At 37.2% G+C, this 57671-nt stretch carries 61 protein-coding genes and 1 tRNA gene (1 of these 62 cut by a window edge); 48 read left to right on the forward strand and 14 right to left on the reverse strand.

Going from position 1 to position 57671, the window contains the following annotated elements; all coding sequences use genetic code 11:
- The first annotated feature begins 884 nt into the window (after window positions 1-884).
- On the forward strand, window positions 885-1010 hold the full coding sequence (locus F3H00_RS10700) for a hypothetical protein (protein WP_262367348.1): 126 nt from the start codon (window positions 885-887) through the stop codon (window positions 1008-1010).
- A 760-nt stretch (window positions 1011-1770) separates the two neighbouring features.
- On the forward strand, window positions 1771-3438 hold the full coding sequence (locus tag F3H00_RS06205) for an anaerobic C4-dicarboxylate transporter (protein ID WP_072593834.1): 1668 nt from the start codon (window positions 1771-1773) through the stop codon (window positions 3436-3438).
- Between the two features lie 51 nt (window positions 3439-3489).
- Here the strand turns inward: F3H00_RS06205 and flhB are convergent, their stop codons facing one another.
- The gene (gene flhB / locus F3H00_RS06210; RefSeq protein ID WP_035167257.1) at window positions 3490-4563 is read right to left on the reverse strand and encodes a flagellar biosynthesis protein FlhB; all 1074 of its coding nucleotides are present in this window, start codon (window positions 4561-4563) and stop codon (window positions 3490-3492) included.
- A 133-nt stretch (window positions 4564-4696) separates the two neighbouring features.
- On the opposite strand from flhB, the gene F3H00_RS06215 reads away from it, so the two are divergent.
- The 27 genes from F3H00_RS06215 to F3H00_RS06345 all read left to right on the forward strand — a co-directional run bounded on the left by F3H00_RS06215 (window position 4697) and on the right by F3H00_RS06345 (window position 25524).
- On the forward strand, window positions 4697-5659 hold the full coding sequence (locus F3H00_RS06215) for a hypothetical protein (RefSeq protein ID WP_148799199.1): 963 nt from the start codon (window positions 4697-4699) through the stop codon (window positions 5657-5659).
- Window positions 5660-5766: 107 nt separating this feature from the next.
- Entirely contained in the window at window positions 5767-6081 is a 315-nt protein-coding gene (rplU, locus tag F3H00_RS06220) for a 50S ribosomal protein L21 (RefSeq protein ID WP_021090648.1), read from the forward strand.
- 11 nt (window positions 6082-6092) lie between these two features.
- Window positions 6093-6350, forward strand: coding sequence for a 50S ribosomal protein L27 (gene rpmA / locus F3H00_RS06225; protein ID WP_002942569.1), 258 nt, complete (start codon window positions 6093-6095; stop codon window positions 6348-6350).
- A 224-nt stretch (window positions 6351-6574) separates the two neighbouring features.
- Window positions 6575-7633, forward strand: coding sequence for a GTPase ObgE (gene obgE / locus F3H00_RS06230; RefSeq protein ID WP_148799201.1), 1059 nt, complete (start codon window positions 6575-6577; stop codon window positions 7631-7633).
- A 46-nt stretch (window positions 7634-7679) separates the two neighbouring features.
- Window positions 7680-8015, forward strand: coding sequence for an EF-hand domain-containing protein (locus F3H00_RS06235; protein ID WP_148799203.1), 336 nt, complete (start codon window positions 7680-7682; stop codon window positions 8013-8015).
- A 16-nt stretch (window positions 8016-8031) separates the two neighbouring features.
- The gene (gene fmt, locus F3H00_RS06240; protein WP_148799205.1) at window positions 8032-8937 is read left to right on the forward strand and encodes a methionyl-tRNA formyltransferase; all 906 of its coding nucleotides are present in this window, start codon (window positions 8032-8034) and stop codon (window positions 8935-8937) included.
- A gap of 24 nt (window positions 8938-8961) precedes the next feature.
- On the forward strand, window positions 8962-9750 hold the full coding sequence (gene thiD / locus F3H00_RS06245; protein WP_148799207.1) for a bifunctional hydroxymethylpyrimidine kinase/phosphomethylpyrimidine kinase: 789 nt from the start codon (window positions 8962-8964) through the stop codon (window positions 9748-9750).
- Window position 9751: 1 nt separating this feature from the next.
- The gene (locus tag F3H00_RS06250) at window positions 9752-10387 is read left to right on the forward strand and encodes a biotin--[acetyl-CoA-carboxylase] ligase (RefSeq protein ID WP_107811723.1); all 636 of its coding nucleotides are present in this window, start codon (window positions 9752-9754) and stop codon (window positions 10385-10387) included.
- The gene (locus F3H00_RS06255; protein ID WP_021090449.1) at window positions 10384-11166 is read left to right on the forward strand and encodes a ParA family protein; all 783 of its coding nucleotides are present in this window, start codon (window positions 10384-10386) and stop codon (window positions 11164-11166) included. The genes F3H00_RS06250 and F3H00_RS06255 overlap by 4 nt, the downstream gene beginning before the upstream one ends.
- 15 nt (window positions 11167-11181) lie before the next feature.
- Entirely contained in the window at window positions 11182-12042 is an 861-nt protein-coding gene (locus F3H00_RS06260) for a ParB/RepB/Spo0J family partition protein (protein WP_148799209.1), read from the forward strand.
- 95 nt (window positions 12043-12137) lie between these two features.
- Window positions 12138-12560, forward strand: a complete 423-nt coding sequence (locus F3H00_RS06265; protein WP_148799211.1) for a FoF1 ATP synthase subunit B' — start codon at window positions 12138-12140, stop codon at window positions 12558-12560.
- A gap of 9 nt (window positions 12561-12569) precedes the next feature.
- Window positions 12570-13082 carry a F0F1 ATP synthase subunit B gene (locus tag F3H00_RS06270; RefSeq protein WP_103580397.1) on the forward strand — a complete coding sequence of 171 codons (513 nt, stop codon included), beginning with the start codon at window positions 12570-12572 and terminating at the stop codon, window positions 13080-13082.
- Entirely contained in the window at window positions 13082-13612 is a 531-nt protein-coding gene (locus F3H00_RS06275) for a F0F1 ATP synthase subunit delta (protein WP_148799213.1), read from the forward strand. Before F3H00_RS06270 ends, F3H00_RS06275 begins: the two co-directional genes overlap by 1 nt.
- A 14-nt stretch (window positions 13613-13626) precedes the next feature.
- Window positions 13627-15144, forward strand: a complete 1518-nt coding sequence (atpA, locus tag F3H00_RS06280) for a F0F1 ATP synthase subunit alpha (RefSeq protein WP_009294343.1) — start codon at window positions 13627-13629, stop codon at window positions 15142-15144.
- A gap of 9 nt (window positions 15145-15153) precedes the next feature.
- Window positions 15154-16041 (forward strand): ATP synthase F1 subunit gamma, encoded by an 888-nt coding sequence (gene atpG, locus F3H00_RS06285; protein ID WP_002939426.1) that lies wholly within the window; start codon window positions 15154-15156, stop codon window positions 16039-16041.
- Between the two features lie 11 nt (window positions 16042-16052).
- Entirely contained in the window at window positions 16053-17450 is a 1398-nt protein-coding gene (gene atpD, locus F3H00_RS06290) for a F0F1 ATP synthase subunit beta (protein WP_002939420.1), read from the forward strand.
- Window positions 17451-17468: 18 nt separating this feature from the next.
- Window positions 17469-17858, forward strand: coding sequence for an ATP synthase F1 subunit epsilon (gene atpC / locus F3H00_RS06295; protein ID WP_021090667.1), 390 nt, complete (start codon window positions 17469-17471; stop codon window positions 17856-17858).
- Window positions 17859-18443: a MotA/TolQ/ExbB proton channel family protein gene (locus F3H00_RS06300; protein ID WP_051288435.1), complete on the forward strand. Its 585-nt coding sequence runs from the start codon at window positions 17859-17861 to the stop codon at window positions 18441-18443.
- Entirely contained in the window at window positions 18444-18842 is a 399-nt protein-coding gene (locus F3H00_RS06305; protein WP_021090535.1) for a biopolymer transporter ExbD, read from the forward strand. It abuts the gene before it with no gap.
- Between the two features lies 1 nt (window position 18843).
- Window positions 18844-19791: a TonB C-terminal domain-containing protein gene (locus F3H00_RS06310; RefSeq protein WP_148799215.1), complete on the forward strand. Its 948-nt coding sequence runs from the start codon at window positions 18844-18846 to the stop codon at window positions 19789-19791.
- 24 nt (window positions 19792-19815) lie between these two features.
- Complete coding sequence (tolB, locus tag F3H00_RS06315) at window positions 19816-21072, forward strand: Tol-Pal system protein TolB (protein ID WP_103640530.1); 1257 nt, start codon at window positions 19816-19818, stop codon at window positions 21070-21072.
- 64 nt (window positions 21073-21136) lie between these two features.
- Window positions 21137-21643 (forward strand): OmpA family protein, encoded by a 507-nt coding sequence (locus tag F3H00_RS06320; protein WP_021090913.1) that lies wholly within the window; start codon window positions 21137-21139, stop codon window positions 21641-21643.
- Between the two features lie 17 nt (window positions 21644-21660).
- On the forward strand, window positions 21661-22503 hold the full coding sequence (locus F3H00_RS06325) for a tetratricopeptide repeat protein (RefSeq protein WP_148799217.1): 843 nt from the start codon (window positions 21661-21663) through the stop codon (window positions 22501-22503).
- Window positions 22504-22565: 62 nt separating this feature from the next.
- Entirely contained in the window at window positions 22566-23150 is a 585-nt protein-coding gene (locus tag F3H00_RS06330; RefSeq protein ID WP_148799219.1) for an FKBP-type peptidyl-prolyl cis-trans isomerase, read from the forward strand.
- 9 nt (window positions 23151-23159) lie between these two features.
- Window positions 23160-24089 carry an ACP S-malonyltransferase gene (fabD, locus tag F3H00_RS06335; protein WP_148799221.1) on the forward strand — a complete coding sequence of 310 codons (930 nt, stop codon included), beginning with the start codon at window positions 23160-23162 and terminating at the stop codon, window positions 24087-24089.
- A complete protein-coding gene (locus F3H00_RS06340) occupies window positions 24086-24769 on the forward strand; it encodes a 5'-methylthioadenosine/adenosylhomocysteine nucleosidase (protein ID WP_148799223.1) in 684 nt (227 codons plus the stop codon). Before fabD ends, F3H00_RS06340 begins: the two co-directional genes overlap by 4 nt.
- Window positions 24766-25524, forward strand: a complete 759-nt coding sequence (locus tag F3H00_RS06345; protein WP_148799225.1) for a tRNA 2-thiocytidine biosynthesis TtcA family protein — start codon at window positions 24766-24768, stop codon at window positions 25522-25524. The genes F3H00_RS06340 and F3H00_RS06345 overlap by 4 nt, the downstream gene beginning before the upstream one ends.
- Before the next feature lie 271 nt (window positions 25525-25795).
- Here F3H00_RS06345 and recO read toward each other — a convergent pair whose 3' ends face one another.
- The 7 genes from recO to bamA form a co-directional block, all read right to left on the reverse strand.
- Complete coding sequence (gene recO / locus F3H00_RS06350; RefSeq protein WP_148799227.1) at window positions 25796-26410, reverse strand: recombination protein RecO; 615 nt, start codon at window positions 26408-26410, stop codon at window positions 25796-25798.
- The gene (locus F3H00_RS06355) at window positions 26411-27334 is read right to left on the reverse strand and encodes a tRNA dihydrouridine synthase (RefSeq protein WP_149703772.1); all 924 of its coding nucleotides are present in this window, start codon (window positions 27332-27334) and stop codon (window positions 26411-26413) included.
- Entirely contained in the window at window positions 27331-28329 is a 999-nt protein-coding gene (locus tag F3H00_RS06360) for a uroporphyrinogen III synthase HEM4 (protein WP_107690817.1), read from the reverse strand. The genes F3H00_RS06355 and F3H00_RS06360 overlap by 4 nt, the downstream gene beginning before the upstream one ends.
- A 9-nt stretch (window positions 28330-28338) precedes the next feature.
- Complete coding sequence (gene dksA / locus F3H00_RS06365) at window positions 28339-28695, reverse strand: RNA polymerase-binding protein DksA (protein ID WP_035167251.1); 357 nt, start codon at window positions 28693-28695, stop codon at window positions 28339-28341.
- 10 nt (window positions 28696-28705) lie between these two features.
- Window positions 28706-29161, reverse strand: a complete 456-nt coding sequence (locus tag F3H00_RS06370; RefSeq protein ID WP_103649106.1) for a 23S rRNA (pseudouridine(1915)-N(3))-methyltransferase RlmH — start codon at window positions 29159-29161, stop codon at window positions 28706-28708.
- Between the two features lie 2 nt (window positions 29162-29163).
- Window positions 29164-30078, reverse strand: coding sequence for an acetyl-CoA carboxylase, carboxyltransferase subunit beta (gene accD / locus F3H00_RS06375; RefSeq protein WP_148799232.1), 915 nt, complete (start codon window positions 30076-30078; stop codon window positions 29164-29166).
- Between the two features lie 129 nt (window positions 30079-30207).
- On the reverse strand, window positions 30208-32463 hold the full coding sequence (gene bamA, locus F3H00_RS06380) for an outer membrane protein assembly factor BamA (RefSeq protein ID WP_148799234.1): 2256 nt from the start codon (window positions 32461-32463) through the stop codon (window positions 30208-30210).
- Window positions 32464-32552: 89 nt separating this feature from the next.
- Between bamA and F3H00_RS06385 the strand changes: the two genes are divergently transcribed.
- The 12 genes from F3H00_RS06385 (at window position 32553) to ribD (ending at window position 44073) form a co-directional block, all read left to right on the forward strand.
- Entirely contained in the window at window positions 32553-33383 is an 831-nt protein-coding gene (locus F3H00_RS06385) for a prephenate dehydrogenase (protein ID WP_148799236.1), read from the forward strand.
- Window positions 33384-33446: 63 nt separating this feature from the next.
- Entirely contained in the window at window positions 33447-34817 is a 1371-nt protein-coding gene (gene pgp6, locus F3H00_RS06390) for a peptidoglycan metallopeptidase Pgp6 (RefSeq protein WP_148799238.1), read from the forward strand.
- Window positions 34818-34879: 62 nt separating this feature from the next.
- Window positions 34880-35764: a UDP-3-O-acyl-N-acetylglucosamine deacetylase gene (gene lpxC / locus F3H00_RS06395; protein WP_148799240.1), complete on the forward strand. Its 885-nt coding sequence runs from the start codon at window positions 34880-34882 to the stop codon at window positions 35762-35764.
- Between the two features lie 41 nt (window positions 35765-35805).
- Window positions 35806-36207, forward strand: coding sequence for a glycoprotease (locus tag F3H00_RS06400; protein WP_148799242.1), 402 nt, complete (start codon window positions 35806-35808; stop codon window positions 36205-36207).
- An 8-nt stretch (window positions 36208-36215) separates the two neighbouring features.
- Window positions 36216-37100 (forward strand): homoserine kinase, encoded by an 885-nt coding sequence (gene thrB, locus F3H00_RS06405; protein WP_148799244.1) that lies wholly within the window; start codon window positions 36216-36218, stop codon window positions 37098-37100.
- A 21-nt stretch (window positions 37101-37121) separates the two neighbouring features.
- Window positions 37122-37376 (forward strand): YlxR family protein, encoded by a 255-nt coding sequence (locus F3H00_RS06410; protein ID WP_085657700.1) that lies wholly within the window; start codon window positions 37122-37124, stop codon window positions 37374-37376.
- Window positions 37363-40011 (forward strand): translation initiation factor IF-2, encoded by a 2649-nt coding sequence (gene infB, locus F3H00_RS06415; RefSeq protein WP_103604253.1) that lies wholly within the window; start codon window positions 37363-37365, stop codon window positions 40009-40011. Before F3H00_RS06410 ends, infB begins: the two co-directional genes overlap by 14 nt.
- Complete coding sequence (rbfA, locus tag F3H00_RS06420; protein ID WP_021090755.1) at window positions 40008-40373, forward strand: 30S ribosome-binding factor RbfA; 366 nt, start codon at window positions 40008-40010, stop codon at window positions 40371-40373. Before infB ends, rbfA begins: the two co-directional genes overlap by 4 nt.
- Window positions 40366-40782, forward strand: a complete 417-nt coding sequence (rimP, locus tag F3H00_RS06425) for a ribosome maturation factor RimP (protein WP_148799246.1) — start codon at window positions 40366-40368, stop codon at window positions 40780-40782. Before rbfA ends, rimP begins: the two co-directional genes overlap by 8 nt.
- Window positions 40783-42432 carry a formate--tetrahydrofolate ligase gene (locus F3H00_RS06430; protein ID WP_148799248.1) on the forward strand — a complete coding sequence of 550 codons (1650 nt, stop codon included), beginning with the start codon at window positions 40783-40785 and terminating at the stop codon, window positions 42430-42432.
- Window positions 42433-42444: 12 nt separating this feature from the next.
- The gene (locus F3H00_RS06435) at window positions 42445-42996 is read left to right on the forward strand and encodes a hypothetical protein (protein WP_148799250.1); all 552 of its coding nucleotides are present in this window, start codon (window positions 42445-42447) and stop codon (window positions 42994-42996) included.
- A 15-nt stretch (window positions 42997-43011) separates the two neighbouring features.
- On the forward strand, window positions 43012-44073 hold the full coding sequence (gene ribD, locus F3H00_RS06440; protein WP_148799252.1) for a bifunctional diaminohydroxyphosphoribosylaminopyrimidine deaminase/5-amino-6-(5-phosphoribosylamino)uracil reductase RibD: 1062 nt from the start codon (window positions 43012-43014) through the stop codon (window positions 44071-44073).
- Here the strand turns inward: ribD and F3H00_RS06445 are convergent.
- From F3H00_RS06445 to F3H00_RS06455, 3 genes are all read right to left on the reverse strand, one after another.
- Window positions 44070-44933: a VIT1/CCC1 transporter family protein gene (locus tag F3H00_RS06445; protein ID WP_148799253.1), complete on the reverse strand. Its 864-nt coding sequence runs from the start codon at window positions 44931-44933 to the stop codon at window positions 44070-44072. The genes ribD and F3H00_RS06445 overlap by 4 nt on opposite strands.
- Window positions 44934-44988: 55 nt before the next feature.
- A tRNA-Leu gene (locus F3H00_RS06450) sits at window positions 44989-45073 on the reverse strand.
- 44 nt (window positions 45074-45117) lie between these two features.
- Entirely contained in the window at window positions 45118-45420 is a 303-nt protein-coding gene (locus F3H00_RS06455; protein ID WP_004317263.1) for a F0F1 ATP synthase subunit C, read from the reverse strand.
- A 204-nt stretch (window positions 45421-45624) separates the two neighbouring features.
- On the opposite strand from F3H00_RS06455, the gene F3H00_RS06460 reads away from it, so the two are divergent.
- The 7 genes from F3H00_RS06460 (at window position 45625) to pckA (ending at window position 55152) form a co-directional block, all read left to right on the forward strand.
- The gene (locus F3H00_RS06460; RefSeq protein WP_148799255.1) at window positions 45625-46971 is read left to right on the forward strand and encodes a sodium-dependent transporter; all 1347 of its coding nucleotides are present in this window, start codon (window positions 45625-45627) and stop codon (window positions 46969-46971) included.
- Window positions 46968-48299 (forward strand): sodium-dependent transporter, encoded by a 1332-nt coding sequence (locus tag F3H00_RS06465; protein ID WP_148799257.1) that lies wholly within the window; start codon window positions 46968-46970, stop codon window positions 48297-48299. Before F3H00_RS06460 ends, F3H00_RS06465 begins: the two co-directional genes overlap by 4 nt.
- On the forward strand, window positions 48299-49639 hold the full coding sequence (locus F3H00_RS06470) for a sodium-dependent transporter (protein WP_148799259.1): 1341 nt from the start codon (window positions 48299-48301) through the stop codon (window positions 49637-49639). The genes F3H00_RS06465 and F3H00_RS06470 overlap by 1 nt, the downstream gene beginning before the upstream one ends.
- A 9-nt stretch (window positions 49640-49648) precedes the next feature.
- A complete protein-coding gene (locus tag F3H00_RS06475; RefSeq protein ID WP_087579692.1) occupies window positions 49649-50158 on the forward strand; it encodes a TRAP transporter small permease subunit in 510 nt (169 codons plus the stop codon).
- Window positions 50158-51546 carry a TRAP transporter large permease gene (locus tag F3H00_RS06480; RefSeq protein WP_148799261.1) on the forward strand — a complete coding sequence of 463 codons (1389 nt, stop codon included), beginning with the start codon at window positions 50158-50160 and terminating at the stop codon, window positions 51544-51546. Before F3H00_RS06475 ends, F3H00_RS06480 begins: the two co-directional genes overlap by 1 nt.
- A 122-nt stretch (window positions 51547-51668) precedes the next feature.
- Complete coding sequence (locus tag F3H00_RS06485) at window positions 51669-53471, forward strand: biotin/lipoyl-containing protein (protein WP_148799263.1); 1803 nt, start codon at window positions 51669-51671, stop codon at window positions 53469-53471.
- Between the two features lie 106 nt (window positions 53472-53577).
- Window positions 53578-55152: a phosphoenolpyruvate carboxykinase (ATP) gene (gene pckA, locus F3H00_RS06490; protein ID WP_187424100.1), complete on the forward strand. Its 1575-nt coding sequence runs from the start codon at window positions 53578-53580 to the stop codon at window positions 55150-55152.
- A gap of 368 nt (window positions 55153-55520) precedes the next feature.
- Here pckA and F3H00_RS06495 read toward each other — a convergent pair whose 3' ends face one another.
- The 3 genes in view from F3H00_RS06495 to F3H00_RS06505 are tightly spaced (at most 11 nt apart) and all read right to left on the reverse strand, a layout consistent with a single transcriptional unit that may run on beyond the window.
- On the reverse strand, window positions 55521-56876 hold the full coding sequence (locus F3H00_RS06495; RefSeq protein ID WP_103604243.1) for a cation:dicarboxylate symporter family transporter: 1356 nt from the start codon (window positions 56874-56876) through the stop codon (window positions 55521-55523).
- Between the two features lie 11 nt (window positions 56877-56887).
- Window positions 56888-57382, reverse strand: a complete 495-nt coding sequence (locus F3H00_RS06500; protein WP_148799267.1) for a peptidylprolyl isomerase — start codon at window positions 57380-57382, stop codon at window positions 56888-56890.
- Window positions 57383-57393: 11 nt separating this feature from the next.
- On the reverse strand, window positions 57394-57671 hold the end of the coding sequence (locus F3H00_RS06505; protein ID WP_021090734.1) for a YebC/PmpR family DNA-binding transcriptional regulator. The gene runs 430 nt beyond the window's last position; the window shows 278 of its 708 coding nt (coding positions 431-708); its start codon lies beyond the right edge, outside the window — the gene reads right to left on this strand; it ends in the stop codon at window positions 57394-57396.

Here is a 57671-nt window from a genome sequence, read left to right on the forward strand (position 1 = left end):
TAATTTTGCTAATTTTTCCTTTGCAAAAATAGTCTTTTAGGCTATTTAAACAAATTTGACCCGATCAAGGGGATTGAAACTTGTCTCCGTTCATTTGTAGAATTACTACTTGTGCCATGAATTTAAACAAATTTGACCCGATCAAGGGGATTGAAACTCATCGCAGCCCGCGAAACCGACAACAGCACGACTATTAGGATTTAAACAAATTTGACCCGATCAAGGGGATTGAAACGCGCTACCTATCCCTGGGTACCCAAAGAATGCGCATTTAAACAAATTTGACCCGATAAAGGGGATTGAAACGGATTAACTGAGCGAGAGCCTGATGCTTGTGGCCATTTAAACAAATTTGACCCGATCAAGGGGATTGAAACAATTTTTCACTTTGAGTTCTATGTTTCCATGTAAACTCACATTTAAACAAATTTGACCCGATTTAGGGGATTGAAACCATTATCTATCTCTATGGTTTGCAAATCCATCTGTTTGTATTTAAACAAATTTGACCCGGTCTAGGGGATTGAAACAACTCAACTTCAAGGGGCACAGCTTCGATGTATTTAGATTTAAACAAATTTGACCCGATCTAGGGGATTGAAACATTAGCACGACTACCGCCATATTGTATGGTCTTGTTTCATTTAAACAAATTTGACCCGATCAAGGGGATTGAAACATTAGCACGACTACCGCCATATTGTATGGTCTTGTTTCATTTAAACAAATTTGACCCGATCAAGGGGGCTAAATTCCATAATCCATATATAAATTTAGGCCATTTCGCTTACATAAAAATTGTAAATCTTTTTGCTGTCATTTTTTGTGACGTATCTTGTCCATGTTTCATTTTAAATTGCTGCATATTTACAAAAGGAAGAGTAATGAAAATAATAGCAAGAGATGTGATAATAGTGGCATCTATCAAAAGAAACATCAATCTACAAGCAAGAATTGTAAAGTCAAAAAAAGATCTATATAAGAAAGCAAAAGCGTTTAAATTGTCCTAAGCTTGAATAAGTCTATTACCAAAAAACACTATGATGCCTACTCAAATGTGATCCAGTATCTCTATCCGTTTCAAGTGTTTTAAGTGGATTAGCCAAAATAGTATCTAGCAAAGATAGAGTATAGTCGTCAGCACTTTTTATCGTAAAAGTATTTTTCGCAATTATTTTTTTACACCAGTGATATTATCATTTATGATAACTTTTGAGTAGAAATATTTTAATGTGAGCTTGGTATTTTTAACAAGGTAGTTTTTTATCTTAATATTTAACGTCTAAAATAGGTGCCATATTGGGTGCCATCTATTTAGACATTTTTAGCAATTATAATAAACTTATATAAAACTTAGAAAAGCGTATTTTAGGGATTTATAAATCAAAATAAATCTTAAGAAATACTTAGTAGTTCGATTCTGCCTCTAACCACCATTAACCTTTCCTTAAACATCAATCATTTTTCTTTTGGTTCTATTAAATTTCGTATTTACAAGACTTCTAGGTTATTTATAAAATTTAAATAAATTTTTATTATTAGTAAATTTAAAATATAACAATGCTATTTTCATTTTATATATTCTAAGACAAATAAAATCTTCAAGATCAAATAAAAAATTTGTAAGGGATAATCTTATAAATTTTATCCTAAATAAGCCTTATTAATCAAAATGTTATATTTGTATCAAATCATCCTTAAAATATAAGTTTAATCTAAATCCATAAGAGATATAATCTTGATTAAATTTATATTAACTTAGGAGGTTTCATGGATTTTCTCATGAATTTAAGTGAAGGCATGCAGTTTGCTATCCAGCTTCTCATCGTCCTTATCTGTTTGTTCTACGGAGCTAAAAAAGGCGGTATCGCGCTTGGTATGCTAGGTGGTATCGGTCTTATTGTTCTTGTTTTTGGATTTAACATTGAGCCTGGTAAGCCTGCTATCGATGTTATGCTAACTATCCTCGCTGTTGTTGTGGCAAGTGCTACGCTTCAAGCTAGTGGTGGTCTTGATGTTATGCTTCAAATAGCAGAAACTATACTTAGAAAAAATCCAAAATATGTAAGCATCTTGGCTCCATTTGTAACATGTACGCTTACTATTTTATGCGGTACTGGACACGTTGTTTATACCGTGCTTCCTATCGTTTATGATATCGCTATCAAAAATGGTATCCGCCCAGAGCGACCAATGGCAGCAAGCTCAATAGCTTCACAAATGGGCATCATAGCAAGTCCAGTTTCAGTTGCTGTTGTAACTCTTACAAGCTTTCTTATTAATGCTAAAACTCACCTAGCTGGCTTTGATGGATATTTAGATCTTTTAAAGATTACGATTCCATCAACATTTTGCGGTGTTTTAGCGGTAGGAATTTTTAGCTGGTTTAGAGGCAAAGATCTTGATAAAGACGAAGTATTTCAAGCAAAGCTTCAAGATCCTGAGTTTAAAAAATATGTTTATGGCGATAGTGCGACACTTTTAGGCAAAAAGCTTCCTGGCTATCAATGGGCTGCAATGTGGATATTTTTAGGCTCTATCCTTGTAGTTGCGCTTCTTGGATATTTTAAAGATCTTCGTCCAAGCTGGACTACTTACAAAGACGCAACGGTCGTTCAAGTAATAGCTAACCTTCCAACTGAGCAAAAAGTTTTAAAAACCTTAAAAATAAAAGACGCTAGCATCCAAACAGAGGCGGCTGAGTTAAAAGTAGCAAACGATAAGCTAAATGCCAATCAAAAAGCTCAATCAGTCAAAATCATCGGCAAAGATGCAAATCAAACTCTTACTCGCACAGCTGATGGTGCAGTAACATATATAAATGAAAAAGGCGCAAAAGAAGAATTTCAAGGTGCTTACATCAATATAAGCAACAAACAAGCATCTTCAAAAAGCCTAAGTATGGTTCATGTTATCCAAATTTTCATGCTTTTAACTGGCGCTATCATCTTAATCTTTACACCAACAGATGCTAGCAAGATCGGTAAAAACGAGATATTTAGATCAGGTATGATCGCTCTTGTTGCAGTTTTTGGTATCTCTTGGATGGCTGAGACTATGTTTGCAGTGCACACTCCGATGATGAAAGAGGCGCTAGGAAGCATCGTAAAAGAGCACCCTTGGACTTATGCGGTTATGCTTTTGATTATCTCAAAATTTGTAAATTCTCAAGCTGCAGCCTTGGTTGCATTTGTGCCATTAGCATTAAATATCGATGTTAATCCTGCTATCATTCTAGCCTTTGCACCAGCTTGCTACGGATACTACATCCTGCCAACATATCCAAGCGACCTTGCGGCTATCCAGTTTGATAGAAGCGGTACGACACATATTGGTAAATTTGTTATCAATCACAGCTTTATCATTCCGGGTCTTATTGGCGTTATATCCTCTTGTATATTTGGCTATATTTTTGCAACTGCTTTTGGATATCTATAATAGATAAATTCTCTTGCTGCTAGTAATTTCTAGTGGCAAGAGTAGAATTTATCAAAGCTTATCTTTAAATTTTTGTTTATTGCTCATATAAACGAAGCTTAGCACTTCGGCTACGGCCCTAAAAAGATGTGCCGGTATCGTATCATCGACTTCACAAATTTTATAAAGCTCTCTTGCGAGTGGTGGGTTTTCATAAATTTGCACACCATTTTCAACGGCTATTTTTTTGATTTGCAGTGCTAAAAAATCAACACCTTTTGCAAGTATTATCGGCGCCTCGTCGCGACTTTTATCATATCTTATCGCCACGGCGTAGTGAGTAGGGTTTGTGATGACGACGTCAGCTTGTGGGATATTTTGCATCATTCGACGCTTGGCTGCACGCATTTGTGCTTGACGAATTCTGCCTTTTACCTGCGGATCTCCTTCCATTTGCTTATACTCATCTTTTATCTCTTGCTTGCTCATACGAAGGTCTTTAAAATATTGAAAACGCACGATGAGAAGGTCGATAAGTCCGATCACGAAAAGTATAAAAAGCATGACACTAACAAGAATGATGAGCTTTTCTTTTAGCCAAGCAAGCTGATCAAACATAGAAAAAAAGAGCGTGTGTGGTAGCTCCTTTATAAACTGCAAGAAAAAATAAAATCCAACTCCAAAGACGATGCTAACTTTTAGCACGATTTTGATGCTGTCTATCACTTTTTTCATCGAGAATAAATTTTTTAGCCCTTTTAGCGGGTTTATCTTGCCAAAATTTGGCATTATAGGCTTTGTGGTAAAGATAAATCCAAACTGCATTACATTTGCGATGACACCAGCGATCGCTACGCAGATACAAACTGGAAGTATCATAAGAAGCGACCTTGCAAAGGTATTTACGACGATCATTTTTACAGTTGGCAAGGTAAGTGGCTGACCGATAAATTTTGAGTAGTAGATATAAAGTGAGATGATCTGTTCTTTCATAAAATTTAGCATCGCAAGTAGTACGCCAATAGCAATAACTAGGGTCACGAACCCAGCTAGGTCCTGACTTTTGGGAACGTTGCCGTCCTTTTTGGCATCTTCTATCTTTTTGGGGGTCGCTTCTTCGGTTTTTTCCTGATCTTCGCCTGCCATCTTTATCCCATACTTGCTTAAATTTGGGGCGATTATAGCCAAAATACGGTTAAAATATCCGCTAAAGCCACCTTTCGCACGTGGAAAATTAGGCGTTTTTGGCTAAAATTAGCAAAAATAAGGGGCGAACAAAATGTCATTTTTAGAAGGCTTATTTAACATTTTCAAAACCAAGAAACCACCAAAAAGCGATGAAGAGCTACTTTTAGACGAGTATGCAAGCATTTACTACGAAATAAAAGAGAAAAATTTAAACGAATACGACTTTTTATGTGGGCTTATACGATTACTCTCTTTTTCAAGAGCTAGACGCTACGACTTCTGCCTTGAAAAGTGCCTAGCTGATGGCGATGCCGAGAGGCTAAATGATCTCGTCTTTCAATACGCTAAGCTAGGCTTACTCCCAGGATGCAGCGGTGGATATGATCAGTGCGAGAAGCTCATACCGGCATTTTTTGCTATCGCTTGCGGTGACACAGATGGTATGACACGGATCTTTCCAAAAGGTCTGCCGCCCAGCAAAAATGGCTATAAATTTCTATGTGTTACGCATGATCTGCTCACAGCGATGCTTTGGCAGGATGAAAATTTACTTGCCCCAGCTCTAGAAAAAGCCCGTACTTTTGCAGAGTCTAAAAAGCCAACAAACGAAAGAGAGGCGATTAAATTTGTGCTTGCCTTGTATGAAAAAGATACGGCTGCTATGAGCGAGCATTTGCAGAAATTTTGCTCCACTTTTGGCAGGACAGATGCACCTAAATTTGAAAAACGCCTCTACATCTTTGCGCACGGACTTCATGCCTTAGCGCGCTACTTTTTACCGCTTGAACTCTTTAAAGAGATAAAGCTACCAAAGAACGAGAATTTCAGTAAATTTTACGCAAAGAGGCTCTTTCAAAATGAAATTCCCAAGCCAAAACTTTATTTTACTTTTCCGCCTGAGCTTGAACTGATAAATGTGATTTTAAATGCGCCAGTAGCTAAAACTCTGATATATCAGCCATATTTGCCAAATGACAAAACATTTTTTCTGGATCACGATGCGATGATTAAAAATTTAGCCGACGAGATCATAAAATCAGGGGCATTAAAGTAGAATTTATAAACTTTTGGCTAATATTCACACCTTACAACCAACAAAGCTCCATAAATCTTTTGCAAAAAAGTGCTTTTTGGTCTTACCAAATTTTAGAAAGGTAGAGTATGTCAAAATACGCTATATTTAAGCATGGCGGTAAGCAATATCGTGTTAGCGAGGGCGAGTACCTTAAGCTAGATCACTTTAGCGCTGAAGCTAAATCAACCGTTGAGATTACAGAAGTTTTGGCTGTAAATGACGGCGAAGTAAAGGTAGGTGCGCCATTTGTGAAGGGTGCAAAAGTTGTTCTTGAGGTCGTTAATGAAGGCAAAGACAAAAAAGTAGTTATCTACAAAAAACGCAGACGTAAAGACTCAAAACTAAAACGCGGCTTTAGAAGACAATTTACACGTGTAAAAGTCGTAAGTATCGCAGCTTAAGGAGATAAGATATGGCACACAAAAAAGGTCAAGGTTCAACCCAAAATAACCGTGATAGTATCGGACGCCGATTAGGTGTTAAGAAATTTGGTGGCGAGTTCGTTCGTGCTGGAAATATAATCATCCGTCAAAGAGGAACAGCAACTCACGCTGGAAATAACGTAGGTCTTGGTAAAGACCATACAATTTTTGCATTAGTTGATGGCTTTGTAAAATTTGAAAGACTTGATAAAAACAGAAAAAAAGTATCTGTTTATCCAGCTGCATAATCTCAGGGGCAATCGCCCCTTTCTTTCTTAAAATTATTCAAAAATCAAAATTTTTATTTAGTGTTTAGAATTTTTCAAATAGCTGTGTGAGAGAAATTTTAAATCAATCACAACTCTATATTTCGAGCTTCATGGTGTTTATATTTGCTTTATTTTAATCAAGATATCACGATTTAATTTCAGTAAAGTTGGATATAATCCAAATAAAAAATTTAAGGTAAAAAATGTTTATAGATAGTGCAAGATTGACTCTAAGTTCGGGGCATGGTGGAGCTGGAGCTGTGAGTTTTCGCCGTGAAAAACACGTCATTTTAGGTGGTCCTGATGGCGGAGATGGCGGAGATGGCGGAGATGTTTATTTTGTTTGTGACAACAATACCCATACTTTAGCAAATTATAAGGGTAAAAGAGCCATGAAGGCTGGCAATGGTGAAGCTGGCATGGGCAAGCGAATGACTGGCAAAAAGGGCGAAAATCTAGAACTAATAGTCCCTCCTGGCACAGCTGTTTATGACGCACAGACAAATGAACTACTCTGTGATATAGTTAGCAAGGGTCAAAAGACGCTATTTTTAAAGGGCGGTAAAGGCGGACTCGGAAATTTTCACTTTAAAAGCTCTATCAACCAAGCTCCAGAATACGCACAAAAAGGTATGCCTGAAGAGAGTATTGAAGTAAGGCTTGAACTAAAGCTCATTGCTGACGTGGGCCTTGTTGGCTTTCCAAATGTTGGTAAATCAACTCTCATTTCAACAGTATCAAACGCCAAACCACAGATCGCAAACTACGAATTTACGACGCTTACACCAAAGCTTGGCCTTGTTGAGGTCGATGAGTTTAGTGGCTTTGTCATGGCTGACATCCCTGGCATCATCGAGGGAGCGAGCGATGGACGCGGTTTAGGCGTTAAATTTCTAAAACATATCGAGCGAAATAAAATTTTACTTTTTATGATAGACGGAGCAAACTATAGAGGTATGAGCGAGCAGTTTAGTGTGCTAAAAGAAGAAGTCGCTAAATTTTCAAGTGTACTTGCTAGTAGGGACTATGCTATCGCTATCACCAGAGTCGATGCGGCGGAAAATTTAGATGAAAATATAAAAGAATTTATGAAATTTTTAAAGCTAAAGCCAGAGCAAAACGGTAAATTTATCTACAAACAAGATTTACTCAGCTTTGATCATTCAAAACCATATTTTATTTTGCCGATCTCGTCAGCGACAAATGAGAACATAGATGAGCTTAAATTCGCACTTCTTGAGCTACTTAAAAATGAGCTTTGAGTTGTAACTTTTTGGCGCTTTGGGCATAGATCTTTAAGAGTATAAAATGAAGAAAATTTTTTGCATTATGCTATTTTGTCTTGGTGTATATAGCTGTGATCCAGCGGATCCGGCATATATGTTTTTGGATTACAATGACATAGATCGTGACGGTATGCTAAATTTAGATGAGTGGACGTCCTGCAAAGTGCCATCAGCGCTAAAAATAGCACCAGATCTATGCACTAGTAAGGAATTTAAGAGGCTGGATCTTGATCGTAGTGGCAAAGTTAGCATTAATGAGCTAGGAAGTTTGATATTTCAAAAGATTGACTGGCAAGAAGATCCATGCGCCTCTTGGCTGACTGGCAGTAAAAACGTAGATCAAAATAAAAGTCGTTGAAATTTAAAGGAAAGTGATGAATGTAGTTTTTATGGGGACGCCTGATTATGCCGTTAGGATACTTAGGCACCTAAAAGAAGCTGGCTTTAATATAAAAGCGGTCTTTACCCAGCCTGATAAGCCAGTTGGCAGAAAGCAAATTTTAACTCCAAGCGAAGTTAAAATTTATGCGCAAAACGAGCTAGCAGGCGTACCAGTCCTTACGCCAAATACGCTAAAAGATGAGGCGGTGGTTAACGAGCTAAAGGCATTTAAACCTAAATTTATCGTGGTGGCAGCTTACGGCAAAATTTTGCCAGAGAGCGTGCTTGAGGTGGCAACTTGTATAAATTTACACGCTTCGATCTTGCCAAAATATAGAGGTGCTAGCCCCATTCAAAGCGCGATCCTAGCAGGCGAGAAGCAAACTGGAGTGACTGCAATGCTAATGGACGCTGGCCTTGATACTGGCGATATGCTAGATTTCATCTACACACCTTGCGAGAGCAAGATGTCAAGCGAGCTTTTTAGTGAGCTAGGCGAGCTTGGCGGCGAGCTAATCGTAAAAGTGCTAAGAAATTTTGAAAATTTAAAGCCACAAAAGCAAGATGAGAGCAAGGCCACGCACTGCAAAAAGATAAGCAAGAGTGATGGACTTTTTAGTTTTGATGAAGAGGCAGGGCAAATTTATAATAAATTTCGTGCACTCACACCTTGGCCGGGGATTTATTTAGCGAGCGGGCTAAAAATTTTATCGCTTGAGCTAAGCGACAAAAGTGGCAGAAGTGGAGAAATTTTAAGCGTAGAAAAAGATCACGTCGTGGTTGCTTGCAAGGGTGGTGCAGTTAAAATTTACGAGCTTCAAGAGCCAAGCAAAAAGCCAACAAACGCAAAAGCATATATAAATGGTAAGCGCCTTAGCGTTGGCGACAAGATAGAGTAATAATCAAATTTAATAGGAGAAAATATGAAAAATGCACTAAGTATAGCAGGTGTTGATCCAAGTGGCGGAGCTGGAGTTTTAGCTGATATAAAGGTATTTATAGCACACGGCGTCTATGCGATGGGAGCGATCACGGCGGTCACTGCTCAAAATACAAAAGGTATCTTTGGCATGCAGCTAGTCGATACTAAACTCATTGAGGATCAGATCAAGGCGATATTTGATGATATAAAAGTTGATGTGATAAAAATAGGCGTTGTCCCAAGCGTGGATATCATAAAATGCGTAGCAAAAACGTTAAGAGAGATCAAAAATTTACCGCCAGTTGTGCTTGATCCAGTGATGAGCTGTAAAAATGGCGATATCTGGCTAGAGGGCGCTGCAAAAGACGCGATCGTGGAGGAGCTTTTCCCGCTTGCGACCGTGATCACGCCAAATATCTTTGAAGCGCGCGAAATTTTAAAGCGTGAGCTAAAGGGCGAGAGCGAGCTAAAAGAGGCTTGCAAGGAGCTTTTGAAATTTGGCACAAAGAGTGTTTATCTAAAGTGTGGCGAGCTTGATGGCAAGTCGCTTGATATATTTTATGATGGCAGCGAGTATGAAATCTTTAGCGATGAGCGCATAAAAACGACTGCAACACACGGCTCAGGCTGCTCGCTATCAAGTGCGATCGCTTCAAATTTAGCAAATGGCCATAGCCTAAAAGAAAGCGTGAAAAAAGCACATGATTATATCTTTAACGCTATCAAAAACGCGGTCATCATCGGCGGCGGACAAAATCCGGTAAATCACTTCTATAAATTTAAGGTGTGATTTGAAAGTAGAGTTTTTTCAAAGTCTGCCTTCGACGCAGGAATTTTTGATAGATGCCCTAAAAAACGGCGAGATAAAAGCTCCGTATATGGTCGTAGCGTATAATCAAACAAAAGGGGTCGGTAGTCGCGGCAACAGCTGGGAGGGGCTTGGCGGAAATTTGTTTATGTCGTTTTGCATAAGTGAAGATGAGCTGTCAAGCGACATACCACCGCCTTCGATCTCAATATATTTTTCTATGTTGATGCGTGAAGTCTTGAGCGAACTTGGCTCAAAGTGCTGGTTAAAATGGCCAAATGACTTTTATGTGGACGAGCGCAAGATAGGTGGCACTTTAACAAATAAAGTAGATGAAATTTACATTTGTGGCATGGGGATAAATTTAGCTAGCGCGCCTGAAAATGCGGGCATTTTGGATATAAAAACTAGCGTAGATGAGCTAGTTTGGGGCTTTATTAGCATGCTTGATAAAAAGATTTTATGGAAGCCAATTTTTAGCAAATTTAGGATAGACTTTTGCAAGTCAAAAGGTTTTATTACGCATATTGCAAATAGAGCTGTTTCGCTTCAGGATGCTGAAATTTGTGATGATGGAGCGATCTTACTAAATGGGGAAAAGGTATATTCTTTAAGATGAGCGAGATAATAACAATAGCTAATCAAAAAGGCGGCGTTGGCAAGACCACAACAGCCGTAAATTTAGCCGCATCACTGGCGGTTGCTGAGAAAAAAGTATTATTGATAGACATCGATCCACAAGCAAACGCGACAACTGGACTTGGCTTTAGTAGAAGTGACTATGAGTTTAACATTTATCACGTCTTAACAGATAGAAAAAAGCTCTCGCAAATCGTGTTAAAAACTGAGATCCCAACACTTTTTTTAGCTCCGTCAAATATAGGGCTTGTCGGCATCGAGCAAGAATTTAATGATCAAAATAAGGACTATAAACTAATCCTTAAAAATAAAATTTCAGAAGTTGTAAACGACTATGATTTTATTATAATTGATAGTCCTCCAGCACTTGGTAGCATCACGATAAATGCTCTTAGTGCAAGTGATAGTGTTATCATCCCGATTCAATGTGAATTTTACGCACTTGAGGGCTTAGCTCAAATTTTAAATACGGTTAAGATCATCAAAAAAACGATAAATCCAAAGCTAAATATAAAAGGCTTTTTGCCAACTATGTTTAGCTCGCAAAATAATCTCTCAAAAGAGACTATTGCAAATTTAAAGCAGCATTTTGAAAATAAGCTCTTTAAAAGCAAGGACAGCAAAGAGGAATTTGTGGTCGTTCCAAGAAATGTGAAACTTGCTGAAAGCCCAAGTTTTGGTAAGCCAGTGATACTTTATGATATAAAATCACCAGGCTCGATCGCATATCAAAATTTGGCATATTGTATTTTAAACTAAAAAATAAGGAAAAAAATGGCTAAAAAAGGTGGATTAGGGCGTGGACTTAGTGCGATACTTGAAGATGTAGAGCAGGCCTACAGCAAAGAGATTGCAAATTTAAACGACTCTGAGATAGTCGAAGAGATAAATATAGATGAAATTTTACCAAACCCATACCAGCCAAGAACGCATTTTGACGAAGAAGCTTTAAAAGAGCTAAGTGCCAGCATCAAAAGGCACGGACTGATCCAGCCAATAATCGTCATCAAAAAAGATGATGGCTATATGCTAATAGCCGGTGAGCGAAGATACCGCGCTACAAAGATGCTTGGAGCAAGCAAGATAAAGGCGATCATCGCTGACATCAAGTCTCAAAATTTAAGAGAGCTTGCACTTATCGAAAATATTCAACGTGAAAATTTAAATCCGATCGAACTCGCAAAGTCGTATAAAGAGCTTATAAATGAGTATAAGATCACACAAGACGGCTTAGCAAACATCATCCATAAGAGCAGAACTCAAATAACAAACACAATGAGACTTCTACTTCTTAGCGACTATACACAAAAACTTTTACAAGAAGATAAGCTTACACAAGGTCACGCTAAAGTTATAGTTGGGCTTAGCACCGAAGAAGAAAAGATGGTTGTTGATACTATAATTGGTCAAAAGCTAAGCGTTAGAGAAACAGAAATTTTAGTAAAAAAGATAAAAAATAAGGAAGAGATAAAAGACAAAAAGCCAAAAATTTCTGAGGAAATGAGCAAAAAATTATCAAATTTACAAGAAATTTTTAAAAATTTAAAGATAAAGACAAAAGTAAAATCTAGCAATCTAGTTTTAGAATTTAATAATATTTCACAGGTGGAAGAATTTATTGCTAGGCTAAAATAGAATTACAAATTTATTTTTATTTTTAGTAATTTATTGTAGAATCAGACTTTAATTTGAATATTAAATAAAACTTAATGATAAAATAAGGAGAGTGGATGTTAGAAATAGATGTGCCATTGATGCTTTTAACGGCTATCGTTTTCTTAGTATTGATCGCTATTTTGAATTCCTTGCTTTATAAGCCAATGCTCAAATTTATAGATGACAGAAATGCCTCTATAAAAAATGATGAAGAGAGTGCTAGTAAAAATGCAAGTGATCTAAGTGTTCATGAAAAAGAGATTGAAGAGATTATATTAAACGCAAGGACTGAGGCCAATAAAATAAGGCAAGAAGCCTTAAATTTGGTAAAAGAGGAGTCTTTAAAAGAAGTAAATGCTGTAAAAACTAGTTTAGAGGCTGATTACAATGAATTTTTAAATGCTCTAAGCTCCCAGAAAGATAACTTGAAAGCAGATCTATCAGCTAAACTACCTGAACTTAGAGCGGCTTTAAATGCCAAGCTCTCTAAAATTTAAAGGAATTTTATGAAGATAAAAATTTTATTTTTTCTAGCACTTCCATTTCTAGCTTATGCTAGTGGGCATGGCGGAACAAATTACGATATAGTAGAGAGAACGCTAAACTTCTTACTTTTCTTTGCTATTTTGGTATATTTTGCAGCTAAGCCACTAAAAGCTCTTTATCAAAGCAGAATTGACAGGATCGCAAATAAGCTTGAAAGTATCCAAGAGAAGCTACGCGATTCTAAAGCCAAAAAAGATGATGCTCTAAAACGTGTTGAGGAAGCTAAACAAAATGCAAATTCCCTAATCGAAACTGCTAAAAAAGAGGCTTTAAATTTAGCTGCTAAGGTTAAAAGCGACGCTCAAAATGATATAGCAAATCTTCAAAAGAGCCACAAAGAGCAAAAAGAATTTGAAGAGCGCAAGATGACAAAAGGCGTTGTAAATGAAATTTTGAGCGACATTTTCTCAAGCGATAGCCTAAAAGTCGATCAAAAAGAGCTTGTAAATATCATACTTAAAAAGGTTAGCTAATGAATGAAGTAGTGGCTAAAAAATACGTAAAAGCGATCTTAAGTGACGTAAAATCAAATGAACTTAATGTATTTGTTGAAAATTTATCAGAGCTGGCAGCAGCTTTTGCTAGCGATAAATTTAAAAGCATTATAAGTTTGCCTACTTTAAAGGCTTCACAAAAGGTTGATTTTGTACTATCTTTGGTTAAAAATCAAGATGCTAAATTTGCAAATTTTATTAAGCTTCTTGGTGCAAATAAAAGACTGGAGCTTATCCCAGCGATCTTAAACGAGATGAAGATAGAGCAGTCTTTGCTTGAAAATACATATCGTGGCGAGGTTATTGGAAATTTTGATCTAAGCGCTGATCAGTTAAAAGCTCTAGAAGAGAATTTCTCTAAGAAATTTAACTCTAAGATCAAGCTTGATGGCTCAAAGAGCGATTACAACGGCGTAAAAGTTGAGTTAGATGATTTAGGTGTCGAGGTAAATTTCTCTATCGATAGACTAAAAAGTCAAATGAGTGAATATATATTAAAAGCAATTTAAAAAGGAGTGAAAGCGTGAGTGCAAAAATTAAAGCTGACGAAATTAGCACGATAATCAAAGAGCGTATTGAAAATTTTGATTTAAGTGTTGATGTAGAAGAGACCGGTAAAGTCATCTCAGTCGCTGATGGCGTTGCTAACGTTTATGGTTTGAAAAACGTTATGGCTGGCGAGATGGTTGAATTTGAAAGTGGCGAAAAAGGTATGGCTCTTAACCTTGAAGAGAGCAGTGTTGGTATAGTTATCCTTGGAAAAACTAGCGGTATCACAGAAGGAAGCTCTGTAAAAAGACTTAAAAAACTTCTACGTGTTCCGGTTGGTGACGCATTGATTGGCCGTGTTGTAAATTCACTCGGTGAGCCAATCGACGCAAAAGGACCAATCGAAGCTACTGAATCTCGCTTCGTTGAAGAAAAAGCAAAAGGCATCATGGCTAGAAAGAGTGTTCATGAGCCACTTCAAACAGGTATCAAAGCGATCGACGCACTTGTACCAATCGGTAGAGGTCAAAGAGAGCTTATCATTGGCGACCGCCAAACTGGTAAAACAACGGTTGCTATCGATACTATCATCAACCAAAAAGGTCAAGATGTTATTTGTATCTATGTAGCTATCGGCCAAAAACAATCAACCGTTGCTCAAGTCGTTAAAAAACTTGAAGAATATGGCGCTATGGACTACACGATAGTTGTAAATGCTGGTGCTAGTGACGCAGCTGCGCTTCAATACCTTGCACCATACGCTGGCGTAACAATGGGTGAATACTTTAGAGATAACTCTCGCCACGCGCTAATCATCTATGATGACTTGTCAAAACACGCGGTTGCTTACCGTGAGATGTCTTTGATCTTAAGAAGACCACCAGGTCGTGAAGCTTACCCAGGTGACGTTTTCTACCTTCACTCAAGACTTCTAGAAAGAGCAAGTAAGCTAAATGACGCGCTAGGTGCTGGATCTTTAACAGCTCTACCTATCATCGAAACTCAAGCAGGCGACGTTTCAGCTTATATTCCAACAAATGTTATTTCTATTACAGATGGTCAAATTTTCCTTGAGAGCGACCTATTTAACTCAGGTATCCGCCCAGCGATCAACGTTGGTCTTTCTGTATCTCGAGTCGGTGGTGCAGCTCAGATCAAAGCTATCAAACAAGTTTCTGGTACGTTAAGACTAGACCTTGCTCAGTACCGCGAACTACAAGCCTTTGCTCAGTTTGCAAGCGACCTTGACGAGAGCTCAAGAAAACAACTAGAGCGTGGTCAAAAGATGGTTGAAGTACTAAAGCAACCTCCATATTCTCCACTTCCAGTTGAGAATCAAGTAGTTATCATATTTGCTGGCGCTAAGGGCTATTTGGATGATGTTGCAACTGCAAATGTAACAAAATTTGAGGCTGAGCTATATCCATATATAGAGGCGAAATACCCTGAAATTTTTGAGCAAATCAGAACTAAAAAGGTTCTTGATAAAGAAGTAGAAGAAATTTTACATAAAGCGTTGAAAGATTTTAAAGCGACTTTTGCCGCTAACTAGGGCTAAGATATGTCAAATTTAAAAGATATAAAACGAAAGATTAAGAGCGTCCAGAATACTCAAAAGACGACGCGTGCGATGAAGCTTGTCTCAACAGCAAAGCTTCGCAAAGCCGAAGAGGCTGCTCGATACTCTAGAGTTTACGCACTTAAGATCAATGAGGTTTTATCGGAGATAGCTTATAAGATCAATCAATATGCATCAGTTATGACTGAGAGTAAATTTTTTAACACAACAAAGAGTGTAGAAAAGGTTGATATTATATTTGTTACCGCTGATAAAGGGCTTTGCGGTGGCTTTAATGTCCAAACTATAAAGACAGTTAGGCGCATGATTGATGAGCTAAAAGCCAAAAAGATCAAGGTCAGACTAAGAGCTGTTGGTAAAAAAGGTATAGAATTTTTCAATTTTCAAGGCGTTGAACTACTTGAGACTTACGTCGGAGCTAGCTCTTCTCCTACATATGAAAAAGCTCAAAAAATCATAAAAGATGCCATCGATGACTTTACAAACGGCATAACTGATAAAGTCGTGCTAATACACAATGGCTATAAAAATATGATTTCTCAAGAGATTAGGGTAAATGATATTGTGCCTATTGAGCCGTCTAAGATAGTTGCTGTTGAGACAAATTCTTTGATGGAATTTGAGCCAGAAGACAATTATACTAAGATCATGGATGAATTGCTCAATAAATATTTTGAGTATAGTATGTATTATGCTTTAGTTGACTCTTTGGCGGCTGAGCACAGTGCTAGAATGCAAGCTATGGATAATGCAACAAACAATGCTAAACAACGCGTTAAACAGTTAAATCTTGCTTACAATAAAGCAAGACAAGAGTCTATTACCACTGAGCTTATCGAGATCATCAGTGGTGTTGAATCAATGAAATAAAAGGAGTATGAATGAAGGGTGTTATTAGTCAAGTTATGGGCCCTGTGGTCGATGTTGACTTTAATGACTACTTGCCAAAGATCAATGAAGCTATCGAAGTTTTCTTTGAGGTTGAGGGCAAGAAACATAAACTAATATTAGAAGTTGCTGCTCACCTAGGCGATAATAGAGTCAGAACGATCGCTATGGATATGAGTGAGGGCTTGACTCGTGGCTTAGAGGCTAAAGCACTTGGTGCACCTATTAGTGTGCCAGTTGGTGAAAAAGTTCTAGGTAGAATTTTTAACGTAGTTGGTGATTTGATCGACGAGGGCGAGGGTATAAATTTTGATAAGCATTGGTCTATTCACCGCGATCCTCCTCCATTTGAAGAGCAAAGTACAAAAAGTGAAATTTTTGAAACTGGTATCAAGGTAGTCGACCTTCTAGCTCCTTATGCAAAGGGCGGTAAAGTAGGTCTATTTGGTGGTGCTGGTGTTGGTAAAACGGTTATTATTATGGAGCTTATCCACAACGTTGCGTTTAAACACAGCGGTTATTCTGTATTTGCTGGTGTTGGAGAGAGAACTCGTGAAGGAAACGACCTTTATCATGAAATGAAAGAAAGTAATGTTTTGGATAAAGTTGCCTTGTGCTATGGTCAAATGAATGAGCCACCAGGAGCAAGAAACCGTATCGCACTAACTGGTCTTACAATGGCTGAGTACTTCCGTGATGAGATGGGACTTGACGTTTTGATGTTTATCGATAACATATTCCGTTTCTCTCAATCAGGTGCAGAGATGTCAGCTCTACTTGGACGTATTCCATCAGCTGTTGGTTACCAGCCAACTCTTGCAAGTGAGATGGGTAAATTCCAAGAGAGAATTACATCAACTAAAAAAGGTTCAATCACTTCTGTTCAAGCCGTTTACGTTCCTGCGGACGACCTTACAGACCCAGCTCCTGCAACTGTTTTTGCGCACCTTGATGCCACAACAGTTCTTAATAGATCTATTGCAGAAAAAGGTATTTATCCAGCTGTTGATCCGCTTGATTCAACATCAAGAATGCTCGATCCTCAAATTTTAGGAGCAGATCACTATAAGGTAGCTCGTGGCGTTCAAGCTGTGCTCCAAAAATATAAAGATCTTCAAGATATCATTGCGATCCTTGGTATGGATGAGCTTAGCGAAGAAGATAAGCTAACAGTTGATAGAGCAAGAAAGATAGAGAGATTTTTATCTCAGCCATTCTTCGTTGCTGAAGTATTTACAGGTAGCCCTGGTAAATATGTAAGTCTTGACGAAAATATAGCTGGCTTTAAGGGAATTTTAGAGGGTAAATATGATCACTTACCAGAAGCAGCATTTTATATGGTTGGAAATATAGATGAGGCTTTAGCTAAAGCTGAGAAACTTAAGGCTTAAATTTAAAAAGGAAGCGTAATGGATAAATTACATTTAGAGATCGTAACTCCTCAAGGTCAGATATTTAATGATGACGTGAGCAGTGTAGTGCTTCCAGGTAGCGAGGGTGAGTTTGGTGTTTTACCAAACCATGCCTCATTAATATCTCTTTTAAAAGCAGGTATTATAGATATAGAACATAAAAATAAAAAACATGATGTTGTTGCGATTAACTGGGGCTATGCAAAGATTGACGAAGGTAAGGTAGTAATACTTGCTGACGGTGCGGTTTACGTCTCTGGTGATAGTGAAAGTGAGCTTGCAAATTCATTGGAAGCTGCTAGAAATTTGATAGAGAGCATGAGCAGTGATACAAATGCTTTTGCAGCAACTATATCTAAAATGGAAAATGTAGTGAGAACTAGATAAGTGGGCGGTATAGATTTATTTTTAAATTACATTCAAAGAAGTAGTTTTATTACAATTATTGTTTTAACTTGGCTGTCAATATATTTTATAGTTAGTTTCACAATTCTTTTTTCAAGAATGGCTGGTATTGGAGCTTGGCAAAAACGTGAGCAAAATGCACTTGAAGCACTGCTTATGGGTGCTAAAAATATTCCAAATGATTCGTCTTTGAGAAAATGTGCAAATGGAAGAATCTCAAGAGAAAAACTAAACGTATGTATAAGTATAGCCGAGAAAAATGCTACAAGTGGACTAACGTGGCTAAGTGTAATAGCATCTACTTCGCCTTTTATCGGTCTTTTTGGAACCGTTGTTTCTATTTTAGAGACATTTTCACAGCTTGGAAATGGTGGAGGTTCATCACTTGGTATTATCGCTCCAGCTATTTCAGAGGCACTTGTTGCAACTGGTTGTGGAATTTTTGTTGCCATCCCAGCATATACATTTAACTTACTCATAAAAAGAAAAGCTTATGAATTAATGAGTGTTATTGAGCGTCAGGCTGATGTAATGATAGCACTTAAAAAAGATGATGAGATACTATAAATGGCCGTTAAATTTACCGATGAGACACCAGAGCTAAATATAACTCCTCTTGTTGATATTATGCTTGTTTTACTAGCCATTTTAATGGTTACTATGCCAACTATAACATATCAAGAGGATATTACTCTTCCGGATGGTTCAAAGGCAAAAACTTCAACATCTAAGCAAAAAGATCTTATAGTATCTATAAATTCGCAAGGACAAGTTAGAGTTGATCAGAGTACTATGAGCCTTGCTGAGTTTCCTGATAATATCGCATTAATGAGTACAAAATACGATAAAACCTCGCCTATCTATATAAAAGCTGACAAAAATTTAAAATACGATGATGTTATGTTTGTATTAAAGACTTTGAAAGGTGCTGGTTTTAATAAAGTAGCTTTAGAGACAAACGGTTAAGATGTCAAATAAAGTTAAATTTCCAACGCTTAGTTCGTTTCTTGTAGCGTCTTGTATTTACGTTATTATTATACTTATTTTGTTTATAAAGCTTACATTTTTTGTAGAGCCTCCTAAAAAATATACCGATGATAAAGATGCTATTATGGATGTGGTTATGGTTGATAGAGAAGTTGATCAAACCATTAAAGCTCCAAAACAAGCAGATGAAGTAGTTAAAGAGACAAAGCCTGAACCTAAAAAGGAATCTGAAGAAGATAAACAAGAGACTACAAATAAGCCTGTTGTACCAGAGGAACCATTGCCTACCCCAAGCTTACCAACTCCTCCAAAAGAGGAACCAAAACCTGAGCCTAAAAAACCAGAACCAAAACCAGAAATTTTAAAACCAAGTGAAGAACCCAAAGAAGATGTTAAGCCAGAGCCAAAACCTGAGCCTAAGCCTACACCAAAGCCAGTTGAAAAGCCAAAACCAAAAGAGCCAAATATAAAAGACCTCTTTAGTGACATAGACCCTACAAAACTTAAAAAAGATGATGGTATAAAAAAGGCCGAAAATAAAGTGCAAAGCCGTAAAAAAAGTGAAGCTTCTAGTTCAAAAGCCGCAAAAGAAGCTAGTGATATAATAAAGAGTTTAAAGATAGATCAAAATCCAACTGCTCCAAAATCACAATCTACCGGTACTTACGATCCACTAATGGGTGCGATAACAAAACAAATTCAAAGAAGATGGCAAAGCTATAAGGCCGATTCTGCAAATTTAGCTAAAGTTAAAGTTATGATAGATCAGAGCGGAAATTTTAGCTATGAAATTTTAGAGCTATCATATAATGAAGAATTTAACGCAAAAGTAAGAGAGTGCTTAGAAAAACTTACAACGGAGAAATTTCCATTCAATCCAGACAAAAGCACTACTTTTAATTTAAATTTAGAAGATAAAATAAACTAAAATTTATAAAATTATGGAGTAGAGATGAAGAAAATTTTTCTTTTTTTATGTGTTGCTCTAGGGCTTTATGCTGCTGATGCAACCATATCTGTTGTAAATCAAGGTATTGCCTTGCCAAAGATAGCTTTGCAAGATGCAACAACTGCTGTTAGCGATGCGGGGTTTAAAGATAAATTCTTTAAAATCATGCTAGGAGATCTAAAGGTTAGTTCCGATTTTGAAGTAATCGAAGATCATGTGCCTTCTACCTATGAAGGAGATGCGACTACTAATACAATGAGTGATAAAGGCGTCGAGCTTATCTTTAGATATGCTCTTGAAGGCTCTATTGGCTCGCCTCTTACTTTGAGAGTAAAACTGATAAACGCTAAAACAGCAACTACAAGATATGAGAAGGTTTATACTATGCCAGACGGCGCAAAGTATCCGTTTTTGGCGCATAAAAGTATAGTTGAGCTTACTAATGAACTAAATTTACCACCAGTTGGCTGGATGGAAAAATTTATTATTCTTTCAAAATATACTTCAGCTCGCCAAAGCTCTATCATAGTTGCTGATTATACACTTACATATCAAAAGACTATAGTAAGTGGTGGGCTAAATATTTTCCCTAAATGGGCTGGAGCTGATCAAAGTAAATTTTACTATACATCTTATGTAAACAATAAGCCAACTTTATTTAGATATGATCTAAATTCTGGCACAAAAACAAAGATAATTGATAGCATTGGCATGCTTATAGCCTCAGATGTTAGTAAAGATGGAAGTAAAATTTTATTAACTATGGCACCAAAAGATCAACCAGATATATTTATCTATAATACAAATAGCAAAAATTTGACGCAGATTACTAATTATCCAGGTATAGATGTAAATGGAAATTTTGTAGATAATGATAGTAAGATAGTTTTTGTATCAGATAGGCTTGGCTATCCAAATGTTTTTGCAACTCCTGCGATTTCTGGTGGAAGCGTTGAACAAATGGTATTTCATGGTAAGAATAATAACTCTGTAAGCACATTTGAAAATTATGTTGTTTATTCAAGCAGGGAAGCAAGCGGTAGTTTTAATATATATCTAATTTCAACTCAAACGGATTTTATACGACAGCTTACAGCAAATGGCAAAAATAACTATCCAAGATTCTCAAGCGATGGGCAAAGTGTTGTCTTTATAAAAGAGCTTGGCGGTCAAAGTTCACTAGGTGTTGTTAGGCTAAATGAAAACAGAAGTTTTCAGTTTCCTTTAAAAGTAGGAAAAATTCAATCTATAGATTGGTAATATTCTGATAAAATTTAAAATTTTTGTGATATAATTCGACCAAATTTCTAAAAAAGGATAAGGAATGAAAAAAGTAGTTCTAGCAAGTGTTGCAGTTGCAACTTTATTGTTGAGCGGTTGTAGCTCAAAAAACCCTGAAGTTGATATGAATTCAAATTCAAATCAATCTGCAGACAATTCAGGTAGCATGAGCGATGCTGATAGATTAGCAGCTCTTATTGCTAACATCGAGAGTCAAGTTAAAAGTGTATACTTTGACTTTGATAAATTTAATATCAAAGCTGATCAACAAGGCGTTGTTAGCTCAAATGCATCAGTATTTAACCAAGCTGACGCTCAAGCTCTTTCTATAAAAGTAGAAGGTAACTGCGATGAGTGGGGTACAGATGAGTATAACTATGCTCTTGGTTTAAAACGTGCTAAAAGCGCTAAAGATGCTCTTGTAAGAAATGGCGTTAGTGCTGATAGAATCGCTGTAGTTAGCTTTGGTGAAAGCAATCCAGTTTGCACAGATAAAACAAAAGCTTGCGATGCTCAAAATAGACGTGCAGATTTCAAAGTACTTCCATAATTTATAATTAAATAATAATGAACAAAAAAATAATTGTAGTGGCTCTGATAGGAGCCACTATCTCTATTACCTTCGGTCAAGAGATTTCAGCTTTTGATGCAGGCAATATGGATAGTGCTAATCCATACGGTCTAACTGACAATGAAAAAGTTACCCTAAATAATAAGCGAAGTGTTCAAAATATTGAAGAGAATATGAATAGTGTTTTAGAACAACTTCAAGGTTTGCAAAGTTTGATTGAGAGCATGAGTGCTAGAATGAATAAGCTTGAGCAAAGAATAAATGATATAGAGACGAAGGTAAATGGTGGCATAAGTGATTCTGGTGTAAGTTTGACATCACTGAAGGCTTATGTTGATGAAACTAGAGATATACAAGACAAAAACTATAAGAATATCACTGCTGCCTTAAATAAATTAGGTGCAATAATGGATAAAAATGCTGCCCAACCAAAGCAAAATACAAATCCAAAACAACAAAATAAGCCAACTTCAAATTTTAGTGGAAAAAGCGATAAAGATATTTTAGCTGATGGCATTAAGCTTTTAAATTCTGGCAATAGCACAGAAGCAGCTGAATATTTTGAATACTTAAATAAAAAAGGCTATAAAACTGGTGTTTCAAATTATTATCTAGGCGAAGTTGCTTATAGTCAAAAATCATACAGCACAGCCATACAATACTATAAAAAAAGTATACAAAGTGAAGATAAGGCTGACTACACTCCAAAACTTCTATATCACACAGCTATAAGCTTTGATAAGATAGGTGACACGCAAAGTGCAAATAGATTTTATAAAGCTTTAAAAGTCGGCTATCCAGATAGTAAAGAAGCCAAAGCCTCTCCTAATAGAAACTAAATTTTAATCTTTTTTAGATATAATCCCACATTAATCAAGAAACCAAATCTAAGGAGATTATTGTGAGTAAAGATCAAGTCATAACTATGTTTTACGAACTAAAAGATGCCAACACTGGTGAAATTCTAGAGTCAAATATGCAAGAAGGTGGCCAAATTTCATTTATAACAGGGCATGGCCATATTATAGAAAAGCTTGAAGAAGAAGTAAGTAAATTAAAATCAGGCGAAAGAACAACTATAAGCGTAAAGGCAGTAGAGGGTTGTGGTGAATATAATAATGATGCCATTCAGTCGTTACCAAAAGAGCAGTTTGCTGGTATAGATTTGCATGAAGGAATGGAACTTTTTGGTCAAAATGAGGATGGCTCAAGCGTTCGTGTTATTGTTAAAGAGATTAAAGATGACGAAGTAACAGTTGATTTTAATCACCCATATGCTGGTAAAGATTTGCTATTTAATGTTGAAGTTTTAGAAGTTAGAGATGCAACAGAAGATGAAAAAGCAACAGGCATAGTAGCCGGGGCTCATACTTGCGGTTGTGGTGGTCACGATCATGAGCATGAGCATGAGTGCTGCGGTGGACACGGACATGGACACGAGGACGGTGGTTGCGGTTGCGGTGGACACGGACATCACCATCACTAAGAAGCTAAAATGAAAAAAATTGCTTTTGTTTTTGCGGGCCAAGGCTCGCAAAGTATTGGTATGGGAAAAGACTTTTATGAAAATTTTTCTACTGCTAAGTTACTTTTAAATGATGCTTGTAATGACACTGGCATTGATTACAAAGAGCTTTTATTTACACAAAACGATAAGTTAGATAAAACAGAATTTACTCAGCCAGCTATCGTTTTAAACTCGCTAATGACTTATTTGGCTTTTTCAAATTTTATTAAAGAAAAACCAGAATTTAGTCTTGGGCACTCACTTGGAGAATTTACTGCTCTTGCAGTTAGTGGAGCATTTAATTTTATTGATGCGATTAGGCTTGTAAATTTACGTGGTAAATTTATGCAAGAAGCTTGTATTGGTAAAGATGCCGGCATGATGGTAGTTCTTGGACTTAGTGATGAAGTGGTTGAAGAAATTTGTAAAAAAGCAAGAGAAGAAGGTTTGCAAATTTATGCTGCAAACTACAACTGCGATGGACAAATCGTTGTCGCTGGCGTAAGAGCCGATCTTGCTAGCTATGAAGCAAAATTTAAAGAAGCTGGCGCAAAAAGAGCAATGCTTTTAAATATGTCAGTAGCAAGCCATTGTCCGATACTTGAACCAGCTAGTATTAGGCTGGCAAGCGAGCTTGAGAGTACTTTGGCTACCAAATTTTCTCCAGTTGTCTCAAATGTAAATGCTAAAATTTATACTGATAAAAGCGAAGCACTAGTCCTGCTAAAAGAGCAGCTAATAAAACCAGTTTGCTATAAACAGAGCATTAAAAACTATGAAAATAATGTTGATTGTTTTATCGAGCTTGGTGCTGCGACGCTAAAGGGCATCAATAAAAAAATTACCGAAAAGCCAACTTATAGTATTACTGATATGGCAAGTCTTGAAGAAGTTGTGAAAATTTTGGAGGAGAGATGATAGCGATACTTGGAGCTATGCAAGAGGAGACAACACCGATCCTTGAAATGGTTGGTGAATATAAAACTGTTCAATATGCAAATAATAAATTTTACTTAGCAAACTATAAAGGAAAAGAGCTAGTCATTGCCTATTCAAAGATAGGCAAAGTAAATGCAGCTATAACAGCAACTTTAATGATAGAAAAATTTAAGGCCTCAAAGTTGCTCTTTACTGGCGTAGCTGGCTCACTTGATGAGAGTTTAAAAATAGGCGATATGCTTTATGCTACTAGCTTAGTGCAACATGATCTTGATATTACGGCTTTTGGCCATCCTTATGGCTATGTGCCAGGCACAAGTATATTTGTTAAAAGCGATGAAGGACTAAATGAACTGGCAAAAAAGATAGCTGATAAAAAAGATATGAGCTTAAGTGCTGGTATTATTGCGACCGGAGATCAGTTTATCTGCGATAATGAAAAGAAAGCTTGGATAAAAAAGATATTTAATGCGAGCGCTACCGAGATGGAAGGTGCTAGCGTTGCACTAGTTTGCGAAATACTAGGTGTGCCATTTTTTATACTAAGAGCTATCAGCGATGGAGCTGGTGATGCAGCAGAGTTTGACTTTGATAAATTTTTGCAAGATTCAGCAAATATTAGTGCAAAATTTATACTTGAAATGGTAGAAAATTTATGATAGAGCTTAGTAAAAGGCTTCTTAGGCAAGTTGGTCAGACAAATGCTAGATACAAGATGATAGAGGGCGGAGATAAGATCTTGCTTGGTCTTAGCGGAGGTAAAGATAGCCTCGCACTCGCTCACGTACTAAAGCATATCCAAAACGTTACACCTGAAAAATTTGAGTTTAAAGCAGTAACACTAAGCTACGGCATGGGTGAGGACTACGCTTATCTTACAAAGCATTGCAATGAGCACGGAATAGAGCACGAAGTAATAGATAGCTCAATTTTTGAAATTTCAAAAGAGAAAATCCGTAAGAATTCTAGTTTTTGTAGTTTCTTTTCTCGTATGAGAAGAGGCTATCTTTATACTTACGCTTTAAGGCATGGTTTTAATAAACTTGCGATTGCACATCACTTAGATGATGCAGCGGAGAGCTTTTTTATGAACTTTACATATAATGGTGCACTAAGGACGCTTGCTCCAAAATATACTGCAAAAAATGGCATCACGGTTATTAGGCCATTTATCTTCGTTCGCGAGAGACAGCTTCGCGAAAATGCTATCAAAAATGAATTAAGAGTTATCGGTGATGAAGCATGTCCTGCAATGAGATTTGACGTAAAGATGCCACATGCTAGATATGAAACCAAACAGCTTTTAGCAACTTTAGAAAAAGAAAATCCAAAGCTTTTTACTTCGCTAAAAGCAGCATTTGAAAATATTCATACTGATACTTTTTTTGCTCTCAATAGCAGTAGTGAAGAGTAAAATTTTACTTGCTTTTTGGGACTAATCCCAAGAAGCAAGCTATAAATATTTCTATTTTAATTAGCTCGTATCAAAATAAATAAAAAATGTATAAATATATGAAATTCTTGTACTTGTGCATAAATCAAAACTATCATATATAGCAAATACAAAAGTATTTAGTGCAAAAAGCTACTGGTTAGAATTTTTATAACTTAGAAAATTGAAGCTTAAAAAATAGCCATGTGCTTTAAGCATTAAGAAATAGCTATTTAAAATAGCAAGCTATGGCTTAAAGTCCGTCAAGTAAAATTTTATAAAGTCGGTTTATCTCATCGTCATTTAGCTCGATCGTGCTTTTTGTATCAAACAAATTTTTGATCTTACCAGCGTCAAATTCGCTTCTATCAAGGCAGCGCTTGTGAGAGGGCAAAAAGCCACGAGTTAGGCAAAGCTCGCTTTCTATCTCCTCGTCGCAGATAAAGCACTCAAGCTCGCTGTGAAGCCTGCCTTCATACTCTAAAATTTTGACGTAGCTTTCGATGATAAGGCGTTTTGGATTTTGTAGCTGCATCTGTTTGGCGCAGCGATCAAGCTCGTTAAAGTAAATTTCATCAAGCTGCTCGACCTCTTTTAGATGATCATAAAGTAGGCGCATGAACTGCTGCCAAATGATGAGTTTGTCGCGCTCTAGCAGCCATTTAAAGCCAAGGTGAAGTATGTTTCTAAGCTTTGGTAGAAATTTCGCCTCTTGCTCTAGCTCAAAGTCGATCTTGTAGCCAGTCATGATGTTTGAGTGGCGAGCGCCAAAAAATCTATATGACTTTACGAGCAAATTTGGCGTTAGTACAAAGACTAAAAGGTCCTCGTCTCTGACCTTTTGCACGCGTAGGATGTAGCCTTGCATCTAGGCAAAAAACTCCCTTATGCGCTCTCTCATCGCTGTCACATCTTTGATGAAATTTACATCATTTCTAAAGGTTGTTGCGCCATCTATCCCCTTGCTGTATTGATGTAAATGTTTTCTAAATATGTAAAATCCATGCTCGCCGTAGTGATCTATCATCGCATCAAAGTGAGCTAGGATGATCTTTTGTTTTAGCGCCTTATCTACGCTAGTTTTGGTCTTTATCTCGTGAAATATCCAGGGATTGCCGATGCTTGCTCTGCCGATCATTAGGGCATCGCACTTTGTAAGGTTTAAAATTTCATCTGCATTTTGCGCATTTATATCGCCATTTGCGACGACCGGGATTTTTACGCTCGCTTTTACTCTAGCGATCGCTTCATAATCAACCTTTGCGCTGTATCCACCAGCTCTGGTGCGCCCATGGACCGCGATGTAGTCTGCGCCGGCTTCTTCGCAGGCTTTTGCAATTTTCTCTTCATTTTTGTCGTTAAAGCCAAGTCTAAATTTAACACTTAGGCTCTCTTTGTTTGAGACGCTTTTTATGGCCGAGATTATGCTTTGAAGTTTGTCAAGATCGTTTAGTAAGGCTGAACCTGCACCTTGTCTAACGACCTTTGGCACAGGGCAGCCGCAGTTTAGATCGAGCCCATAAATCCCATCAAATTTATTGATTATCTTCACAGCTTTTTTTATATTTTCTATGTCGCTACCAGCTATCTGGACGACGTAAGGCTCTTCGTTTGGGGATTTTTTAAGCATTTCAAGAGTTTTGTCACTGCTCTCATAGACCAGAGCATTTGCGCTGATCATTTCGCTAACAGTGACATCGCAGCCAAATTTCTTAACTACGCTTCTTAATGGCAAGTCAGAAAAGCCAGCAAGAGGTGCTAAGAAAAGTGGCTTTTTACTAAAGTCTATCATTTAAAAAATAACGAGCTAGGGACCATTTTGCCGTTATCTCGTAAAAACAGTAAGACCTTTATCTCTTTAAACTCATCTGGATCGCTACCTTCGATAGCTTCTCTTACTTTATCAAGCATTTGAAGCTCAAACAGTGCATATACGTAAGCCTCATCAGCGTCAGCATGGATGCTTTTTAGTTTTTCAAAGATGCCAATAAATGCATCTGGTTTTAGTTTATTTTTAAGCATTACAGCGGCTTTATCGTATTGAGCTTTTGTCACTTTTGCGTTGTTTAAAAGATCAAAAATTTCATCACTGCTTAGATCGATCTCGTCATTTACAAATCGGGTAATAATAAGCATTATATCTTCACTTGCTAGCTCAAAATTTAATCTTTTGATCTCGCTAAAAGAAGCTACTTTTATGAGTTTATCAAATGCAGCTTTTTTAAGGCTCTCATTTTGATCCTGATTTTTAAGTATGTCAAGATAGTAAGTAGGTAGTTGCTCGATTTTGTTTAGCTCATTTAGGATATTTAACTTGCTATCTTTTGCTAATCTAAATTTTTTTAGATCGACGATCTCTTTATTTTTTATACTTTTTATAGTTTGTAAGATATTGTTTATCTCGGCATCATCTACACCGACATCTTTAAGCTCGCCTACTGGTGAGATAGAGCGAGTGAGCTGCGAGGCGATCTTGTAAGTATCGGTTTTGAAGTCTTTATTGCTCTCAAAGCCAAGAAGTGTCTCTTTGGCTAAGTCTTTATAAAGTTGGCTATCTTTTTTGATCCATTTTTTATATCTATAAAAAGCATATCCATGATAAGCGATATGAAGTAGGGCAAGAAGTGCTAAAACAGCTACTGGAAGAGCGACCCAAATAGCAATTGGCAAAGTTATAGTTTGGCCTAAAAGCTCAAATGTGTAATCAGAACTATTAAGAGAATAAGTGAGTCCTGCAACAACTACTATGTAGATTATGCAATAGACGAGAAATTTTCTAGTTTTCATGTTTTCTCCTTAGTTTTTTGCTGTTTTTTCGATTATTTCACGGCAAGTTATGCAGTATTTTGCATGTGGTTTTACTTTTAGTCGCGGTATGCTGATCTCCTCTTCACACATATCACAAATTCCATAAGTTTTATTTGCTATCTTCTCTAGTGCTTCATCTATCTCTGATAGCTCCGCTCTTTGTTGTGTCGAGATCGAATGCTCGATTAGCTGGTCTGTATTTACTGAGGCTATATCAAACTCATCGCTTACACCACTATCTCTTAAGCCATTTACTTCAACAGATGAATCATAGATATTTTTTTTGATCTGTAATTTTCTTTCTTCAAGTAATTTTTTAAAAAAATTTAGCTCAGTTTGTGTCATTTATATTCCTTTATTTGTGGTATGGGTGGTTTGCATTTATGCAAAGTGCTCTAAAAATTTGCTCAAAAAGTACAAGCTTGGCAACCTTATGCGCCATCGTCATCTTGCTTAAGCTTATGATTTTTTGCGCTTTATTCTTTAAATTTTGGCTAAGGCCGTAAGCTCCACCTATGAAAAAGTTAATTTGTGAATTTGAGTTTAAAATTTGTGCAAATTCTTGGCTATCAAGTTGCAAGCCATTTTCATCAAGCATTACGCAAAAGCCTTTTAAATTTGGCTCATAAATTTCATCATAAGCTCTTAATGCTTCGCTTTTTCCGGTACTTTGAGCTTTTGCTATTTTTTCATTGAAAAAGACTTTATCGTTTATCTTGGCAAATTTTGCACTCATTTTTATATATTCTTGTATCTCGTTTTCAAAGTTGTCACGTAATGATTTTTGAATGCTAAAAACTGAAATTTCCAAATTTAGCCTTTGGTTTTTAGCTTTAGTTCAAAGTTGCTTCCACTCTCATCTTGGTTATCTTTTTGATGTATTGTCTTATTGTTTGTGAGAAATTTAACCATATCGCTTATATATTTTTTATGTTCGCTTCTTGGCACAATAGCATCGATTAGGCCATGCTCTAACAAAAACTCAGCTCTTTGAAATCCCTCTGGTAAATCAGCACCAATGGTTTGTTTGATGACTCTTTGACCAGCAAAGCCTATCAATGCGCCAGGTTCAGCGATTATTAGATCCCCAAGCCAAGCAAAAGAGGCACTAACGCCACCCATCGTCGGATCAGTAAGTACTGAGATGTAAGGTAGTTTCGCTTCATCGAGTAGTTTTAAAGCAGCTGATGTCTTTGACATTTGCATCAAAGAGAATGTACTTTCTTGCATTCTAGCTCCACCTGAAGCACTCACTATGACTAAAGCTTGGCGTTTTTCTATCGCTCGTTTTATCGCTCTTACGATCTTTTCACCCTCAACTGAAGCTAGCGAACCACCCATGAAACCAAAGTCAAAAACAACTAGCTGAATTTCTTGGCCTTCGCATTTACCTTCTCCACAAATAACTGAGCTTGTACGCCCAGTTTTTTCTTTATTTTCTGTAATTCTTTTTTTGTATGATTTTTTATCGACAAAATTTAATGGATCAACTGGCTTTAAATTTGCATCAAATTCAATAAAGCTACCTTCGTCGCAGATCAAATTTATACGATCATTAGCTTTTAATCTCATATGATAGCCGCATTTAGGGCATACATTAAAACAAGCTTCAACTTCTTTGTAATACATCAGTGAGTGGCAGTTGTCGCATTTTACCCAGTGTGTAGGTGCTTCTTCTGGACGAGGTTGAGCTTTTCTTATCTTTGAAAAAATGTCTGAGAAATTCATCTTTTTACCCACTTATATTAAAAATTGTGGGATTATATCTAATGTTAGCCTTGCTTTTTCTTATATGACTTAAAGTTTGTTTGTTTACGAGGGATTTAAGGGGCAAGCTAGCCCCTTAAAAGTATTTTATTAGAAGCGTCTTCCGATAGTAAATTCAAATGTATTTGTATCATCGCCCTCTTTAGGTTTAAGAGCTTTTGCAAAGATTAGTTGAAGTGGACCAATAGGAGTTATCCATTCTATGCCGGTTCCAACTGAAGATCTTTTTATCTCATTTAGGCTATTCTCACCGATCATACCGTAGTCATAAAATACAACGCCACGCATTTTGACACGATCTATTATAGGGAAGCTTATTTCAGCTGAATTATTAAATGAAGTTTCGCCGCCGTATTCGTAGTAGTCGCCATTATATTTTACCTTTGGAGATACAGTTCTGCTCTCGTAACCACGTAAGCTTCTTATGCCACCAAGGTAAAGTCTTTCGTTGATCGGAGTATATCCTCTTTCCCAAATTTTGCCAAAACTTGCTTTGTATCTTAAGATAAGGTCATAGTCGATGTACTCTCTAAGACCTAGATAATAGTTGAAATTTGTGCGGTTTTTAACAAAGTCTATATCGCCACCAAGTCCAGCTATCTCAAATGATGTACTAGCTATGATGCCACGTCTTGGCAAGTAATAATCATCGGTGCTATTATATGTTAAAGCTGGAGTTATGGCGCTTTTTATGGCTTTACCTTCTCTATAAATTTCTTTTTTAGTTTTTGCGTTGATATCTCTTAGTTCATCATCTTTTAGAGTAATTTTGCTTTGCTCAATATTGTAAGTAAGCGATGCACTTAAATTTCTAGTTAGTTTTCTACCAAGAGTTGTGCTAAAGCCATAGCTTCTCTCTTTATATGTTCTCCAGTCATAGTCATTTGCATAAAGTGTTCCGCCAAGGCTATACTCTGAGTCGAAAATTCTTGGGTTTGTAAGACTTATCTGACCTGAAAGCTCTCTGTCACTTTTATCTACGCTTATTTGTCCTTGAAGGCCAGAGCCAAAGATATTTGTATCAGAAAGTGCTGCATTTAGTAGTAGTCCGTCACTGCTGCCGTATCCGATACCGCCGCTTATTGAGCCAGTTGAGGCTTCTTTTACTTTTACTTTTAGATCGACTGTATTTTTATCAACTGGATCTTCTTCTATCTCGACATCGTCAAAGTAGCTTGTTCTTTTTAGCGCATCTTTTGAGTCTTGAAGGTCGGTTCTACTATATAAATTTCCTTCGGTTAGATAAAGTTCACGTCTTACAACGCGGTCAACGGTCCTATCGTTTCCTGAAATTTGAACATTTCTTATATATACTTTTTCGCCAGGATCTACTTCATAATCAATATCGACAGTTTTATTTTCATCAAATTTATCAGTCTTTGGATAGACCTTCACAAACGCATAACCTTTATCAGCAACCATATCATCGAGCTTTTTCATATCTTGGCGAAGTCTTGCTGAGTTCATCGTATCGCCAGCCTCAAGCCTAAAGTCATCTATGATCTTTTTAGTGTCAAGCTCCAGCTCTTCAGGTGCTGTAATGCTTACATTTGAAACCTTATAAGGCTCACCTTCATGAACATAATAAGTAAGATCAGCTGTGTAATTATCAAACGATGAATTTAAATAAGGTGACGAAATAGTCGCATCTAAATAGCCTTTTTGGAAATATTTGTCTTGTATTCTTGCTGGATCATTTTCAAGCTCAAAAAGTTTAACTTTACCGTCATTTCTGCCCCAAAGCCAGCCCATAAATTCTCTACTTTTATTTGCAACTACTGGCTCAATGTCGTCATAATCAAACTCTTTTGCGCCGACTAAATTTACATTTTTGATTATCATATTTTCGCCGCGGTTTATGTTGAGTGTTATAAAAAGTGAGCTGTCGTTGTCTGCAACTGGTTGTTTTTCTACGTCTACAACGGTATCAAAATATCCCTTTGACTCATAATACTGACGAATTCTCTCTTTAGTTTTTTCTATTGTAAGCTCATCGTACATATTGCCTGGTTTGATATTGATTAACGACTCTATGGCAGTTTTGTCATTTGTTACGACGCCTTTTAGATCAACTCTCGCAACACTTGGCTTCTCTTTTACAGCTACTAAAAGATTGCCATTACCTGTATCTTCTATGTAGATATCGTCGAAATAATTTTGTTTGTATAAATTTGTGATCGCCTTATCACTAAGCTTTGGAGTTAGATCCTGACCGACTTTTAGGCCCATTATTTGGCTTGCTACTTCAGGCGAAAGGTGAATTAGTCCTTTAAAATTTATTGACTGAATTGTTTGTGCGCTTAGGCCACTGAAAGCTAATGCTAATAAAAATAATTTCTTTTTCATTAAATTTAACCTAGAGTTTTAGTATAAGTGCGTATAATATCATATTTTATTTTTAATAAATTTAAATTTTATAATTTTGAAGGTTTTTTATGAAAATAGGTATCATCGGACTTGGTCTTATGGGTGGTTCGCTTGGTCTTGCACTAAAAGATGAAAAATTAATCTCTTGTGTTAGTGGATATGACAAAGATGAAAATCATAGCAAAAAGGCCTTAGAACTTGGCTTGGTGCATGAAATTTTAAGCATTGACGAGATGAAAAAGAAGTGTGACATCATCTTTTTGGCTGTGCCAGTTGAAGCTATCGTATCAATAGTGCAAAATTTAACCGATATTAGCGAAGATACAACTATCATTGATTTTGGCTCAACCAAACAAAAGATAATAGAAGCTGTGTCAGAAAAAATTCGTAAAAATTTCATCCCAGCTCACCCGATGGCAGGTACTGAGTATTCTGGTCCAGAGGCTGCTTTTAAATCACTTTACACAGGAGCAACTGTTATCGTTTGTGACTTTGCTGAGAGCGCAGAAAAACATGTAAAAAGAAGCGTGGAGTTATTTTCTTGCCTTGGCATGAAGATTATTTTTATGAGTGCAAAAGAACATGATCATCACGTGGGTCTTATTTCGCATTTGCCTCATGCGATTGCATTTTCTCTTGCGAGTGGGATTTTAAAAGAAGAGGATAAAAGGCATATCGTAGCGCTTGGCGGACCTACATTTAAGGGCATGATACGTGTCGCAAAGAGTTCGCCTTTTATGTGGAGCGATATTTTTAAGCAAAATAAAAATAATGTTGTTGAAGCTATAAATATGTTTGAAAAAGAGCTAAATTTGTGCAAAGATCTCATCAAAGATGAACGCTGGGACGAACTTTTTGCCTGGATGAGCGACGCTAGGGCTGTAAGAGAAATTTTGTAATTAACTAAAAATTTATTGATTTATATGTAGAATTTCGTAAATAAAACTTTAAGGTAATAATGTATGAATAGACGTGGAGTTGGCGGATTTGGTATTGTTGTGCTTTTACTAATTTTAATTTTAGCCGGTGGTTTTGGCTATGCTTTGATGTCAAAAGATTTTGAGCGAAATGAGCCGATAATTGGTGTTGCTGATAAGGTTTATTGGAATCTTAGAACCCCAATGAATATCAAATTTAAAGACGATAGTGGCATAAAATTTGTACGAATTAGTATGAATGATGGGAAAAATGATCTAAATTTATTAAATCAAATCATACAAAATCCAAGTACCGAGCTTGATGTAAATTTAACCTTTCCAAAGACTGGCTTTTTTGCTCAAAAAGATACTTATGAGATGAATATTGAGGCTGTGGATACCAGTAAATGGAGCTTTTTTACTGGCAACAAAGCTAGCAAAAAGGTTGAAGTGGTGCTTGATACTTCAAAGCCTGATCTTTACGTGCTTTCGCAATCTTATTCTATCTCAAAAGGTGGTAGTGCGGTTGTGGTCTTTAGAGCGACTGATAATCAGCTAAAAGAGGTTTATGTGCAGACAAATTTTGGTAAGAAATTTAAAGCTGTCCCATTTTATAAAGAGGGCTTTTATGCAGCACTCGTTGCTTGGCCAGTTCAGGTTGAAAATTTTAGTGCTGAGGTCATTGCAAGAGACTTTGCAGGCAATGAAAGCAAGTCACATGTCAGATATTTTTACGAAAATGTAAAGTATAAAACTTCAACTATTGCATTAAACGATAGATTTTTAGATGGCAAAATAGTCGATCTAACTGATCAATATGCAAAAGATCCAAGCGCGCTTTCAAGGCTTGAGAAAATGAGATTTGTCAATGAAACGCTTAGAAATTCAAACGAAGAAAAAATAACAGCACTTACTACAAATTCTGGTGATGAGATGTTAACTGGCTTTAGTGTGACACCATTTTATCCACTAAGAAATGGTAAAAAAGTGGCTGACTTCGCCGATCACCGATACTATACATATAATAACGAGCAAGTAAGCGAATCATGGCATATGGGAATAGACTTTGCAAGTGTGGCCGCAGCTCCTATAATAGCTAGCAATGCTGGTCGTGTTGTGCTAGCATCTGAAAATGGAATTTATGGATTAAATATTGTGATCGATCATGGATTTGGGCTTTATTCGCTTTATGGACACTGCTCAAGTTCTAGGGTAAAAGAGGGCGATATGGTGGTGGCTGGTGATCAAATAGGCACTACTGGAACTAGTGGTCTTGCACTTGGCGATCACCTTCACTTTGGAATTTTAGTCCAAGGTGAAGAGGTGAGACCACAACAATGGATGGACAAAAAGTGGATAAAAGACAATATCACAAGTGTTTTAGATGCTGCAAAAGCGATGATAGATAAGAACTAAAAAATTTGCAAAATTGATTTTTTAGTGCTATCATAAGCGCATTAAAAATATAAGGAAAATTCTTGAAACAAACTACTATCGCAAGACGCGTTGAGACCGTTGGTATAGGGCTTCATAAAGGTGAGCCGATAAGACTTATGCTAGAACCTCTTGATGCAAATTCTGGCATTATTTTGCACCGCGAAGATCTTGGTATTAGTTTTAAAGCCGAACCTAAAAATGTGATAAATACACAGATGGCAACTGTTGTTGGCAACGAAAAGGGCTTTATTAGTACGATCGAACACCTGATGTCAGCCATAAATGGTTATGGTATTGATAATATTAGAATTTCTGTTGATGCAAATGAAATTCCAGTCATGGATGGCAGTGCGATAAGCTTTTGTATGCTACTTGATGAGGCTGGCATAAGATATCTTGATGCCGGTAAAAAAGTAATTCTTGTTAGACGTGAAGTTGAAGTCGTTGAGGGTTCTAAATTTGTACGAACTTCACCTTCAAGAAGTCCAAAATTTGACTATACGATAAAATTTGATCATCCAGTTATTGGTGAACAGAGATATGTTTTTGATTTTAGTAAAAGCTCGTTTATAAAAAATATAGCTCGTGCTAGAACTTTTGGGTTTTTGAAAGATTTACAGCGTTTGCAAGCTCAAAATTTAGCCCTTGGTGCATCACTTGATAATGCCGTGGCAATCGATGATACGCATATCCTAAATCCAGAAGGTTTGAGATTTGAAAATGAGTTTGTAAGGCACAAAATTTTAGATGCGATTGGTGATTTGAGCTTGCTTGGAGCGCCTTTGTTGGGCGATTATACAGCATTTGCTGGAAGTCACGATCTAAATCACAAATTAACTCTTGCTTTGATGTCCGATGAGAAAAACTACGAGATCGCAACTCTAAATGGCGAACTTCTAAAAGAGTATCAAAAGGTATTTGCATAGAAAATATTGAAATTTTAGTTGTCTCTTTATCGACTCCGCTCTTGGTTGGGGTTTATAAAGACGGCGTAAAATTTGATGAAATTACTACTGATGAACATGTCAGTGAAGCTTTGATAAAAATCTTAGAAAATTTATCATCTAAATTTAATATCACAAAAATTATCTATGCAAATACGCCAGGAAGCTTTATGGGGTTAAAGGCGGCCTATGTTATCTTAAAGACTTTCTCTTTAGCAAAGGGTTGCGAATTTTATGCGGTTAGCGGCTTTAGCTTAAATGGAGGCCAAGCGATCAGAGCAAATAAAAATTTAAGCTTCATTTTAAAAGATGGCAAAATTTCACTTGAAAAAGTAGAGCCAGTAGGATTTAGGTTGCCTTTAAATTTAGATGAATTAAAACTAAATTCAGATACACTTCCAGATTATATCATCCAAGCAGTTTAGGAGAAATTTTGAATATCTTAGTGCCTGCAACAAGTGCAAATTTGGGTCCTGGTTTTGATGCTTTGGGGCTTAGTTTGAGGCTTTTTAATAGCGTGAAAATCGAGCCAGCAAAATTTAGCTCAGTGTCGATAAACGGCGAAGGCAGTGGAAGTGTAAATTTAAAGAGAAATAATATATTCTTAAGTATTTTTAATGAAATTTTTTTTGAGCTAACTGGAAAAAATGGAAATTTTAGAGTCGTTTTTGAAAATAATATCCCATTTTCAAGGGGGCTTGGCAGTAGCTCCGCTGTTATCGTTGGAGCCATTGCTTCAGCATACGAAATGGCTGGCTTTAAGGCAAGTAAAGATACAGTTTTAAATAAAGCTATCATCTACGAAACCCATCCTGATAATATCTCGCCAGCAGTTCACGGTGGATTTATCAGCGCGATCGTAAAAAATGGCAATGTTTACGCAAATAAAATAAATTTAAGTGACGAGATAAAAGCAGTAGTTGTTATCCCAAATAAACCAATGAGTACTTCCTCGTCAAGGCAAATTTTACCAAAGAACTATACGATGAAAGAGTGTGTAAATAACTTATCTCATGCTGCTTTTTTAACGTCTTGTTTTTATGAAAAAAAGTATGATCTCTTAAAAATAGCAAGCAAAGATTTGATGCATGAAGAGCGTAGAATGCACGCTTTAGAAGAACTTTTTGAAGTTAGAAAAGTAGCTTATGAAAATGGTGCTTTAATGAGCACGCTTTCAGGCTCAGGTTCAAGCTTTTTAAACATCGCTTACAAAGATGATGCTAAAAATTTACAAGATATTTTAAAGAGTAAATTTAGTGATTTTAGGGTTGAGGTTTTTTCATTTGATAACGATGGATACGAAATTACGCAAAGCTAAAAACAAGTTTAAAAAGATATAATGAACAAAAATAATCCCGTAAGGACATGTGTCGCTTGTAAAGTTAAAATTTCTCAGAGCTTGCTAAAAAGATACCGCTTGGTAGGTAAGAATTTAGAGCATGGCAAAGGAAATGGTCGTAGCTTTTATCTGTGCGACAAATGTATGCAAAAAGATATAAAAATTTTAAAAAAAATAATTGATAAACAAACTAAAGGTGCTTTTATTTGTGATGCACCGAAGTTAAAGGAGATACTCTTAAATGAGCAATGTTAGGATTTCAGAGATCGCAAACGAGCTTGGCTACCCAAGTAAAGAGATAGTAGAAAAAGCTCAAGAGTTAGGATTAAAAGTCAAAACTCACTCAAATGCAGTTAGCCTTGAAGAGGCCGAAGCTATATATGAATATGTTCAAACTGGCGTGATACCAGATAAATTTAAAAAGAAAAAGAGTGAACCTAAACCAAAAAAAGAGCCTAAAAAAGAAGTAGAAAAAGAGTCAGTAAAAAAAGAAGAAAAACAAAAAAGTGAACCTAAAAAAGCTACTACTAAAACTGAGTCAAAGTCAGTAAAAGCTGAGCCTAAGAAAGAGGCACAAATTTTAGAAGAAAAACAAAAAATTGAACCTAAAAAAGAAGAAATAAAAATAGAGCAAAAACAAGTCGAAGCTCCAAGACCAAAAGAGAGCTTGGCTGATGTGACTCAAAAAAGACGTGGCCTTGTGATAGTAAAAAAGAAAAAAGACTATGAAGCGCCAATTGCTACAAAAGAAGAGAAAAAGCCTGAACCAAGCATAGCTAATATAAGCGATTTTAAAAGTATGTTTTCAGCAAATGATGAAAATTTAGCTAAGAAAAAGAAAAAAGATAAAAAAGTAGTTGTTGCAAGTAAAAAGGATAGCGCCCAGAAGATGGATCTGCTTGGTGGAAGTGATTTTGGTGACATTGTGCTAGAAGATGAAGATGTAGTTGTTCTTCCTGATTTTAGTTTTAAAACTCCGGTACCAGCACCTGCTCAAAAGACAAAACAGCCAAATGTTATGAGAACTACAGTCAACAATACGATAAATTCTTTTGGCGAAGGTGGCATTCAAAGAAGAGCTAGAAAAAAACACAAAAAGCCTGAAAATAAACAAAACAATGAAGCTGTGACGTCTATAAATATTCCAAAAGAAATTCGTGTTTATGAATTTGCTGAAAAGCTAAACAAACAGCCAAGCGAGATCATTGGTAAGCTTTTTATGCTTGGTATGATGACAACAAAAAATGACTTTTTGGATGAAGATGCGATAGAAATTTTAGCCGATGAGTTTAATGTAGAGGTTAATATCATTGACGATCAAAAAGAATTTGACTACGTAGCAGCCTATGAAGAAGAGATAAAAGACGATGAAAATCTCCAGCCAAGAGCACCAGTCATAACCATCATGGGTCACGTTGATCATGGTAAAACTTCATTGCTTGATTACATAAGAAAATCACGTGTAGCAGCAGGAGAGGCTGGTGGTATCACTCAGCACGTGGGTGCTTATATGGTAAATAAAAACGGCAAAAATATCACATTTATCGACACTCCAGGTCACGAAGCGTTTACTGCTATGCGTGCAAGGGGAGCTGGTGTAACTGATATAGTTATCATTGTTGTTGCAGCAGATGATGGCGTAAAACCACAAACAAAAGAGGCGGTTAGCCACGCAAAAGCCGCTGGTGTACCAATAATCATCGCGATAAACAAAATGGATAAAGAGTCAGCAAATCCTGATCTAGTAAAGACTGGTCTTGCTGAGCTTGATATCATGCCAACAGAGTGGGGCGGAAAATATGAATTTGTGCCAATCTCTGCAAAAACAGGCATGGGTATAGATGATCTACTTGAGATCGTACTTTTACAAGCTGACCTTTTAGAACTAAAAGCAAATCCAAAGGCAAATGCAAAAGCAACTGTTATCGAGAGCTCACTTCAAAAAGGCCGTGGCCCAGTAGCTACTATTATCGTTGAAAATGGCACGCTTCATGTTGGAGATACTGTCGTTGCTGGTGTCGCATATGGAAAGATAAGAAGCTTGCTTGATGACCAAGGTAAGCCTTTGCAAGATATAAAACCAGGCGAATGTGGTGTGATAGTAGGTCTTAGCGAAATAGCAGAGGCTGGCGAGACGCTAATAGGTGTAAAAACAGATAAAGAGGCTCGTGAATACGCGCAGAAAAAGGCTGAATATATCCGCCAAAAAGAGCTTAGTAAGAGTACAAAAGTTAGTATTGATGAGCTTAGCGCTAAGATTGCTGAGGGTGAGTTAAAGACGCTTCCAGTTATTATTAAAGCTGACGTTGGTGGCTCACTTGAGGCGCTAAAAGCAAGCCTAGAAAAACTAGCAAATGATGAGATCAGGGTAAATGTCATCCACTCTGGTGTTGGCGGCATCACGCAAAGCGACGTAGCACTTGCTAGTGCGAGCGAAGACTGCATAATCCTTGGCTTTAACATAAGACCAACTGGCGAGATAAAAGAAAAGGCAAAAGAGAGTGGCGTTGAAATTAAAACTTACAATGTTATTTATAATCTAATCGACGACGTGAAGGCGATTTTAGGCGGACTAATGTCACCGATCATTAGAGAAGAGCAGCTTGGTCAAGCTCAGGTTCGCCAAGTGATCCATGTGCCAAAAGTCGGTACTATTGCTGGATGTATCGTCACTGAAGGCACGATAAACAGAGGTGCAAAAATTCGTCTTATTAGAGAAGGCGTGGTCGTTTATGAGGGCTTAGTAAGCTCACTAAAACGCTTCAAAGATGACGTCAAAGAGGTTGCTAAAGGTTATGAATGTGGCGTTGGTATCGAAAATTTCAACGACATCAGAGAAAATGATTACATCGAAAGCTTCAAAGAAGTCAAGGAGAAAGCTACTCTATGAACGCTAACGAAATAAAGCGTATGAGAACAGAGAGTGTGCTAAAAGAGCTCATACCAGAGGCTCTAGCCACTCTTGAAGATAGCATTTTAAAGGGGCTTTGTGTCACTGATGTCGAGTGTAAAAAGGGCAGATACGACGCCTTTGTTTATCTTGATAAGATGGCTTTTGATGAGCGTGAACAAGAGTATATTTTGGGACATTTAAAGCGAGTTTGCAGGCATTTGCAAAACCACTGTATGGCAGCCGAGGGCTGGTATAGATGCCCAAATTTTCACTTTAAATTTGACGATAGATTAGAGTATCAAAACCATATGGATAAGTTGTTTGATAAAATTTCGAAGGATTTAAACAAAAATGGATAATTTAGACAAACTAGTGCGTGAATGCGGCGTTGAGCTTTATGACAGCGAGATTGCAAATGAAAATGGCAGGGCTATTTTTAGAGTTTATATCACAAAAAATGGCGGAGTGAGCCTTGATGACTGTGAAAAAGTGAGCCGATTGCTCTCGCCTATCTTTGACGTGACACCGCCAGTTAGCGGGGATTATAACCTCGAAGTTAGCTCGCCTGGTCTTGAAAGAAAGCTTAGTAAGCCTTCACACTTTAAAGCGAGTGTTGGCGAGCTTGTAAAAGTTCAAACCGAGGCTGAGAAATTTGTAGGAAGGCTCGTAAAAGCGGATGATGAGAGCATTGCAATAGAAAATGAAGATGGAATCTTTGAGATCAACATCAGTGAGATAAAAAAAGCAAAAACATATTTGGAGTGGTAAATGCTAAGCGACATCGAGATAACTCATCAAACAAAACTAGAACACATCAGTAAAGTTGCTGCAAGACTAGGTTTAAGCGAAGACGAGCTTGAACTTTACGGCAAATTTAAGGCAAAAATTTCTCCAAGGCTTGAGCCCTCAAGCTCAAAGCTCATCTTAGTCACCGCGACCAATCCAACCCCATACGGCGAGGGTAAAACGACTATGTCGATCGGCCTAGCTGATGCGCTAAATTCGCTTAATAAAAAGGTTTGCTTAGCGCTTCGTGAGCCATCTCTTGGACCAGTTTTTGGCATAAAAGGTGGAGCAGCAGGTGGTGGCTACTCACAGCTTGCGCCGATGGAGGATCTAAATTTACACTTCACTGGCGATTTTCATGCGATAACATCGGCAAATAACCTGATTTCAGCGATGATAGATAATAGCCTCTATCAAGAAAACCCACTAAAAATCGAGAAAATTTTATGGAAGCGCTGTATGGATATGAACGACCGCGCGCTAAGATTTGTCACTGTGGGCCAGGGCGGCAGAACAGACGGCGTGCCAAGAGAAGATGGCTTTAACATCACCGCCGCAAGCGAGATCATGGCTGTACTTTGTCTGGCTACGAGCCTCTCTGATCTAAAAGAGCGCGTGGCAAATATCATGGTCGCCTATGATAGCGACAAAAAGCCTATCTACGTGCGTGATCTGGGCTGCGAAGACGCTGTTTGTATACTTTTAAAAGATGCGATCAAGCCAAATTTATTTCAAACGCTTGAACATACACCTACGCTCGTGCATGGCGGTCCATTTGCAAACATCGCACACGGCTGCAATTCGGTCATCGCGACAAAAACAGCTCTAAATTTAGCCGACTATGTCATCACTGAGGCCGGCTTTGGTTCAGAGCTTGGTGCGGAGAAATTTTTAGATATAAAATGCAGGATTGCGGACATTAAGCCAAGTGCTGTGGTACTTGTAAGTACGATCAGATCGCTAAAATATAATGGCGAAGCAAATAAAGACGAGATCACAAAACCTGATATGAACGCCCTTAAAAAAGGTATCGAAAATCTTGGCGGACACATCGAAAATTTAAAAGTCAAATTTGGTCAAAACGTAGTTGTGGCGCTTAATAAATTTGGCTTTGACACTGATAAAGAGATAAATTTTGTAAAAGAGTACTGCCAAAAGCTTGGTGTAGAAGTGGCAGTTTGCGAGAATTTCTTAAAAGGTGGCAAGGGTGCACTTGAGCTTGCTGAGTTAGTTTTAAAGGCGTGCGATAAGCCAAGTAAGATAAATTTCACATACGAGATGAGCGACGATACGAAAACTAAAATCGAAAAGGTCGCTAAGGAAATTTATGGAGCTGGCGAGGTGGTCTTTGAAGAGGCTGCTCTTAAAAAGCTTGAGATGATAAAAGAGCTAAATTTAAGCCATTTGCCAGTTTGTATTGCAAAAACTCAGTACTCATTTAGCGACGATGCGAAACTTTTGGGCAGAGCAAAGGGCTTTACATTTAGCGTAAAAGACCTTGACATTAGAACTGGAGCTGGCTTTATTGTCGCGGTTTGCGGTAAGATCATGCTAATGCCTGGTCTTCCAAAGGTACCAGCTGCGGTCAATATGAAGATAGATGCAGAGGGCAAGATCGACGGCTTGTCGTAAATTTATAGAGATATGAAATTTGTAAAAATACTTTTTTTAATAGTTTTATGTGCTTTTTTAGTTGGATGCGCGGGAAGATATAAATATAATGTTGAGCCAACGCCGATACAAAAAGGCGTGGCTAAATACATTGTTAGTGATTTTAACCTAACATTGACAAATCAACCAACTAGATACGAGCACAACACTAACTATAAAAATGAAAGCGAACTTCGTGATGAGTTTGTGGAATTTATAAACAAACATCTAAAAGAGCAGGGTATTTTGGGGGACGAAAATAGCTTCAAGATAAAAATACAAATGGACTATGAAAGATGGTTTAACTGGGGTGGCAAGGCGTTAAACAAGCCGCACTTTCGCTATAGCGTGAAAATTTATGATAACGCTGATAGGCTTTTGGTCTCTTACGCTATACCACTCTCTACAACGAAATATAGCTATTTTAAAGAGATCGCTGTTTTGGCGGAGATTGCTGCATTTAGGTGGGACGCGGAGGATGAGCCGACAGATATCGACTTGATCTCAAAAACTCTTGTTGATGAGATAAAAGATATAGGAAAATAAAAATAGTCTGCTAAGATGAACGACGAATTTTACATGGATCTTGCTTTAAGCGAGGCTTGGAAATTTCAAATATTAACCTATCCAAATCCAGCCGTTGGATGCCTTATCCTTGATGAAAATGGGCAAATTCTGTCTTGTAAGGCTCATGAAAAGGCTGGATATTTGCACGCTGAACCGACAGCGATACTCTTTGCGCTTTGCAAAAAAAGTGAAAAATTTAAAGATGATTTTATAAAAGCGTATAACGATAAATTTAGCTCTAATATAAAAAAGGGCAAATTTGGCCTTTTAGAGCCAAAATTTACCTACGAATTTCTACTAAATAACCACTCAAATTTACTAAAAAATGCAAAAGCTTACGTTACGCTAGAGCCTTGCTCGCATCATGGCAAAACGCCACCTTGTGCAAATTTGCTAAAAGAGCTTGGTTTTAGTGAGGTGATAATAGGTAGTCATGATGAAAATAAGGTAGCAAGTGGCGGCGCTAGTTTACTTAAAAGCGCTGGTATAAAAGTTAAATTTGGCGTTTTAAAAGAGCGTTGTGATAAGCTACTTGAGCCATTTTTAGCCTATCAAAATGGTGGATTTAGCTTTTTAAAAATCGCCCTTAGTAAAAATGGTGTGGCAAGCGGTGGCATCATCACAAATGAGCTTAGCCGCAAGCACGTCCATAAACTAAGATGCATCATAGATACGCTAATAATCGGTGGCAATACTGTGCGAGTTGATCGCCCAAAGCTTGATAGTAGGCTAGTAAGTGGCGGCAAAAATCCAGATGTCATAATCTACTCAAGAAGTGATAAATTTGATAAAACTATACCGCTTTTTAGCGTGCTAGGTCGCAAAGTTAGCATTCAAAAAGAGCTTTGCTTAACAGGACTTAGCATGTTTGAAGGCGCTGGTGAGTTTTTAAAACTTGCAAAAGATGGCAAGCTAGCAAACGTGAAATGGCTGCTTATCTATCAAGGCTCAAATTTTAAGGATGGTAAAAACTTGAGCCTTGATCTAAATTTAAAACCACTATTTAGTGGGAATTTTGGAGACGACAGCTACACTTGGTATGAAATTTTGGATTAAATATCTAGGCCAAAATAGTGCTTAACTAAAAAGCCAATGCCAAATGAAATGATCGCAACACCAAAAGTTATTACACACATCTCAACCACTCTTAGTAAAAATTTAAGCTCTTTTGCCACGCTTATGTAAAAGTTGTAAGTGATTATGGCAACTAGCGCAAAGAAAAACATCGACAAAACAGCGTAAAGACTGCTTGAAAAAATAAAAAATGGAAGTATCAAAAACGCCGTTGTTACGATGTAAGAACCACCTGTGTAGAGCGAATAGGTAAGCGGTTTGATCTCGTCACTTGGATTTTCTTTTGACTCAAGATATGCTGATCCTGCCATGGAAAGTGCAGCTGCAATGCCCATGATAAGGCCTGTCGCACCAACTGATTTTGTATTTGAAAAAGCTAGAGCGATGCCACTTAGCGTGCCAGTTAGCTCAACTAATGCGTCATTCATACCAAGAACGATACCACCGGCATTGACTAGTTTTGTATCTTTTAGCATAGAGATTAAATTATTTTCATGATTTACTTCTTCTTCATAAATATCTTTAGCTTCAGGATACTCATCAACGATACCAAGATAAAATTGCTCTGCGTCTTCTTCACGTGACTCCATAAATTTTAAAGTAAAAGATGTACCAAAAATTTTAACAAGTATCGTATAGAAGATAACTTTGAATAAATTTGCAGTTCTACTCTCACCTGTTATCTTTTGGCAAAAAGCATAGTGTCGTTTTTCTTCAGTGATTAATTTACGAAGTATTTTTTTATTTTCTTCGTTTTTTTCACTAGCTTCAAGTAGTGTATAAATAGCTGTATCATCTGCTTCGTTTTGTAGCTGTTTTAAAGCACGCTTTTTATCTAGCATAAATTCCCCTTTTTTAAATTTTGTAAGATTTTGGATTTTGAAGTGTAAGATTAGATGGTGCGATCAGCGAGACTCGAACTCGCACACCTAGCGGCACTACCCCCTCAAGATAGCGTGTCTACCAATTCCACCATGATCGCAAAAAGAATAAAAGCCCCAAAGGGGCTAAATTTAAGCTTTACGCTTAGCCAAGCATTGGGTTTGCGTAAAGAACGATAAGTGTAATAACTAGTGCGTAGATAACTTGTGCTTCGATCATCGCAAGAGCGATAAACATTGTAGTCATAAGTTTGCTACCAACACCTGGGTTTCTAGCTGTTCCACTAATTGTTGCAGCAGCTGTATTACCCATACCAATAGCACCACCAAGAGCTGCAAGGCCAAGGCCAATACCACCAGCGATAACTGAATATGATCTAATCATCTCGCCGTCAGCGCCAAATGCGAATGCAGCAAGACCAAGAATTAAAAACACGATCTTTTTCATCGTTGCTCCTTTAAATTTTAAAGCTCTTTCGGATCTGTCCCCTACTTAAACTTTATGAGCCGTAATATTACAAAAACAAAACTTTGTTTCAAATAAAAACACTAAAAATTTAAATTGCCCATAAAAAATTCTTGGCTTAGAAAAATAAAAGTTTTTTTATGTTATCTTTGAAAAAATTAATTTATTCTTAATCTCAGGTAATCAATGATAAATGAAAAATTTTCAAAAATAGGCTTTGTTCTTGCTATGGCAGGATCAGCTGTTGGACTTGGTAATGCATGGAAATTTCCAACAATGGTAGGAAACAATGGCGGTTCAGCGTTTATAGTTTTATATTTGCTTCTCACGTTTGCTATTGCTTTTGTAGCGTTTTTAGCAGAGCTTAGCATTGGTAAGCTTGGCGAGAGTGATGTTGTAAGCTCCATTTATAAACTTGCTCCAAAACATAAAAAAATATGGTCTTTCTCAGGCTTTTTTATGATAGGAGCGATACTTATTGCTTCATTTTATATGGTTGTAATTGGCTGGATATTAAAGTATATTTATCTTGGCTTTTCGCCACTTTTGAGCAATCAAGAAGAGGCAGTCCAACAGTTTAATACGCTTTTATCGAATGATCTAAGTAGCGCTATTGTTTGCTTTAGTCTAGTCTTTCTAATGGTATTTTTTGCTGTTTCAAAAGGTGTGAAAAGTGGCATTGAGAAGCTAAATATTTGGATGATGCCGGGTCTTTTTATACTGCTTATTTGTATACTTTTTTATGCAATTAGCATGGGTGATGGCTTTGTTAAGGCGGCTAAATTTTTATTTGTACCAAATTTTAGCGCAATCACGCCAGATGTTATTTTACAAGCTCTTGGACTCGCGTTCTTCTCGCTATCTATGGGCGTTGGTGTAATACCGACATACGCTGCAAATTTACCAGAGCAGACAAATCTTATAAAATCAACGCTTTCTATCATCTTTATAAACATATTAATAGGCATTATGATGGGACTTGTGGTCTTTACGTTTATATTTGCTTATGGAGCTGATAGCACGGCAAGTGGCCCGGGGCTTATTTTTATCTCACTTGTTACACTTTTTGCAAAGCTTGGGATAGTTGGCAATGTCATGGCCATCGCATTTTTTGTTTCACTTTTATTTGCTGGTGTTACAAGTGCTGTTTCGATGATAGAACCATTTGCTTATTATTTGGTTAGAAAATTTGAAATTTCACGCAAAATGGCTCTTGTTTATATTGGAATTTTTGTCTATATTTTAGGTCTTTTTTGTATTTTTTCATATTATGCGCAGACGGCTAATATCTTTAGTATTTTTGGTAAGCCAGTCTTTGATGCGCTTGATTTTCTTACTTCAAATATAATGATGCCAATAGGTGCCATAATTTTTAGTTTTTTTGTTGGCTATAAACTTAAAAAAGAGAGCCTATATCTACTCTTTGGCGAATTTATGGGAAAAGTATTTTTTGAAATTTGGTATTTTGCTTTAAGATACATCGTACCAATCGCAATTTGCGCCATCATGATCTATCAAATAGCAGGTAAATGATGGATAGATTTAGTAAAGTTGGCTTTGTTCTTTCTATCATTGGAGCGGCTATTGGCCTTGGTAATGCATGGAAATTTCCATATATGGTCGGTAGTAATGGTGGTTCAGCGTTTATACTTATATATCTATTTTTTGCTTTTGTCGTTGGGCTTAGCATATTTTTTGCCGAGATGGCGATGGGCAAAATTTCTCGTCTTGATACGGTTGGGGCATTTAAAAGTCTAGCTACAAAGGGGGCAAATTCTTGGAAATTTGCTGGTGTTGTGATGGTGACAGGGTTATTCATCGCATCTTTTTATACACTCATTATCGGCTGGGTTTTAAAATACGTTATCTTAAGTCTCGGTGAGCTTCCAAAAGATATGGCAAACTCAGAAGCGCTTTTTGTAAATTTTACTTCAAAGGGCATAGAGGAGCAAATTTTATATTTTAGCATCGCTTTTTTTGCCTACTTTTTTATACTTACAAAAGGTATAAAAAGTGGAATAGAGCGTATAAATGTATATCTTATTCCAGCACTTTTTATTTTGCTTTTGCTTATGCTTGGCTACTCTTTTGGCATGAATGGATTTGATGAGGCGGCTAAATTTTTACTTGTGCCTGATTTTTCAAAGATAGATCAAGGCGCTATCTTAAATGCTCTTGGGTTAGCTTTTTTTACGATGTGTATTGGCATTGGCTGCATTTTAACTTACTCATCAAGCCTAGGCAATGATACAAATTTATTTACTTCATCACTTTATGTAGTCTTTGCAAATATAATTATTAGCGTAATTATAGGACTTATAGTTTTTACATTCACCTATGAATTTGGTTCAGAGCCATCAAAGGGTGCAGGGTTAGCATTTATCTCGCTTCCAACGCTTTTTGCAAAGCTTGGCCTGCTTGGAAATTTCTTGGCTTTTGCATTTTTTACATCTTTATTTTTTGCTGGTATAACATCGGTCATTTCGCTAGTTGAGCCATTTATATTTTTCTTAAATAAAAGTTTGGGATTTAGTAGAAATAGATCAATTATTATTGTCGGTGCCGTAGTTTATGTTTTAGGGATTTTATGTGCATTAAGCGGCATTGGCGATTTTAAAGAAGCACTTACATTTTTTGGCAAGAGCTTTTTTGATTTGCTTGATTATCTTAGCTCAAACATTATGCTCCCACTTGGTGGCATTATATTTGCCATTTTTGTTGGGTACTTTATGAAATTTGAGCTTTTAAAAGAGCTATTTTTGCCTTATATGGGTGAGATTGTCTTTAAAATTTGGTATTTTTTAATAAGGTTTGTAGCGCCAGTTCTAGTTTTTGTGGTGCTAGTAAGGGAGATTGCATAATGGCAAAAGAACAGTTTTCTAAAATAGGTTATGTTTTAGCAGTTGCAGGGTCAGCTGTTGGACTTGGCAATGCATGGAAATTTCCATATATGGTCGGTGAAAATGGTGGATCAGCATTTGTTATTTTATATCTTTTGATAACGTTTTTAGTTGGCATACCTATCTTTATGGCAGAGCTAAGTATTGGCAAACTTAGTGAGAGCGATAGTGTAAATGCCTTTAGAAAGTTAGCGAATAAAAATAAAAATTTATGGCAACTGGTTGGAATTTTAGCTATGGTAACCGCAGCTATAATATCATCTTACTACATTGTGATCATCGGCTGGGTCTTTAAGTATTTCACGCTATCTTTTACCGGTCTTCCAAACGATATAGAAAGTTCAAAAGTAATATTTAACGAGCTTCTTACGCATGGTCTTGGCGATCAGACGCTTTATTTTGTTATTGCATTTGTAGCTTGCTTTTTTATCCTTTCAAAAGGAGTGAAAAGTGGCATTGAAAAGCTAAATGTTTGGATGATGCCAAGCCTATTTATCATGGTTCTAATCATGCTTATCTTTTCTATGACAATGAATGGCTTTACAAAGTCTGCTGAGTTTTTACTTGTTCCTGATTTTAGTAAAATTTCATTTAATTCGCTTTTGCTTGCCCTTGGACTTGCTTTTTGGACACTATCTCTTGGTATGGCAGCAATCATTACGTATTCAGCCAGCCTAAGCGATGATACAAATTTAGCTACTTCTACGCTAAGTATCGTTTTTATAAACATCGTCCTAGCCATTATGATGGGTCTTGTTATCTTTACATTTATATTTGAATTTGGCGCAGAGCCGTCTCAAGGACCAGGACTTGTCTTTATCTCGCTTCCAACGCTCTTTGCTAAGCTTGGCGTGATAGGTCAAATTTTAGCTGTGGCATTTTTTGCTGCACTTATCTTTGCTGGCATTACTTCAGCCATCTCTATCGTAGAGCCGTTTGTATTTTTCTTGATCAGAGAGTATGGCATTAGCAGGATAAAAGCTCTTAGCATAGTTGGAGCCGGTGTTTTTGTATTAGGATTTTTATGTCTTTTATCAAATATAGAAAATGTTGGCGACAAATTTATGCTCTTTGGCAAAAATTTCTTTGATTTTCTTGACTTTACCGCTTCAAATGTTCTACTTCCAATTAGTGGTATAGGTGGTGCGATATTTGTTGGATATTTTATGAAAAGAGAGGCACTTTATGTGCTATTTAGTCCATATATGAGCGACTTTGTATTTAGTGCATGGTATTTTTTATTAAGATATGTGGCGCCAGTTTGCGTATTTATCATCATGATAAATAAATTGTTTTTTTAAGGGTTGTTTATGCAAAAAGTTGAGAAATTTTTTGATAAGGTCGGCGATATAGTCGGCTATATTTGCATGTTTGTTATGGCTTTGATGATAATAGATGTTTTTTTTAACGTTGTGGCAAGATATTTTTTCTCTTATGGAAATGTCGCATTTCAGGAGCTTGAGTGGCATTTTTTTGCTGTGATATTTTTGCTTGGCATGAGCTATGCATTAAAAGAAGATGCGCACGTTAGAGTTGATATATTTTATGCTAAATTTTCACCAAAAAATAAAGCTCTTGTAAATATGATAGGAACTGTTATTTTTGTAATCCCATTTGCACTTTTGGTTTCAAATTTATCATTTGAATTTGTGAGTGATGCTTATACTTCAGCTGAAGCTAGTGCAGATCCAGGTGGTCTTACTCACAGATGGATCATAAAAGCACTTATTCCTTTTTCTTTTTATCTACTTGTATTTTTTGCGATTGGCTTTTTTATAAGAAATTTTAATCTTTACAAAAAAGCTAAAAAGGGGGAATAATGGCTGGCTTGATAATGTTTATAGCTGCACTTTTGATGCTAGGCATTGGCTTTCCGGTAGCCTTTACCTTTGGTGCGGTTTCTATGATATTTGGCATGATTGGTAGTATTGTTGAGAGTATTGGAGACGGAGATGGGCTACTTGGAAGCATCGAAGTTTTTAAAGATATGTTTAATTTCATGCCTTATAGAATTTTCTCTATCATGGAGAGTAGAATTTTTATAGCAGTTCCACTTTTTGTCTTTATGGGCGTTGTGCTCCAAAAGTCAAAACTAGCTGAGAGGCTACTTGAGAGCATGGGTATGCTTTTTGGAGAAATTCGCGGAGGTATTGCTATTAGCACTATCTTGGTTGGAGCACTTCTTGCAGCTTCAACCGGTGTTGTTGGTGCAAGTGTCGTTGCAATGGGCGTTATAAGCTTGCCTGTCATGCTAAAGTATAAATACGACCAAGCGCTAGGTTGTGGCACTATATGTGCCGCTGGTACGCTTGGACAGATCATTCCACCTTCTATCGTACTGATTATCTTGGGTGATATATTTTCAGTACCAGTTGGTGAGCTTTTTCATCAAGCCATCATCCCAGGATTCACGCTAGTAGCAGTTTATATCATTTATATTTTGATTGTTGCTTATTTGAAACCAGATACAGCACCGGTAGTAAAAGATGAGAGCGGTGTTAGTAAATTTAAGCAGATTATGAGAGCACTAATCGCTATCTTTCCGCCGCTTTTACTTGTTATTTGCGTGTTGGGTTCTATATTTGCAGGTATCGCTACACCAACTGAAAGTTCAGCTTTTGGCTGCATTGGAGCCATTATTTTAGCTATTTTTTATAGGACATTTTCATTTTCTATGATAAAAGAGGCATTGGCAGAGAGTGTAAAAACTACAGCACTTGTCTTTGCTATACTTGTTGGCGCGACAGCCTTTTCTATGGTGTTTAGTTATACTGGTGGCGATGAGATTGTTGAAAAATTTATGACAAATTTGCCAGGTGAGAAGTGGGGCTTTATCATTTTTAGTATGGTTGTTATCTTTGTGCTTGGCTTTTTTATCGACTTTGTTGAAATTTCATATATCGTGCTTCCTATCTTGGTACCAATAGCTGCAAAGCTTGGTATAAATCCAATTTATCTAGCAATCTTAGTTGCAATGAATTTGCAAACTTCATTCCTAACGCCGCCATTTGGTTTTAGTTTATTTTTTCTAAGGTCAGTCGCACCAGCTGAGATAAAAACGACTGCTATTTATAAAGGCGTTGTGCCTTATATTTTTATTCAGCTTGCTGTACTTGTATTTTTCTGCGTCTTTCTAATGGAATTAAAGCCAATGCTTGATGCGAGCCACGGCGGATTATTAAACTTCTTACTCTCACTTTTTAAATGATATAAAAGTTTTTGGTTGTAAAATACCAAAAAACAAGCAAAATGGCTAATTTGAGTTTCTAACCAATTTAGCCATTTTCTATGAATTCTTTAAATAAATTTATAAAATTAATGAGGTGGGTGATGGCGAAGAAATTTATCGATGTTATGGATACGACCTTTAGAGATGGCTTTCAGTCAGTTTATGGCGCTAGAGTGCTTATGAACGATTTTTTGCCCGCGCTTGAAGCAGCCAAAGAGGCTGGCATAGAGCATTTTGAATTTGGTGGCGGAGCGAGATTTCAAAGCCTTTATTTTTACCTAAATGAAGATGCTTTTGCGATGATGGATAAATTTAGAAGCATCGTAGGACCAAAAGCAAATCTTCAAACCCTAAGCAGGGGCGTAAATACCGTAACACTTGATACTGGTAGTCGTGAGCTAATCGACCTTCACGCAAAGCTTTTCAAAAAACATGGAACCACTACTATTAGAAATTTTGACGCACTAAATGACGTTGAAAATTTAAAATATTCAGGCGAAAGGATAGCTCATCACGGACTAAAACACGAAGTCGTAGTTACGATGATGGATTTGCCTAGTGGCTGTGTGGGAGCTCATGATGTTAAATTTTATGAGAAAATTTTAAGAGAAATTTTAGACGCAAATATCCCATATCACAGCGTTTGCTTTAAAGACGCAAGTGGCACAAGTAGTCCACAAAAGGTCTATGAAACTATAAAAATGGCTAGAAAACTACTCCCAGAAAAAACTCACATCAGACTTCATACACATGAAACTGCAGGCGTAAGTGTGGCTTGCTATCTTGCAGCGCTTGAAGCTGGCGTTGATGGAATAGATCTAGCTGCAAGCCCAGTAAGTGGTGGTACAAGCCAGCCAGATATCTTGACTATGCTTCATGCAGTAAAAGGCAAAAATTATGATCTTGGCGGACTTGACGTGGAGAAGATTTTAAAATATGAAAGCATTTTGAACGATTGCTTAAAAGAGTATTTCTTACCGCCTGAAGCCGTGCAAGTAAGCCCGCTCATACCATTTTCACCGATGCCTGGTGGCGCGCTCACCGCAAATACTCAGATGATGAGAGATAACAACATCTTAGATAAATTCCCAGAGGTCATCCTTGCGATGCGCGAAGTGGTGCAAAAGGGTGGATACGGCACTTCAGTAACCCCTGTTAGCCAGTTTTACTTCCAACAAGCATTTAATAACGTGATGTTTGGCAAGTGGAAAAAGATCGCTGAGGGATACGGCAAAATGGTGCTTGGCTACTTTGGCAAGACACCAGTTACGCCTGATAAAGAGATCATCAAGCTTGCAAGCGAGCAACTAGGCTTAAAACCAACTACAAAACACGCTGTTGATATAGCTGATAAAGATGAGAGCAAGTCACTTGCGCACGTAAAAGAAATTCTAAAGCAAAACAATATAAAAACTACCGAAGAAAATATATTTATAGCAGCAGCTTGTAAAGAAAAGGGTATCGCATTCTTAAAAGGCGAAGCCAAAGTAAATGTTAGAAAGATCGACCCAAATGCTAAAGCAAACGAGGGCAGACAAACTCAAAGTGGCAGATATAGTGTCGTTGTAAATGGTAGCCGCTACAATGTCGAAGTAAGCGAAGGCTTTAACGATAGCATCCAAGTAAAATCGATCACCGAAGTTGAAGGCAAGAGCGTAAAAAATGCTAAAAGTGCAGCAGCAGGCGCAACAGCAAATGATATCGTTGCTAGCTTGCCAGGCGCTGTGCATAAAATTTTAGTTAGCGCAGGAGACCATGTCAAAAAAGGTCAGGCTATAGTCGTGCTTGAAGCGATGAAGATGGAGATAGAGGTCAAAGCTCCAAAAGATGGTGTGATAGGCTCTATTGAAGTTAGCAAAGGTCAAAGCGTCGCAAACAATCAAGTGGTGGCTAAATTTAAATAAATTTGCCCATTTTAAAAAGAGAGTGTTAAGCGAAATTTGATTAACATTTTGATGACTTTTAGGTCAGAATTTATAAAAAATGAAAATTTTAAAAGGAAATAACATGATAAACAAACTAGACGAACTAGGTCTAAAAGAGATCAAAAAGATAAATCACAATCTAAGCTACGACGAGCTTTTTGAGCTTGAAAAGGCAAACAACGAAGGCAGGGTTTCAAGCAACGGCACATTTATGGTTGATACGGGAATTTTTACTGGAAGAAGCCCAAAAGATAAGTACTTTGTAAAACAAGATCCGAGTCAGAAGTATATCGCTTGGGGTAAGATAAATCAGCCTATCACAAAAGAGCTTTTTGACAAGCTTCTTAAAAAAGCAAAAGAGCAGCTAAGCGGCAAGGAAATTTTCATCCAAGACGCATTTTGTGGAGCTAGTAAAAAGAGCCAAAAATCAGTCCGTTTTGTCACCGAAGTAGCGTGGCAAGCACATTTTGTAAAAAATATGTTCATCCGCCCAAGCGAGGAAGAGCTGGCTAAATTTGAGCCTGATTTTGTAGTATATAACGCTTGTAAGACAAAAAATGAGGACTACAAGGCTGATGGGCTACATTCAGATGTCTTTGTTATCTTCAACGTCGAGGAAAATGTCGCAGTGATCGGCGGTACGTGGTACGGTGGTGAGATGAAAAAGGGTATTTTTTCTATGATGAACTACTGGTTGCCACTTGAAGGTAAACTAAGTATGCACTGCTCTGCAAACGTAGGCGAAAAAGGCGATACAGCACTATTTTTTGGTCTATCTGGTACTGGCAAAACGACACTTTCAACTGATCCAAAACGCAAGCTAATAGGCGATGATGAGCACGGCTGGGACGATGATGGCGTGTTTAATTTTGAGGGCGGCTGCTACGCAAAATGTATCAACCTTGATCCAAGCAGCGAGCCAGAAATTTACGCAGCGATTAGGCGTGATGCGCTACTTGAAAACGTCGTGGCTGACGAAAAGGGCGTGGTTGATTACAAAGATGGCTCAAAGACTGAAAACACACGTGTGAGCTATCCGATCTATCACATCGACAATTACGAGCCAAGCTCAAGTGCCGGCCATCCAAAAAATATTATCTTTTTAAGCGCTGACGCTTTTGGCGTGCTTCCTCCAGTTGCAAAGCTGACAAAAGAGCAGGCGATGTATTATTTCCTAAGTGGCTATACAGCAAAAGTTGCTGGCACAGAGCGCGGTATAACTGAGCCTGTTGCTACTTTTAGCGCTTGCTTTGGCGAGCCATTTATGCCACTTCACCCAACCGTCTATGCAAAACTACTAGGTGAGAAGATCGATAAACACGGCGTTAATGTCTATCTTGTAAATACAGGCTGGAGCGGCGGTGCTTACGGCGTTGGCAAGCGTATGAGCATAAAAGCGACACGTGCTTGCATAAATGCAATCCTTGATGGCAGCATCACAAAATGTGAGTTTGAAAATTTTGATAAATTTAACTTTGCTATACCAAAAGAGCTTGATGGTGTCGAGACAAAACTGCTAAACCCTATAAACACATGGGCAAATCCTGCTGAGTATAACGCTTCACGTGATAAGCTCGCTAAAATGTTTGTTGAAAATTTCAAACGTTACGAAGATGTAAAAGAGGGTGTTGAGTACGCTAAAGCTGGACCAAAAGCTTAATTTATATGGCCTTGCAAAGCTTCTTGTAAGGCTGTTCCTAATATCTTACAAGAATTTTTAGTTGGTATTTTTGATATGGCTAAATTTAAAGTATCTCTCTTCCAAATTCCAAGCTCAAGTATTACATTTGCAAATTTATTCTAGTAAGTAACAAAATATTAGATATTGCCAAATATATGAGTTACTAATAAAATTTTCCTATTACACTTAGCCTAGTTTTTTCTGTGCTTGAACCAAGTATCAAATATCATTTATTGTGCTACTGTTTTCTAAAAATTTTTATAGGTTTTAGGAGGAGATAGATTGCATAAATTTAGGGTAAAAAGAAAAAATAAGGGCAAAGTTGCCCTTATAGTTATAAATGTATATTATGAGTGAAAGTGAAATTCCTCTGGATGATCTAGTGCGTATCTAAATTTATCCATATCGACTTTTTTATCCCAGATAGAAACTATCATGCAACCAACAGCGTTACCGCAGAGATTACCAACTGCACGCATCTCTGACATAAATTTATCAACGCCAAGTAGCACAGCCACGGTGACAACTGGTATGCCAGTGCTTGGGAGTGCGCTTAGTGTGCCTGCAAGGACGACAAAGCCTGAGCCTGTCACGCCAACAGCGCCTTTACTTGTGATCATTAGCACGATTAGAATACTTATTAGATGCTCAAAACTTAGCGGGATGTTGAAAGCTTGCGCTAAGAAGATAACGCTTAAGCTTAGATAGATGTTGGTGCAGTCAAGGTTAAATGAGTAGCCAGTCGGGATAATAAGTCCAACTGCGCCTCTATTTATACCAGCTGATTCTAGCTTTTGCATAAGTGGCGCAAGAGCTGTTTCGCTCGAGCTTGTCGCAAAGACTACCAATACCTCTTTTGAAATAAAACGCATAAATTTAAAGACATTGATTTTTGCAAAATAGCAAATAATGCCAAGCACGACAAAAATAAAAAAGCAGCTCGCAAGTGCCATAACAACCAAAAGTTCCATCATGCCAAGAAGCGTTCCGATACCAAATTTGCCGATTAGATAAGCCATAGCCGAAAATGCAGCCACTGGGCTAAAGAGCATAAGCCAACTAAGAAGTTTTAAGACATAGTGCTGAATAAATTCAAGTGGCTTTAGGCAAGCTTGTTTTTTATCATGAGCTAGCAGCGAAAGTACGATGGCAACGATAATAGCCATGAAAAGTACTTGAAGTGTGTTTGATTTTATAAATGGATCAAGTATATGCACGTAAGGGAAAATATCATCTACTGGCACAGCACCTCTTAAAAGATGAAGTGTATGTGCTACAAATCCGCTATTTGCGTCCATATTTGCAGCTTGAGATGTAAATTTAGCTACACTTGATGCATCAAGCTGAGTGTAGTCAAGATTCATACCATGTCCTGGACGAAGTGTTTCGCCAAAGATGATACCAACAGCAAGCGCAAGTGTGCTAACTATCTCAAAATAGATAAATGCCTTTAATCCAATAGATCCAAGATCTTTTAGACTCTCGAGCCCAACGATACCTGAAACGATCGTTAAAAAGATAATAGGACCAATTAAAATTTTAAGTGCTTTTATAAAATAATCAATGCCTGGCTTGCTTGCTATACCAAGCTCAGGTGCGACCATGCCAACGATAACGCCACCAACAATACCGATCACAACCCAAAAGGCAAGATTGGTAAATAATCTTACAGCAAGATTTCCTTGCTTTTTAGCATTATTCATAAATTTCCCCTTTACAGGCTTTCTCTGATCTTAGCAGAGATGATCTTATCGCCTTGTCTTATAGCGTCAAGCACCTTTAGGCTCTCTTCATCAACGCATTTTCCAAAGACTGTATGCACGCCGTCAAGATGAGGTTGTTTGCTATGACAGATGAAAAACTGTGATCCGCCAGTATCACGCCCTGCGTGAGCCATGCTAAGGCTACCGCGCTCGTGTTTTACGTTTTGTTTATCGCATTCGCATTTTATTCTCCAGCCAGGACCGCCTGTACCTGTGCCATTTGGACAACCGCCTTGGATGACAAAATTTGGTATAACTCTGTGAAAATTTAGACCATTATAAAAGCCTGATTTTATCAAATGGATAAAATTTGCGACAGCTTGTGGAGCTTCTTCGGCAAAAAGTTCAAGTCTGATCTCGCCTTTGTCTGTCTCTAAAACTACAAATTTATCTTTTTTAAGTTCATCTAAATTTATATCATAAACTTTTAATTCATTAAAACGCATGTATTTCCCTTTTATTCGATATTTGTATAAACTGCTTGAACATCATCATCATCTTCTAGCTTATCAAGAAGTCTCTCAACCTCAAGCATTTGCTCTTCGCTTAGATTCACGGTTTGATTTGGTAAGTATTGAAGTGAAGCTTTTTTAACTACTAAATTTAGCTTTTCGATACCTTCATGAAGTGTGCCAAAATTTGCATAATCACCGTATACAAATAGCGTCTCATCGTCAGCCTCGATATCGCTTAGACCATAATCTATCAGCTCAAGCTCGATCTCTTCAATGTCTG

It is taken from the genome of Campylobacter concisus (assembly GCF_902460845.1).
In the GTDB taxonomy this organism is placed as follows: domain Bacteria; phylum Campylobacterota; class Campylobacteria; order Campylobacterales; family Campylobacteraceae; genus Campylobacter_A; species Campylobacter_A concisus_X.

Bases quoted from the DNA above. Each gene is read 5' to 3' on its own strand.
- atpC (WP_021090667.1), top strand. From the start codon at position 17,469: ATGGATAAATTACATTTAGAGATCGTAACTCCTCAAGGTCAGATATTT.
- flhB (WP_035167257.1), bottom strand. From the start codon at position 4,563: ATGGCAGGCGAAGATCAGGAAAAAACCGAAGAAGCGACCCCCAAAAAG.
- F3H00_RS10700 (WP_262367348.1), top strand. From the start codon at position 885: ATGAAAATAATAGCAAGAGATGTGATAATAGTGGCATCTATCAAAAGA.
- F3H00_RS06485 (WP_148799263.1), top strand. From the start codon at position 51,669: ATGGCGAAGAAATTTATCGATGTTATGGATACGACCTTTAGAGATGGC.
- F3H00_RS06235 (WP_148799203.1), top strand. From the start codon at position 7,680: ATGAAGAAAATTTTTTGCATTATGCTATTTTGTCTTGGTGTATATAGC.
- F3H00_RS06265 (WP_148799211.1), top strand. From the start codon at position 12,138: ATGTTAGAAATAGATGTGCCATTGATGCTTTTAACGGCTATCGTTTTC.
- F3H00_RS06340 (WP_148799223.1), top strand. From the start codon at position 24,086: ATGATAGCGATACTTGGAGCTATGCAAGAGGAGACAACACCGATCCTT.
- F3H00_RS06430 (WP_148799248.1), top strand. From the start codon at position 40,783: ATGCTAAGCGACATCGAGATAACTCATCAAACAAAACTAGAACACATC.
- thiD (WP_148799207.1), top strand. From the start codon at position 8,962: ATGAAAAATGCACTAAGTATAGCAGGTGTTGATCCAAGTGGCGGAGCT.
- rimP (WP_148799246.1), top strand. From the start codon at position 40,366: ATGGATAATTTAGACAAACTAGTGCGTGAATGCGGCGTTGAGCTTTAT.
- F3H00_RS06325 (WP_148799217.1), top strand. From the start codon at position 21,661: ATGAACAAAAAAATAATTGTAGTGGCTCTGATAGGAGCCACTATCTCT.
- F3H00_RS06470 (WP_148799259.1), top strand. From the start codon at position 48,299: ATGGCAAAAGAACAGTTTTCTAAAATAGGTTATGTTTTAGCAGTTGCA.
- F3H00_RS06495 (WP_103604243.1), bottom strand. From the start codon at position 56,876: ATGAATAATGCTAAAAAGCAAGGAAATCTTGCTGTAAGATTATTTACC.
- F3H00_RS06260 (WP_148799209.1), top strand. From the start codon at position 11,182: ATGGCTAAAAAAGGTGGATTAGGGCGTGGACTTAGTGCGATACTTGAA.
- F3H00_RS06480 (WP_148799261.1), top strand. From the start codon at position 50,158: ATGGCTGGCTTGATAATGTTTATAGCTGCACTTTTGATGCTAGGCATT.
- F3H00_RS06205 (WP_072593834.1), top strand. From the start codon at position 1,771: ATGGATTTTCTCATGAATTTAAGTGAAGGCATGCAGTTTGCTATCCAG.
- pgp6 (WP_148799238.1), top strand. From the start codon at position 33,447: ATGAATAGACGTGGAGTTGGCGGATTTGGTATTGTTGTGCTTTTACTA.
- atpG (WP_002939426.1), top strand. From the start codon at position 15,154: ATGTCAAATTTAAAAGATATAAAACGAAAGATTAAGAGCGTCCAGAAT.
- rpmA (WP_002942569.1), top strand. From the start codon at position 6,093: ATGGCACACAAAAAAGGTCAAGGTTCAACCCAAAATAACCGTGATAGT.
- F3H00_RS06310 (WP_148799215.1), top strand. From the start codon at position 18,844: ATGTCAAATAAAGTTAAATTTCCAACGCTTAGTTCGTTTCTTGTAGCG.
- F3H00_RS06475 (WP_087579692.1), top strand. From the start codon at position 49,649: ATGCAAAAAGTTGAGAAATTTTTTGATAAGGTCGGCGATATAGTCGGC.
- obgE (WP_148799201.1), top strand. From the start codon at position 6,575: ATGTTTATAGATAGTGCAAGATTGACTCTAAGTTCGGGGCATGGTGGA.
- tolB (WP_103640530.1), top strand. From the start codon at position 19,816: ATGAAGAAAATTTTTCTTTTTTTATGTGTTGCTCTAGGGCTTTATGCT.
- F3H00_RS06435 (WP_148799250.1), top strand. From the start codon at position 42,445: ATGAAATTTGTAAAAATACTTTTTTTAATAGTTTTATGTGCTTTTTTA.
- F3H00_RS06460 (WP_148799255.1), top strand. From the start codon at position 45,625: ATGATAAATGAAAAATTTTCAAAAATAGGCTTTGTTCTTGCTATGGCA.
- F3H00_RS06500 (WP_148799267.1), bottom strand. From the start codon at position 57,382: ATGCGTTTTAATGAATTAAAAGTTTATGATATAAATTTAGATGAACTT.
- F3H00_RS06275 (WP_148799213.1), top strand. From the start codon at position 13,082: ATGAATGAAGTAGTGGCTAAAAAATACGTAAAAGCGATCTTAAGTGAC.
- F3H00_RS06445 (WP_148799253.1), bottom strand. From the start codon at position 44,933: ATGCTAGATAAAAAGCGTGCTTTAAAACAGCTACAAAACGAAGCAGAT.
- F3H00_RS06355 (WP_149703772.1), bottom strand. From the start codon at position 27,334: ATGATAGACTTTAGTAAAAAGCCACTTTTCTTAGCACCTCTTGCTGGC.
- fmt (WP_148799205.1), top strand. From the start codon at position 8,032: ATGAATGTAGTTTTTATGGGGACGCCTGATTATGCCGTTAGGATACTT.
- ribD (WP_148799252.1), top strand. From the start codon at position 43,012: ATGAACGACGAATTTTACATGGATCTTGCTTTAAGCGAGGCTTGGAAA.
- F3H00_RS06385 (WP_148799236.1), top strand. From the start codon at position 32,553: ATGAAAATAGGTATCATCGGACTTGGTCTTATGGGTGGTTCGCTTGGT.
- dksA (WP_035167251.1), bottom strand. From the start codon at position 28,695: ATGACACAAACTGAGCTAAATTTTTTTAAAAAATTACTTGAAGAAAGA.
- recO (WP_148799227.1), bottom strand. From the start codon at position 26,410: ATGCAAGGCTACATCCTACGCGTGCAAAAGGTCAGAGACGAGGACCTT.
- F3H00_RS06305 (WP_021090535.1), top strand. From the start codon at position 18,444: ATGGCCGTTAAATTTACCGATGAGACACCAGAGCTAAATATAACTCCT.
- infB (WP_103604253.1), top strand. From the start codon at position 37,363: ATGAGCAATGTTAGGATTTCAGAGATCGCAAACGAGCTTGGCTACCCA.
- bamA (WP_148799234.1), bottom strand. From the start codon at position 32,463: ATGAAAAAGAAATTATTTTTATTAGCATTAGCTTTCAGTGGCCTAAGC.
- F3H00_RS06255 (WP_021090449.1), top strand. From the start codon at position 10,384: ATGAGCGAGATAATAACAATAGCTAATCAAAAAGGCGGCGTTGGCAAG.
- accD (WP_148799232.1), bottom strand. From the start codon at position 30,078: ATGAATTTCTCAGACATTTTTTCAAAGATAAGAAAAGCTCAACCTCGT.
- F3H00_RS06465 (WP_148799257.1), top strand. From the start codon at position 46,968: ATGATGGATAGATTTAGTAAAGTTGGCTTTGTTCTTTCTATCATTGGA.
- F3H00_RS06215 (WP_148799199.1), top strand. From the start codon at position 4,697: ATGTCATTTTTAGAAGGCTTATTTAACATTTTCAAAACCAAGAAACCA.
- atpD (WP_002939420.1), top strand. From the start codon at position 16,053: ATGAAGGGTGTTATTAGTCAAGTTATGGGCCCTGTGGTCGATGTTGAC.
- F3H00_RS06410 (WP_085657700.1), top strand. From the start codon at position 37,122: ATGAACAAAAATAATCCCGTAAGGACATGTGTCGCTTGTAAAGTTAAA.
- rbfA (WP_021090755.1), top strand. From the start codon at position 40,008: ATGAACGCTAACGAAATAAAGCGTATGAGAACAGAGAGTGTGCTAAAA.
- F3H00_RS06360 (WP_107690817.1), bottom strand. From the start codon at position 28,329: ATGAAAACTAGAAAATTTCTCGTCTATTGCATAATCTACATAGTAGTT.
- F3H00_RS06320 (WP_021090913.1), top strand. From the start codon at position 21,137: ATGAAAAAAGTAGTTCTAGCAAGTGTTGCAGTTGCAACTTTATTGTTG.
- F3H00_RS06270 (WP_103580397.1), top strand. From the start codon at position 12,570: ATGAAGATAAAAATTTTATTTTTTCTAGCACTTCCATTTCTAGCTTAT.
- fabD (WP_148799221.1), top strand. From the start codon at position 23,160: ATGAAAAAAATTGCTTTTGTTTTTGCGGGCCAAGGCTCGCAAAGTATT.
- F3H00_RS06345 (WP_148799225.1), top strand. From the start codon at position 24,766: ATGATAGAGCTTAGTAAAAGGCTTCTTAGGCAAGTTGGTCAGACAAAT.
- F3H00_RS06455 (WP_004317263.1), bottom strand. From the start codon at position 45,420: ATGAAAAAGATCGTGTTTTTAATTCTTGGTCTTGCTGCATTCGCATTT.
- rplU (WP_021090648.1), top strand. From the start codon at position 5,767: ATGTCAAAATACGCTATATTTAAGCATGGCGGTAAGCAATATCGTGTT.